Genomic DNA, 57,671 nt, shown 5'->3' with positions numbered 1-57,671 from the left:
ATTGCTGCGTTTGCACCGAACCCCGCCTACCTGGCTGCTGCCGGGCGGCGCGCGTTCGCTGCGACACATACATTAGCGCAAGCAGGGGGGTGCTTTGCCAATCGGTATCCCCCGGGGTGATCTCGGGTGCCTGCGGGTAGGCGGGCAGCACACGTCGCACTGAGCGTCGCACTGAGCAAGGAAGGGTGGCAGCCATGCGGTACCGGCTCACGTTCATCGCCGGACTGGCCCTCGGATACGTGATCGGCACACGGGCCGGGCGCGAGCGTTATGAGCAGATGAAGAAGTCCGCACGTCGGTTCGCCCAGAATCCGGCCGTGCGCAATACCGCCGAGTCCGCTGCCCAGAGCGGCCGCGACCTGGCCGGCAAGGCGTACCACGCGGTCAGCGAGAAGGTCGGCGACAAGGTGCCCGCCTCGGTGGCCGACCGGGTGCGGTCGCTGCGGGACCGCGGCCAGAACGGCGAGAACGACTGGGGCACCAGCAACACCTAGCCGGGGCCACCCGCCCGCTGCCGCACTTGCCGCACCATCGGTACAGAAACGCTCCGGCGGTGCGGCAGAATCTCGGGCATGGGCATAGTCGCCGGCTTGGACAGTTCTTCCGCCTTCACACACATCGTCGTCTGCGATACGGACACGGGCGCCGTGCTGCGCCGCGGGTACGCCGCACACCCCGTCGAAGCGAAGGCCACCGAGGTCGACCCGCAGGCGTGGCTGCTCTCCCTCGGTGAGGCCGCCACCGGCGGGCTGCTCGAAGGGGTGCAGGCCATCGGCGTCTCCGCGCAGCAGCACGGTCTGGTGCCGCTGGACCATCAGGGCAATCTCGTGCGTCCGGCATTGCTCGGCAATGACAAGCGGGCACAGGTGGCCGCGGCCGATCTGATCGACGGGCTCGGCGGGCGGCAGTCCTGGGCCGAGGCGGTCGGGTCGGTGCCGCAGGCCGCGCAGCCGGTGTCGAAGCTGCGCTGGCTGGCGCGGGCCGAGCCGGAGGCGGCCCAGCGCGTGGCCTCGGCGCTCCAGCCGCACGACTGGCTGGTGTGGCAGCTGCTGGGGCGGCCGGCCCGGCGCACCACCGACCGGGGTGCCGCGTCCGGCACCGGTTACTGGTCGGCGGGCAGTGGTTCCTACCGGCCCGATCTGGTGGAGCTGGCGCTCGGGCACCAGGCCGCGCTGCCCGAGGTGCTCGGCCCCTCCGACACGGCCGGGACGACGCCCGAGGGGTTGCTGATCTCCGCGGGGACCGGCGAGACGATGGCGGCGGCGTTCGGGCTCGGGGTCGGGGTCGGCGATGCGGTGGTGTCGCTGGGCGCTTCGGGTTCGGTCATGGCCGTGCACCACGAGGCGCTGTCCGATCCGAGCGGGATGATCACTTCGTTCGCGGACGCGACCGGGATGCATCTGCCGGTGGTGTACACATCGAATGCGGTACGTGCGTTGCGCGGGACCGTCGAGATGCTGGGCCTGGAGGGGCTGGAGGAACTGTCCGCGCTGGCGCTGAAGTCGACGCCGGGCGCCTCCGGGCTCGTACTCCTGCCGTATCTGGAGGGCGAGCGCACCCCGCATCTGCCGCACGCGGCGGGGACGCTGTGCGGGCTGCGGCGCGAGTCGATGAAGCCGGAACACCTGGCTCGGGCGGCGTTCGAGGGGATGCTGTGCTCCCTGGCCGACGCGCTCGATGTGCTGCGCGGCCGCGGTGTCGAGGTGCGGCGGGTGTTCCTGCTGGGGGCGGCGGCCGAGCTGCCCGCCGTACAGGGGATCGCGCCCGCGCTGTTCGGTACGCAGGTGGTCGTGCCGCAGCCCGCCGAGTACGCGGCGCTGGGCGCCGCCCGGCAGGCGGCCTGGGCGCTGGGCGTCTCGCAGGGTACGGCCGATCCGCTCACTCCCCCGGCCTGGCAGGGCGCCGCGGCGCAGGTGCTGGAGCCGGGCGAGGAGCTGGCGGTCGGCCAGGCGGTGCGCCAGCAGTACAAGGCGACGCGGGACCAGATCCATCCGGGGGCGTTCGACTCCGCGTCTTGGTCCGCCCACCCTGCGTGACATGGCCGGGTGCACCTGACGGAGATCGATCCTCCTCATGTGTACTCGGTCTTTTTTTTGACCTGGTCTTGAATAAAATCGTTCGCCGTCCCTGTCTGCGGTGCCGGAAAATGGGTCGAATCCCGACCTCTGCCGACTCCGAGAGACACGCGTGCTCATAAAACTCCTGCGGGCCTATCTCGGTCCGTACAAGAAACCCATCCTGCTGCTGGTCCTCCTCCAACTCCTGCAGACCTGCGCCAGCCTCTATCTGCCCACCCTGAACGCCGACATCATCGACAACGGTGTCGTCAAGGGGGACACGGGCTACATCCTCGAATTCGGCGCCATCATGATCGCCGTCAGCATCGTCCAGGTGGTCTGCAACATGGGGGCCGTCTACTACGGCGCCCGCACCGCGTCCGCCCTCGGCCGTGATGTCCGGGCGTCGATCTTCGACCGGGTGCAGTCGTTCTCGGCACGTGAGGTCGGGCGGTTCGGTGCACCCTCGCTGATCACACGTACGACCAATGACGTCCAGCAGGTCCAGATGCTGGTCCTGATGACGTTCACGCTGATGGTCTCGGCGCCGATCATGTGTGTCGGCGGCATCATCATGGCGCTCGGTCAGGACGTCCCGCTGTCGGCGGTGCTGCTCGCGGTGGTGCCGGTGCTCGGCATCGCGGTGAGCCTGATCGTCAAGCGGATGCGGCCACTGTTCCGCACGATGCAGGAGCGGGTCGACACCGTGAACCGGGTTCTGCGCGAGCAGATCACCGGCAACCGGGTCATCCGCGCCTTCGTCCGCGACCGTTACGAGGAGGAGCGTTTCCGCGACGCCAACAACGAGCTGACCGACGTGGCGCTGTCCACGGGCCGGCTGATGGCGCTGATGTTCCCGACCGTGATGACGGTCGTGAACGTGTCGTCGATCGCCGTGGTCTGGTTCGGTGCCCACCGCATCGACAGCGGCGGCATGGAGATCGGCGCGCTGACCGCGTTCCTCGCCTATCTGATGCAGATCGTCATGTCGGTGATGATGGCCACCTTCATGTTCATGATGGTGCCGCGCGCCGAGGTCTGTGCCGAGCGCATCCAGGAGGTCCTGGAGACCGAGTCGAGCGTGGTTCCGCCCGTCGAGCCGGTCCGCGAGCTGCGCGCCCACGGTCATCTGGAGGTCCGCGGCGCGGACTTCCGCTACCCGGGCGCCGAGGAGCCGGTGCTGCGGTCGGTGGATCTGGTGGCCCGTCCCGGCGAGACCACCGCGATCATCGGGTCGACGGGCAGCGGGAAGTCGACGCTGCTCGGACTCGTACCGCGGCTGTTCGATGTGACGGACGGCCAAGTGCTGGTCGATGGCACGGACGTACGGACGCTGGAGCCGACGCTGCTGGCGAAGACCGTGAGTCTCGTTCCGCAGAAGCCGTATCTGTTCTCCGGGACGGTCGCGACGAATCTGCGGTACGGAAACCCGGACGCGACCGACGAGGAGTTGTGGCACGCGCTGGAGGTCGCGCAGGCCAAGGAGTTCGTCGAGGCTCTCGAGCACGGACTGCACGCGCCGATCGCGCAGGGCGGCACCAACGTCTCCGGCGGGCAGCGGCAGCGGCTGGCGATCGCCAGGACGCTGGTGCAGCGGCCGGAGATCTATCTCTTCGACGACTCTTTCTCCGCGCTCGACTACGCGACCGACGCCGCGCTGCGCGGGGCGCTCTCCCGGGAGACGGCCGAGGCGACCGTGGTGATCGTGGCGCAGCGGGTGTCCACCATCCGTGACGCCGACCGGATCCTGGTGCTGGACGAGGGCCGGGTCGTCGGCTCCGGCACCCATCACGAGCTGATGGACGGCAATGAAACGTACCGGGAGATCGTGCTCTCCCAGCTGACGGAAGCGGAGGCCGCGTAATGGCCGGGCCTGGCGGACGCATGATGGCGGGCGGGGCTCCGACCGACCGGTCCATGGACTTCAAGGGGTCCTCGAAGCGGCTGCTGAAGCGCTTCGCCGCGGAGAAGACCTCGCTGTACGTGATGCTGGTGGCCTGTGTGCTGAGCGTCGGTCTGTCGGTGGTCGGGCCGAAGATCCTCGGCAGGGCGACGGACCTGGTGTTCGCCGGGGTCGTCGGCCGGCAGATGCCGGAGGGTACGACCAAGGAACAGGCCGTCGAGGGCCTGCGCAAGAGCGACGACGGCCTCGCCGACATGCTCTCCGGGGTGGACTTCATACCCGGTCACGGCATCGACTTCGGTGCGGTGGGCGACGTACTGCTGGCCGCGCTGGCGGTCTACGTCGGTGCCGGGCTGCTGATGCTGGTGGCCACCCGGCTGTCGATCCGGATCATCAACCGGGTCGTGTTCCAGCTGCGCGAGGACCTCCAGACGAAGCTGTCGCGGCTGCCGCTGTCCTACTTCGACCGGGCCAAGCGCGGCGAGGTGCTCAGCCGGGCGACGAACGACATCGACAACGTCTCGCAGACGATGCAGCAGACGATGGGCCAGCTCATCAACTCCCTGCTCACCATCATCGGCGTGCTGATCATGATGTTCTGGGTCTCGCCTCTGCTGGCGCTGGTCGCACTGGTGACGGTGCCGCTCTCGGTGGTCGTGGCCGCGAAGGTCGGCAAGCGGTCGCAGCCCCAGTTCGTGCAGCAGTGGAAGGTGACGGGCAAGCTCAACGCCCATATCGAGGAGATGTACACCGGACACACCCTGGTGAAGGTCTTCGGGCGGCAGGAGGAGTCCGCGAAGGACTTCGCCGAGCAGAACGAGGCGCTGTACGAGGCGGGCTTCAAGGCGCAGTTCAACAGCGGGATCATGCAGCCGCTGATGATGTTCGTCTCCAACCTGAACTATGTACTGATCGCCGTCGTCGGTGGTCTGAGGGTCGCTTCGGGCTCCCTGTCGATCGGTGATGTGCAGGCCTTCATCCAGTACTCGCGGCAGTTCTCGATGCCGCTGACCCAGGTCGCCTCGATGGCGAACCTGGTGCAGTCGGGTGTCGCGTCGGCCGAGCGGATCTTCGAGCTGCTGGACGCCGAGGAGCAGGGCGCCGACCCCGCCCCCGGCACGGGCGAGCGCCCCGAGGAGCTGCGGGGCAGCGTCTCGCTGGAGAAGGTGTCGTTCCGCTACGACCCCGAGAAGCCGCTCATCGAGGATCTGTCGCTGAACGTGGAGCCGGGGCACACGGTCGCGATTGTCGGACCGACCGGCGCCGGCAAGACCACGCTCGTCAATCTGCTGATGCGGTTCTACGAGGTGACAGGCGGCCGGATCACCCTCGACGGGGTCGACGTGGCGAAGATGTCGCGCGACGAACTGCGAGCGGGGATCGGCATGGTCCTCCAGGACACCTGGCTGTTCGGCGGGTCGATCGCGGAGAACATCGCGTACGGCGCTTCGCGCGAGGTCACCCGGGAGGAGATCGAGGAGGCGGCGAGGGCGGCCCACGCCGACCGCTTCATCCGTACCCTGCCGGACGGTTACGACACGGTGATCGACGACGAGGGCTCCGGCGTCAGCGCGGGCGAGAAGCAGCTCATCACCATCGCTCGGGCGTTCCTGTCCGACCCGGTGATCCTGGTGCTCGACGAGGCGACGAGCTCCGTCGACACCCGTACCGAGGTGCTGATCCAGAAGGCGATGGCGCGCCTGGCGCACGGTCGTACGAGCTTTGTGATCGCGCACCGGCTCTCCACCATCCGGGATGCCGACGTCATCCTGGTGATGGAGAGCGGCTCGATCGTCGAACAGGGCACGCACGACGAGCTGCTGAATGCCGAGGGCGCCTACGCCCGGCTGTATTCGGCGCAGTTCGCGCAGGCGGTCGCCGAGGTCGACTAGAAGAGGCAGTCAGCACATGAGGAGGGCCCGTACCGTCGGCCGGCGGTGCGGGCCCTCCTTCTTCGGGCCGGACGGGCCGCCCTCATGGGCGAGGTGCCGGCCCGGCCCGCTCAGCGGCGGTGCCCGTACGGCCCGGCGTCCTTGCGAGGTCAGTCGAGGTAGCCGCGGAGCTGGTCGGCGAAGGCGTGGTCCCGCAGCTTGTTGAGGGTCTTGGACTCGATCTGGCGGATGCGTTCACGTGTCACGCCGAAGATCCTGCCTATCTCCTCAAGGGTGCGGGGCCGCCCGTCGGCCAGTCCGTAGCGCAGCTGGACCACCTTCCGCTCGCGCTCGTTCAGAGTGGAGAGCACCGCTTCCAGGTGCTCGCGCAGCAGCAGGAACGCGGCTGACTCGACCGGGGACGCGGCGTCGCCGTCCTCGATCAGGTCACCGAGGGCGACGTCCTCCTCGTCGCCGACCGGGGCGTGCAGCGAGACGGGTTCCTGGGCGAGCCGCAGGACTTCGCCGACTCGTTCCGGGGTGAGGTCGAGCTGTTCGGCGACCTCCTCGGGCGTCGGCTCGTAGCCGCGTTCCTGGAGCATCCGGCGCTGGACCCGTACGACGCGGTTGATCAGCTCGACGACATGGACCGGGACCCGTATGGTTCGCGCCTGGTCGGCGAGGGCGCGGGACATGGCCTGCCGGATCCACCAGGTCGCGTACGTCGAGAACTTGTAGCCCCTGGCGTAGTCGAACTTCTCAACCGCCCTGATCAGTCCGAGGTTTCCTTCCTGAACCAGGTCGAGCATGGTCAGCCCGCGGCCGACATAGCGTTTGGCGACGGAGACGACGAGGCGGAGGTTGGCCTCGATGAGACGGCGCTTCGCCATCCGCCCCATGACCACCAACCGGTCGAGATCGACGGCCAGTTGCGTGTCAGGATCCGGGGTGCTCGCGAGCCGTTCCTCGGCGAAGAGACCGGCCTCGACGCGGCGGGCGAGCTCCACCTCGTCGGCGGCGGTGAGCAGCGGGATCCGGCCGATCTCCCGCAGATACTGGCGGAAGAGATCGGAGGACGGGCCGGCGGTCTCCGGGCGGCCCCGCGGTTCCGGCGGTTCGGGCGCCTGTGGCAGCTCCTCCATGAGTGCCTCGGATGGGTCGGATGGGTCGGATGGTGTCTGCGGCTCCACCGCGGCCTCCGGATGATGCACGGCCCGGTTCTGCGCGGGTATGGCCGAGACGCGCTCGGTTTCGGTCACGGTCCGGGTCTGCACGGGGGGCGACCTCCAGGTGATCGCTGCCGGATCGCGGGGATGGAGGACCACCGTTCGGTGGGCCGGCCGCGCTCCGATGACTCAGGCACCGCCACCCAGTGTGGGGGAAGACACATCTCTGCCACGAGGGGCGTGCGGGGACTTTCTGAATCCGGTCCGTGACCGGGCGATTACGGGGACGGGCAAAGGCGTGCGGGATTCAGGCCCGTCCGGCGATCAAGGACGGAGCGGCAACCGGACAGACCGGGTGCGTCCTCCTGGTCACGGCTCCGCGGACCCGCGTCAGAGCGCGTCGGCACCGTTGTTGCGCAAGGACTGGGCGTACTGCTGGAGGACCCAGACCTCGTTCTGCGCGGCTGCCAGATGGTCCGGGGCGACATTGCTGCCGAGGCGGGCGAGGCTCCCCTGGACGTCGTCGATCCGGCGGTCGACGGCGCGCAGGCGGACCTTGACCAGATGCTCGCCCGCGTACGCCTCGTCGATGGACTTGCCGTGGAAGACCTCGACCGCCAGCTCGGTGACCAGCTTGCGCACCGTGTCGTTGGGGGTCGCGTCGAGCACCTGGGCCAGGTATTCGCGGGTCTCCGGGACGCCCGTCTCGGCACCGCCCGCCTCCGCGATGCACTGGCGGACCGCGGCGTACGGCGGGGCGGTGAACTCGTCGGCCCCATAGGCATCGAAGGCCGGCGAGACGAGGGCGGGTTTCTGCAGGGCGAGCTTGAGCAGCTCGCGCTCGGTGCGATGCGCCGGGCTGCGGAGGTTGAGCGCGGGGCCGGAGGGGGCGGCGGGGGCCTGGACCTGCTGGTGCTGCGTGCCGGCACGGGAGGAGGCGGGCTCCGATCCTCGCCGGTCGCCCCGCCCCCGGGCCCATTGGGCGAACTGGTTGACCCGGTGTACGACGTACTCCTGGTCCAGGATGCCGACGAAGCCGGCCAGCTGGACGGCGACCTCGCGCTGCACGCTGCGCGTCTTGATCTTGGCGACGACCGGTGCCGCCTCGTCGAGCGCGGCGGCGCGGCCCGCCGGGGTCTCCAGGTCGTACCGGCCGACGATCTGCCGGAGCGCGAACTCGAAGAGCGGGGTTCGGGGTTCGACCAGGTCGCGGACGGCCTCGTCCCCCTTGACCAGGCGCAGATCGCACGGGTCCATATTGTCCGGGGCGATCGCGATGTACGTCTCGGCGGCGAACTTCTGGTCGTCCTCGAAGGCGCGCAGGGCGGCCTTCTGCCCGGCCGCGTCACCGTCGAACGTGAAGATCACCCGGGCGCTGCCGTTGTCCATCAGGAGGCGGCGCAGGATCTTGATGTGGTCGCCGCCGAAGGCCGTACCGCAGGTGGCGATGGCGGTGGTGATCCCGGCGAGGTGGCAGGCCATGACGTCGGTGTAGCCCTCGACGACCACGGCCCGGCTGGCCTTTGCGATGTCCTTCTTCGCGAGGTCGATGCCGTAGAGCACCTGGGACTTCTTGTAGATCGCGGTCTCGGGGGTGTTGAGGTACTTCGGCCCGTTGTCGTCGTCGCGCAGCTTGCGGGCGCCGAAGCCGACGACCTCGCCGGAGGTGTCGCTGATCGGCCACATGAGCCGGCCGCGGAAGCGGTCGATGGGGCCGCGCCTGCCGTCCTGGGAGAGGCCGGAGGTGATCAGCTCCTTGTCGCTGAAGCCCTTGCCGCGCAGATAGCGGGTGAGGTGGTCCCAGCCCGCCGGGCTGTACCCGACACCGAAATGAGCGGCCGCCGCCTGGTCGAAGCCGCGCTCGGCGAGGAACTTCCGGCCGATCTCGGCCTCGGGGCTGTCCAGTTGCTCGACATAGAACTGGGCGGCCATCTTGTGCGCCTCGACCAGCCGGATGCGCTCACCGCGCTGGTGGGAAGGGTTGTACCCACCCTCCTCATATCGCAGGGTGATGCCTGCTTTGGCGGCGAGCCGCTCGACCGTCTCGGAGAACGAGAGATGGTCGATCTTCATCACGAAGGCGATCGTGTCGCCACCCTCCTGGCAACCGAAGCAGTGGAAGAGACCCTTGCTCGGGCTGACCTGGAAGGAGGGGGATTTCTCGTCGTGGAACGGGCAGAGCCCCTTGAGGTTGCCACCGCCCGCGTTGCGCAGCTGGAGGTACTCGGAAACGACGGCGTCGATCGGGACCGCGTCCCGTACCGCCTTCACATCGTCGTCATTGATCCTGCCTGCCACGGATGAAGTCTACGGGTGGGGTACGACAGCTGTGCCGCGCGCCGATGTGATCCACGGAACCCGGACGATGCGTACCGGCGGAGGCACCGAGCCGTCCCGTCCGGGGCCATCGGGCGGAACGGCCGACTCGGCTCGGCTCGGCTCGGCTCGGCTCAGCTCCGCTCGACTCCGCTCGACTCAGCTCGGGCTCCGCTCAGCTCCGCTCAGATCAGATCAGGGACTCCAGCGGTACCGACGGGTCCGCCAGCGCGTCCGGGTCGATCTGCCGGCCGGACCGGACCAGCTTCTGCACGGTCTCGGTGACGTCCCACACGTTGACGTTCATCCCGGCCAGTACCCGGCGGTCCTTCAGCCAGAAGGCGATGAACTCGCGCTTCCCCGCATCGCCGCGGATGACCACCTGGTCGTAGCTGCCCGGTGGCGCCCAGCCCGAGTATTCGAGGCCGAGGTCGTACTGGTCGGAGAAGAAGTAGGGCACCCGGTCGTAGCTGACGTCCATGCCGAGCATGGCGCGGGCCGCGGCCGGGCCGCTGTTCAGCGCGTTCGCCCAGTGCTCCACGCGCAGCCGGGCGCCGAGCAGCGGATGGGCCATGTTGGCGACGTCACCGGCCGCGAAGATGTGCGGGTCGGAGGTGCGCAGGGACGCGTCGACAGCGATGCCGCCGCCGTCCGCGCGTGCGGCGATGTCGAGCCCCGCGGCTTCGGCGAGTGCGGTGCGGGGGGCGGCACCGATCGCGGCGAGTACGTCGTGGGCGGGGTGCTCCTCGCCGTCGTCGGTGCGGACCGCGAGGACTAGGCCGTCCTGACCGATGATCTCGGTGAGGCGGACGCCGAAGTGGAAGCGGACACCGTGGTCGCTGTGCAGATCGGTGAAGATCTGGCCGAGTTCCGGTCCGACGACCTGGTGCAACGGGGTCGGCTCCGGTTCGACGACGGTGACCTCGGCGCCGTATCCGCGCGCCACCGCCGCGACCTCCAGGCCGATCCAGCCGGCCCCGGCGATCACCAGATGGCCGTTGTCGCGGCCGAGGGCTGCCAGTACGTTGCGCAGTCGGTCGGCGTGGGCGAGGCGGCGCAGATGATGTACGCCGGTCAGGTCCGTACCCGGAATGGGGAGGCGGCGCGGCTCGGCCCCGGTGGTGAGCAGCAGCTTGTCGTAATGGACGACGGTGCCGTCGCCGAGCTGTACGGCGCGGGCCTCCCGGTCGAGGGTGGTGACGGGCTGGCCCAGGTGGAGCTCGATGTCGGCGCCCGCGTACCAGGCGGTCTCGTGGACGAAGACGCTGTCCCGTTCCTCCTTGCCGGACAGATAGCCCTTGGAGAGCGGAGGCCGTTCGTACGGATGGTCGCGTTCATCGCCGAGAAGGATCACCCGGCCGCTGAAACCCTCCGCCCGGAGTGTCTCGGCTGCCTTCGCTCCTGCCAGTCCTCCGCCGACGATGACGAACGTCCGATGTGCGTCGACCACTTGATGCCTCCTCGGTGCTTGCTGCGCGGGGCCCGACTGCGAGCGTCCCGCACGCAGCGTGATGGCGAAAGAGGGTGTACCCCGATCAGGTCACACCCAGTGGTCACAGGCCGGTCCTGGCGGCTCCCCGTTGCCCGGTCCGGATATCTGGTTACTGTGGGAGTTCAGCTTCGGCGGTGCCGGTCCGACGGGCCACGCGGCGCGGTGCGGTAGGCGGAACGCGCGGGGGACGCATGCAGGGAGCGTGCCGAGGCGTCGGTCAGGGCGGCGATCTGGTCGACCAGGACCCGCTTGCGGGCCCTGTCGTCGGGGGCTGCGTCGAACAGTGCCCGGAACTGCGGTTCCAGCCCCTCCGGGGCGCGTGCGGTCAGTGCGGCGGCCAGTTCCGCGATGACGATCCGCTGGTCGGCGCGGATCGCCTCCTGCTCGGCCCGCTGTATGACGTACCGGTCGGCGACCGCCTTGAGCACGGCGCATTCGTTGCGTGCCTCGCGGGGGACGACGAGCTCGGCGGCGTACCGGCCGAGGCGGCCCGTCCCGTACGCCAGTCGTGTGCTGTTCTCGGCGGCGAGGCAGAACCGGCCGATCAGCTGGCTCGTCGCGTCCTTCAGCCGGGCCTGGGCGACGGCGGATCCGTCGTAGCCGTGCGGCCACCACTCCTGGCCGATGAGCCGGTCCAGGGCGTCGGCCAGTTCCTCGGGTTCGGTGTCCGCCGGGACGTAGCGGCCGATGGCGACTGCCCAGATCGCATTCCGCTCCGGCTCGGCGTAGAGGCAGTTGGGGTCGATGTGCCCGGCGTGCAGTCCGTCCTCGAAGTCGTGCACCGAGTACGCGACGTCGTCGGACCAGTCCATGACCTGGGCCTCGAAGCACTTGCGGTCCTTCGGGGCACCCGTGCGGGCCCACTCGAAGACGGGCAGGTCGTCCTCGTACACCCCGAATTTCGGCGAGCCGGGGTCGGTGGGGTGCGCGCCGCGCGGCCACGGGTACTTGGTGGCGGCGTCCAGAGCGGCACGGGTCAGGTTGAGTCCGACGCTGACCAGCTCGCCGGTCCGGGTGTCGGGCACGAACCGCTTCGGTTCGAGCCTGGTCAGCAGGCGCAGCGACTGGGCGTTGCCCTCGAAGCCGCCGCAGTCCGACGCGAAGTCGTTGAGCGCCTGCTCCCCGTTGTGTCCGAACGGTGGGTGGCCCAGGTCGTGGGCGAGGCAGGCCGTCTCGACCAGATCGGGGTCGCAGCCGAGCGCCGCCCCGAGTTCGCGGCCGACCTGGGCGCATTCCAGGGAGTGGGTGAGCCGGGTCCGCGGGCTGGCGTCCCAGGCATGACTGCGGGTGCCGGGGGTGACGACCTGGGTCTTCCCGGCGAGCCTGCGCAGTGCGGCGGAGTGCAGCACACGGGCGCGGTCACGCTGGAATGCGGTGCGACCGGGCCGTTTGTCCGGCTCGGTGTCCCAGCGCTCGGCGTCGGCCGCGCCGTAGGGGGCTGTGCCGTGGTCCGGTGTTGCCGTGCCCGGTGTGCCCGGTGTTCCCTGCGTACCCGGTGTTCCCTGCGTGCCGTCCATGCCGTCCATGCCGTCCATGCCGTCCATGGTTCCGACAGTAAACGGCCGGGCCGACAGGAGGGCTCAGGCATGGACCGATGGTGCAGGGCCGGGGTTGCCGCACCGTTGCGTGAGGGTGACGGGTGCATTCCGCGGACGCATCGAGCGGTCGGGACGGTGCCGGGCGGGGTACCGGTGTCCAGTCTCGGTATCAGGCCGCGCCGCCGAAGAGCCGCTCGATGATGTGCGCGACCCCGTCCTCCTCGTTGGACAGCGTGTGCGTCCGCATGGCGGCCAGCACGCTCGGGTGGGCGTTTCCCATCGCGTAGCCGGTTCCGGCCCAGTCGAGGACGGTCAGATCGTTGGGCATGTCCCCGAAGGCGATGACCTCCGTGGCGTCGATGCCCCGTCCTGCGCAGAGCATCGAGAGGGTGTCGGCCTTGGTGACGCCGGACGCGCTGATCTCCAGCAGCCCGCGCCCGCCGGAGTGGGTGAGCTGTACCTCGTCCCCCGCGCCTTCCTGGGCCGCGGCCAGCAGGGCATCCGCGTCGAGCCGGTCCGACCAGGCGAGCAGCTTGCTGACGGGGGCATCGGTCAGCCACAGGTCCGCCCGCGAGGGTACGGGCAGCTCGGCGTCAATGTCCTCGGAGAGCCGCAGCCGGTAGGCGGGTTCGTACAGGATGTGGCTGCCGGTCTCCAGAGCGAAGCCGATCTCGGGCACGGCGGCGGCGAGCGCGGTGGCCACGCGCCGGGCGGTGGCGAGGGGCAGGGCGCGGGAGGAGACGACGGTGCGCGTCCCGATGTCGTACACCAGCGCCCCGTTGCTGCACACGGCCGTCCCCGCGAGGCCGGCGGCCTCGGCGAGCCGGTCGACGAATCTGGGCGGCCGGGCGGTGACGAGGACGACCTCCACACCGGCTCTCTCGGCCGTGCGCAGGGCACGCAGAGTGCGGGGCGAGAGGGTGCCGTCGTTGCGCAGGAGTGTGCCGTCGAGATCGGAGGCGATCAGCCGTGGAAGCAACATTGCCCGATGCTACTGGGCGGCCTCCAAACGTCCCGACGGCCTGCCGGGCTCGGTCGAGTCGCGCCGGAGCCGCACGCCGGGCCCGCCTTGTCGGAAACGGTAACGAAATCAAAGAAACCGGGAGATGGAGAACCCTTTCTCCCCCTCGGCCGTCCGATCATGTGGGACAGCACGGCACAGGGCACGGACGGGGGGACTCCCATGCGAGAGAAGCAGAGGCAGAGAGAGAAGCAGCCGGGACGGCCGGCGTGGATCGGGCGGATCGGGCGGACGCGGCCGCGTTGGCCGCGGACGCGGCGCGGGCAGCGGCGGGTCGTGCAGGGGGTGATGGTCGCCTGTGTGGCGGCGCTGGCGCCCGCGACCTGGATGTACTCCGTCGCCGACGCCCGCATCAGGACGACCGCGGACGCACCCGCGCAGCAGGTCGCCATGGTGTTCGGGGCCGGGCTCTGGGAGGGCAAGCCGTCGCCGTACCTCGCGAACCGGCTGAATGCCGCCGCCGAGCTGTACCGGGACGGAAAGGTGAAGGTCGTGCTCGTGACCGGTGACAACAGCCGGAAGGAGTACGACGAACCGGATGCCATGCGCACGTATCTCAGGGCGCACGGGGTGCCGGACGAGCGGATCGTGAGCGATTTCGCCGGGTTCGACACCTGGGACTCGTGCGTCCGGGCCAAGAAGATCTTCGGGGTCGACCGCGCGGTGCTGGTGAGCCAGGGGTTCCACATCCGGCGGGCGATCGCGCTGTGCCGGTCCGCGGGGATCGATGCGTACGGGGTCGGCGTCGACGCCGTACACGATGCGACCTGGTACTACGGCGGGACACGGGAGATGTTCGCGGCGGGGAAGGCGGCCCTGGACGCCGTGTTCAAGCCCGACCCGCACTTCCTGGGGCCGGAGGAGCCCGGGATCGGGGAGGCTCTGGCGGCGGACGAGCGGTAGGCGGTGCGGCGACGAGGGCCGACGGCCAAGGGCGGACGCCGACGGCCAAGGGCGGACGCCGACGGCCAAGGGCGGGCACCGGCAACCCGGGACGAGCGCCGTCGCTCCAGGACGGGTTACCGGCGGCTCAGGACGGAGACCGGCCCTAGAGAGAGGTCACCGGGGCCACCTCCGCCGAGACCCAGCCGAGATAGCGGTCGCTGCCCCGTACCACCGGGATCGCGATGATCTCCGGTGTTTCATAGTCGTGCGCCGCCAGGAGATGGGCCTCCAGTTCGTCGTACCGCTCGGTCGTCGTCTTGAACAGCAGCCGCCATTCCTCGGTGGTCTCGATGGCGTTCTGCCAGCGGTAGACCGAGGTGACGGGCGCGGAGATCTGCACGCAGGCGGCGAGCCGCGCCTCCACCGCGCCCTGCGCCAGGGAATGGGCCTTCTCCTCGCTGTCCGTCGTGGTCAGTACGGTCAGCCATGCCGGCGTCGTCACCTTCGGGCTCCTCGGTCTCGGTTACGGGGCGTCCACGCTCCCTACGCCAATTGTCGGGGGCATTGCGGCGCGGCGCAGTGTCCCGCGGTCAGACGCCGTACGGACGGACGGCCTTGGCGTCACGCAGCGCGCGCCCCCACCAGATCAGCTGGTCGAGCAGCGTCTTGGCCGCCGCGTCGCAGCCCGAAGGGTCCTTGTGCCTGCCCTCGTCGTCGAACAGGGCCCCCACGTTGTGGAACGACACGGTTTCGCGGATGCCGACGGTGTGCAGTTCCGCGAAGACCTGCCTCAGGTGCTCGACGGCGCGCAGACCGCCGGAGACTCCGCCGTACGAGACGAAGGCGACGGGCTTGGCCTGCCACTCGGCGTGGTGCCAGTCGATGAGGTTCTTCAACGGGGCCGGGAACGAGTGGTTGTACTCGGGGGTGATAACAACGAAAGCTTCGGCCGCCGCCAACCTGGGTGACACGGCAGCCAGTTGGGCCTGCGCATCGGCGTCGGGCCGGTGGGAGAGGGCGATCGGGAGGTCGAGTTCCGCGATGTCGATCAGGTCGGTCCCGATGTCGGGGTGACCGGCGGTGCGCGAGAGGAACCAGTCGGAGACGACGGGGGCGAACCGCCCCTCGCGATTACTGGCGAGGATGACCGCGACCTTGAGGGGTGCGGTGGAGACGGTCGGGAATACGGATGCGTTGGATGAAGGTGTTGCGGTGAGGTCCATACGGAGAGGCTCATATGTCAACCATGGTTGAGGTCAAGTCCTCTCCGTCGAGAGCCACCGTCGCGCGTCGCGGCATACGGTGGATCGCATGACGACTCGCCCTTCCGCACCCTTCCCGTACGCGGAGTTCGACGGGCACCCGGCCACCGAGGCGGATCTGCGGATTCCCGCCTTCCTCAACTACGGCCATTTCACGGCTATGCAGGTCAGGGGCGGAAAGGTGCACGGCCTCGCCCTGCATCTGGCCCGGCTGGACTCCGCCAACCAGGAGCTGTTCGAGCGCGCACTGGACGGGGAACGGGTCCGCGAACTGATCAGGCACGCGCTGGACAGTGCCGGGGTACGGGACGCCTCGACCCGAGTGCACGGCTTTCTGCCGCCGGGCGACACGGAGACGACCGTCATGGTCACGGTGCGCGAGCCGGCGCAGAAGTCCGCCGAACCACACAGCCTGATGTCCGTTCCGTACGCCCGGGCCGTGCCGCACATCAAGCGTCCCGGCGAGTTCAGCCAGACGTACTACGCGAGGCTCGCGGCACGCGCCGGTTTCGACTTCGACGAGGCCCTGCTGAAGCGGTTCAGGCAGCTGATCTCCGGCACGCTCTGCGCCCGGGTGCGGCCGCCGGTGGTCGAATGGTTCGCCGCCGCTCCGGCCTGAGATCGCCGCACCACGGAAGGCCCTGGCACGGATCCGCCCTCACCGGACCCAGGGGGTGGACCCGGTGAGGGCGGCGGCCTGGGGCGGCCGGGTGCACCGTCCCGTGGGGGGTGTCAGACGTGTGCCCGGCACCCACAAGGTCATGCATGTGATGTACGCCACTCTCCTTCGGGGTGGCGTCACCCGATCGGCACCGGGCGGCGCGGGACCCGTCGCCCTCACTTCGATCACCGCCGTGACCTGCACACATGCACCTTGGCAAGGATGCCGCGCCGCGCCGATCGGGTGAAAGCTGACTCGGTGTCAGCAGGCATGGGTGGCAGGCCGCCCGTTAGCTCGAGGTCAGGACACACCTACTTGCGCCATTGCCGGAGGAACCCCCCATGCGTCCTGCCCGCCTAGTGACCGGTACCGCCGCTTCCGCGGTCACCATAGCCGCGCTCGGCCTCTTCACCGCCGGGGCGACCGCCTACGCAGGTGATGCCGGCACGCTGCGGATCAGCTCGCCGGCCGTGCCGCGGGCCAACGGCGACCCGGAGGCGCAGGGTGCCGATCAGGACGGAGGGGGCAACTCCGCCGGGTCCGGGCTCGACACTCCCTTCCGCCTCGACAATCCGTCCGGCCTCGATGTCCCCTCGCTGCTCGATTCCGTCGGCGGCCTCGACGCCTTCTCCGGGCTCGACAACCCCTCCGGGAACGAGGGCTCGAACGAGCGTGAGAGCCGGAACCCGTCCGAGGACGAGGGCTCGGCAAAACAGGACAGCTCGTCATCCGGGCAGCACAGCTCATCGTCCGGACGCGACAACTCGTCACCCGGGCATGACAGCTCATCGGGACGCGACAACTCATCGTCCGGGCATGACCACTCATCCGGACGCGACAACTCATCGTCCGGGCAAAACCACTCATCGTCCGGGCATGACAGCTCATCCGGACGCGACAGCTCATCGTCCGGACGCGACAGCTCATCGTCCGGACGCGACAACTCGTCCGTACCCGACGGCCCCAGCGGGCACGTCAAAACTGGTGTCGGCGGCAGCGTCCGGCCCGACACCACCCAGATCGCGGCGGGCGCCGGCGTACTCGCCGCGACCGCCGTCGGCGGAGCCTGGCTCCTGCGTCGCCGGGCGAGCGGCACGCAGGAAGCAGGCTGACGGAGGCGGATTCACGTCTCCGTACCGCCTGGTTTCCGTCCCGGTGGCCGCGCACCACCGGGACGGGACTGCTCGTACCGTCCCCATTTCGTCTCCCGAAGGACGACCGTGTCCCAGAAGGCCAAGAGTTGGCTGCTGGTCATGGCAGCACTGGCCGGTGTCTGGCTGATCCGTCACGGCGCCGGTGCCGAGCTGCTCCCGCCCCAGCCGACCGGCGCCCAGGCCTTCGCGGACGGCCCCGAGCCGCAGCCGGGGTCTCCGGTAGCCGAACCGCTGAAGCCCTCGGCGCCCGTACGCATCCGGATCCCGAGCATTCGGGTGGACGCCCCGATCATGCGGCTGGGGCTCGGGGCCGACGGCAGTCTCGATGTACCGCCGGCCGGGGACCGTAACGTCGTCGGCTGGTACCGGGACGGCACTCCCCCCGGCTCCAAGGGCAGCGCGATCGTCGCCGGTCATGTCGACAACGCACAGGGTCGGTCGGTCTTCTACGACCTGGGCACCCTGCAGAAGGGCAACAAGGTCGAAGTGGTCCGCCAGGACGGGCGTACCGCCGTCTTCTCACTCGACGCGATCGAGGTCTACGACAGCGAGAACTTCCCCGACGAGCGGGTGTACGGCGCGTCGCCCTACGCCTCGATGCGGCTGATCACCTGCGGCGGCGGTTTCTCGGAGGCAACGGGTTACGAGGGCAACGTGGTGGCGTACGCGCACCTCACCGAGGTGCGGTGAACCCGGCCGCGGGCCGCCCATGGCTCATGCCGTCCACTGGTCGAACGCCAGCTTCGCAACCAGTGAGAACACCACGACCAGCAGCACCCCGCGGACGAACTCGCTGCCCTTCCTGAGCGCCATCCGCGCCCCGATCAGCCCGCCCGCCAGGTTGAACACCGCCATCAGCGCGGCCAGTTCCCACAACACGCTGCCCTGGTATGCGAACATCGCCAGCGCACCGCCGTTGGTGCAGACGTTGACGATCTTGGCGGTGGCGGACGCCGTCACCAGATCGAGGTGGAGCACCGCGGTCAGCGCCAGCACCAGGAACGTTCCGGTGCCGGGGCCGAACAGCCCGTCGTAGAAGCCGATGCCGCCGCCGACCAGCACGATCGCGGTGACGGTGCGGGCCCGGGTGACCTTCTGCCGCGTACCGTCGTCCGCCGCCCTGCCGAACGAGGGCCGCAGCATCACGAACGCCGCGACCGCCAGCAGCACCACCATGATGACCGGGCGCAACACCTCGCTGCTGATCCCGGCGGCGAAGAACGCGCCGGTCATCGATCCGGCCAGCGCCGCGAGCCCGATCCGCAGGGCCGTCCCGACCTTCACCGGTGCCTTGCGTACGTAGGTCACGGCGGCGCCCGCCGTACCGACGATCGCGACCGCCTTGTTGGTGCCGAGTACGTGCGCGGCCGGGACATGCGGCAGGCCCAGCAGGAGGGCGGGCAGCAGGAGCAAGCCACCGCCGCCGACCACCGCGTCGATCCAGCCCGCCGCGGCCGCGGCGAGGCAGAGGACGACCAGGGTGGTGAGTGCTATGTCGGGCATGGTCGCGACCTTAAGGACGCGATACGTGCTTCGTCCAACCAGTTCGACCGAATCGCGGGAAAGTTGAGCCAAGCCTGAGGTTCCCGGGCGGCTTTACGAAAGGTAGACGGCGGGGCTGCGCAGAACTCATCGGTATCGGCGAAGAAAAGTTTCCGACCTCCGGTATCAGGACATGGCGAGCGGTGCGCCGCCCCGGAGCAGCGATCCGCCCAGCGGGGTCAGCGTGTGCAGGACGGAGCTGCCGTGCCGCAGTGTGTGGATCAGGCCGGCCTCGCGCAGCACGCAGGCGTGCTGGCTCGCCGAGGCGAGGGAGACCCCTGCCCGGCGGGCGAGTTCGCTGGTCGTGCAACCGTTGCCGATGGCCCTCAGGACCGTCGAGCGGGTGTTGCCGAGGAGCCGGCCGAGCCAGGGTCCCGGATCGGCGAAGACCGGGGCGCGGGAGTGGGTGACCGGGTATACGAGGACCGGCGGAAGCTGCGGGTCGCGGTAGACGACCGGGGTGACGCGGCAGAAGAAGGACGGCTGGAGCAGTAACCCCCGTCCGTCCAGATGGAGTTCACGGTCGACGGGGTAGTCCGCCTCCAGTACGGGGGCCCGCCAGCGGATCATGGGCGGGAGGGAGGCGAGCAACTCTTCCGCACCGCCGTCCAGAAGGGCCCGGCCGCGGACGGCGCGGTCGGCCTCGATGCTGGCCTGGATATGCGGCCAGTACGGTTCGACAGCGGCGCGGTGGTAGCTGCGCAGGGCGCCGATGAGCCGGTCGAGCGGATCGACACGCCCGTCCGGGGCGCGGCCCGCCTCGCGGCGTTCGGCGCCCAGCAGGGCGAGTTCGGCGCGGATCCGCCGGGGCGGGGTGTTGCGCAGCGCCTCGATTCCGGCGTCGATGCCGTATGGTTCGCCACTTTCCTGAGATGGCGTCAGAAAATCCGGGAAATAGCCGCGGCGCGGAATCACCGCGGCCAGCAGGCGTACTTCGCCATTCAATCGGGGCCGGGTTTCCGTACGCCATTTCCCGAACACCGTGGAACCGCGCCGGTCCCTCAGCCGATGGAAACTCAGAGTGGTTTCCCACAGCGCATCCGGCCGGGTGGCCATCCGCACCTTGGAAAGGTCCACTCCGGACATATGGATGCGCAGCACCGAACCCCCACCTGTTGCACCTGCAATTACCCCCCACCCAAGGGTAGGTGATCCGTAACAGCACGTCACCACGGGGTTTCGGCCAGAGGTGAAACGTCTCGCCCCGCACGTCGTCACCCGAAAAGCTGTACGACGTCGGGTACGAATCCGGAGCCACCGGAAGAGCGAGTGAAGGCCGTGGGGGGTTTTGCTCGTTCGGCGGCGGTCGGCGACGGTGCGGCTCCGTACCCGACGGGGGTAAGCCGGGTGCGGCCCACGGATGGGGATCCATGGGCCGCACCCCGGTCCGTTCCCGGCCGATGTCTTTGCATATTGAACGAACTTTGCGTATCGAACCGTATGGGACGAGGGAAAGACACAACGTCGAACAACCATTTCCCCCAGAACAAACCGCGGGGGCGGCACCCTCGCACAGGGTGCCGCCGCCTCTTGGTGTTCCAAAGCCGCCGTCGGGTCGGTGAGGTCGGTGTGAGCCGACGACGGTTCCGGTGTCAGGTGGTGTGGTGCCGGGTCAGCGGCTGTCGCTGCCCTTCGAGTCCGCCGCCGCCCGGCCCGCTTCCAGGCGTGCGACGGGGATACGGAACGGGGAGCAGGACACGTAGTCCAGGCCCACCTCGTGGAAGAAGTGCACCGACTCCGGGTCGCCGCCGTGCTCGCCGCAGACACCGAGCTTCAGGTCCGGGCGGGTGGCCCGGCCGGCCGCGACGGCGCTGCGGACCAGCGAGCCGACGCCGTCCTTGTCGATCGTCTCGAACGGCGACACCCCGAAGATGCCCTTCTCCAGGTACGCGGTGAAGAACGACGCCTCCACGTCGTCACGGGAGAAGCCCCACACCGTCTGGGTCAGGTCGTTCGTACCGAAGGAGAAGAACTGCGCGGCCTCGGCGATCTGGCCGGCGGTCAGCGCGGCGCGCGGCAGCTCGATCATCGTGCCGATGGTGAGCTTCAGCCGGGTGCCGGTGGCGGCCTCGACCTCGGCGATGACCTGGTCGGCCTCCTCCCGCACGATCTCCAGTTCCTGGACCGTGCCGACGAGCGGAATCATGATCTCGGCACGCGGGTCGCCCTTGGCGTTCTTGCGGGCCGCCGCGGCCTCGGCGATCGCCCGTACCTGCATGGCGAACAGGCCGGGGATGACGAGACCGAGACGGACCCCGCGCAGACCGAGCATCGGGTTCTGCTCGTGCAGCTTGTGCACGGCCTGGAGCAGGCGCAGGTCGTTCTCGTTGGCGTCCTTGCGGGACTCGGCGAGCGCGACCCGTACCGAGAGCTCGGTGATGTCGGGCAGGAACTCGTGCAGCGGCGGGTCGAGCAGCCGTACGGTGACGGGCAGTCCGTCCATCGCCTCGAACAGCTCGACGAAGTCGGCCCGCTGGAGCGGGAGCAGCTCCTCCAGTGCGGCTTCGCGCTCGGCGTCGGTGTCCGCGAGGATCAGCTTCTCGACCATCTCGCGGCGCTCGCCGAGGAACATGTGCTCGGTGCGGCACAGGCCGATGCCCTGGGCGCCGAAGCGGCGGGCGCGCAGCGCGTCCTCGGCGTTGTCGGCGTTGGCCCGCACCCGCAGTCGGCGCACCCGGTCCGCGTACGCCATGATCCGGTGCACGGCGGCGACCAGCTCGTCGGCGTCGTCGGCGCCCGCGTGCATCCGGCCCTCGAAGTACTCGACGACCGGGGACGGCACGACGGGGACCTCACCGAGGTACACCTTGCCGGTGGAGCCGTCGATGGAGACGACGTCGCCCTCCTCGATGACCCGGCCGCCCACCGTCATCCGGCGGCGCTTGGTGTCGACTTCGAGGTCCTCGGCGCCGCAGACACAGGTCTTGCCCATGCCTCGGGCGACGACGGCGGCGTGCGAGGTCTTGCCGCCGCGCGAGGTCAGGATGCCCTCGGCCGCGATCATGCCGTCGAGGTCGTCGGGGTTGGTCTCACGGCGGATGAGAATGACCTTCTCACCGGACCGGGACCACTTCACCGCGGTGTACGAGTCGAAGACGGCCTTACCGACCGCGGCGCCCGGCGACGCGGCGATGCCACGGCCCAGCAGCTCGGTCTTCGCATCGTCGTCGAAGCGCGGGAACATCAGCTGCGCGAGCTGCGCCCCGGTGACCCGCTGAAGTGCCTCGGCCTCGTCGATCAGGCCCTGGTCGACGAGCTGCGTCGCGATCCGGAAGGCGGCACCGGCGGTGCGCTTGCCGACCCGGGTCTGGAGCATCCACAGCTGGCCGCGCTCGATGGTGAACTCGATGTCGCACAGGTCCTTGTAGTGCGTCTCGAGGGTTTCCATGATCTGCATCAGCTGGTCGTACGACTTCTTGTCGATCGACTCCAGCTCGGCGAGCGGCACCGTGTTGCGGATACCGGCGACGACGTCCTCGCCCTGCGCGTTCTGCAGGTAGTCGCCGTAGACGCCCTGGTGACCGCTGGCCGGGTCACGGGTGAACGCGACACCCGTACCGGAGTCGGGGCCGAGGTTGCCGAAGACCATCGAGCAGACGTTGACGGCCGTGCCGAGGTCGCCGGGGATGCGCTCCTGGCGACGGTAGAGCTTGGCCCGGTCGGTGTTCCACGAGTCGAAGACGGCCTTTATGGCCAGGTCCATCTGCTCGCGCGGGTCCTGCGGGAAGTCACGCCCGGCGTCTCGCGAGACGATCTTCTTGAACTGCTTGACCAGCTTCTTCAGGTCGGCCGCGTCGAGATCCACGTCGACCGTGACGCCCTTGGCCTCCTTCGCCGCCTCCAGCGCCTCCTCGAAGAGGTCGCCGTCGACACCGAGGACGGTCTTGCCGAACATCTGGATGAGGCGGCGGTAGGAGTCCCACGCGAACCGCTCGTCGCCGGCCTGGGCGGTGAGACCGACCACGGACGCGTCGGAGAGGCCGATGTTGAGAACCGTGTCCATCATGCCGGGCATCGAGAACTTCGCGCCGGAGCGGACCGAGACCAGCAGCGGGTCGTCCGCCTGGCCGAGCTTCTTGCCCATCCGCGCCTCGAGGGCGTCGAGATGCGCGCTGACCTCGGCGCGCAGCTCCGTCGGCTCCTCGCCACTGTCGAGGTAGACCTTGCAGGCCTCCGTGGTGATGGTGAAGCCCGGAGGGACGGGGAGCCCGAGGTTGGTCATCTCGGCGAGGTTGGCGCCCTTCCCGCCGAGGAGGTCCTTCAGATCCTTGTTGCCCTCGGTGAAGTCATAAACGAACTTCCGGCCCTGGGGCTCCCGGGGTTCCGGGGTGGATACGTGGGGATCTTTGTTTTCCGACACGGGTCTCGACTCCTCGAGGACGCGGTGGCTGCCCTGACGGCGAGGAACATACCCAGATCGAAGGTGTCTGGGTACGTCCACTTGCGCGTCATGAGGCCTCAACCACCCGTCCGCCAGCAGATCGAAAGTGACATGCTCCGTCCCTCGATGGCGAGCAATCTTCACTTCTTGAACGAATCAGCACTCAGTGCAATCAGAATCCCTTGACTCGTATACGCAGCGCAAGGGAAGCGTCGATCGATCAAATTGGAGCCCGTTGGCACCGAGTGCCATCATTTGAGAAGTGCAGCCCTCAAATTGGCGCTCATTTGAGCGACCTGACTCTCAGGGTGGCGAGAATCACTCTACGGTCGGCGCTCAGATGTCACCATCCGGACGAGTGAGAGGCGACTACTGGTCACTCGTTGATCACCAAGGTGCAGCCGAGTGTGAGCAGATTCGATGCGCGATGCCCCGCGAGGGCGCATCGAGGCTCACCCTTGGCTGGATATCGCCGAATCCGGCCGAATATGACGCTCAGATGAGCGAGGCAAACGAAGAGGCACGCGGTGCCTGTGGTGCCGTGTGCCTCGTGAAGGGCCGACAAGGGCCCGGAGACCCCGAGGGGTCCGGAGGCCCCGAAGGGCCTGGAAGGGTCCCCGGAGACCCCGAAAGGCCCCGGGAAGGTTCCCGGAGGGCCTGAGAAGACCCGGTGGCCCTGGGGAACCATCAGTGGGCCCGGCAGACCCCCGGTGGACCTGGGAACCACCAGTGGGCCCGGCAGACCCCCGGCGGGCCCGGGAACCGCCAATGGGCCCGGGCAGGCCCCCGCTGGGCCGGGGGCCACCAATGGGCCGGGGCAGGTCCCGGAGGACCTCAGGGGCGCCCTCAGCCGCCCGAGGTGTCCAGCTCCGCGTCCGCGCTCACGCCCGCGCAGTCGTACGGGTCCTTCAGCCAGCCGTCCGGCAGCACCACCCGGTTGTTGCCCGAGGTGCGCCCGCGCGGCCCGTCCGCCCCGTCCGGCCACGGCTGGTCGAGGTCCAGCTCCTGCAGCTGCCCGCCCAGCTCGTCCAGCGACGAGGTGATCGCCAGCTTCTTGCGCATCTCGGAGCCGACCGAGAAGCCCTTGAGGTACCAGGCGACATGCTTACGGAAGTCGATCACGCCCCGGGTCTCGTCGCCGATCCACCCCCCCAGCAGCGTCGCGTGCCTCAGCATGACGTCGGCGACCTTGCGGAGTCCGGGCGCCTGCCTCGTCTCCGTACCCTCGAACGCGCTCACCAGGTCACCGAAGAGCCAGGGGCGACCCAGGCAGCCGCGGCCCACGACCACGCCGTCGCAGCCGGTCTCGCGCATCATCCGGCGGGCGTCGTCCGCACACCAGATGTCGCCGTTGCCGAGGACGGGGATCTCCGGGACATGCTCCTTGAGGCGGGCGATGGCGTCCCAGTCGGCCGTGCCGCCATAGTGCTGGGCGGCCGTCCTGCCGTGCAGGGCGACGGCCGTGACGCCCTCCTCCACCGCGATCCGGCCCGCGTCGAGGTAGGTGGTGTGGTCGTCGTCGATGCCCTTGCGCATCTTGATGGTGACCGGCAGATCGCCCGCGTTGGAGACCGCCTGGTGGAGGATCGCGCGCAGCAGCGGCCGCTTGTACGGGAGCGCCGAGCCGCCGCCCTTGCGGGTGACCTTCGGGACCGGGCAGCCGAAGTTCAGGTCGATGTGGTCGGCGAGGTTCTCGTCGACGATCATGCGGACGGCCTTGCCGACCGTGACCGGGTCCACTCCGTACAGCTGGATCGAGCGCGGGGTCTCGCTCGCGTCGAAGTGGATGAGCTGCATGGTCTTCTCATTGCGCTCGACCAGCGCCCGCGTGGTGATCATCTCGCTGACGAACAGCCCCTTGCCGCCGGAGAACTCCCGGCACAGGGTGCGGAACGGGGCGTTGGTGATGCCGGCCATGGGGGCGAGCACCACCGGCGGCTGCACCGTGTGCGGGCCGATCCGGAGCAGCGGGGGCGCGGGGGCGAGCGTGGTCATTGCTCCATTGTCGCGTACGGCGTGGAGCGGCCCGCCAGCAGATTTCGTTAGTTAACCGTACTATCCATGTATGCCTGAGCTGAGCCTCCGTCGACGGCAGTTGGTGCTGGCGATCTGCTGCATGAGCCTGCTGATCGTCAGTCTCGACAACACCGTCCTCAATGTCGCCCTTCCCTCCATGCAGAAAGAACTGCACGCCACCGTCGCAGGCATGCAGTGGACGATCGACGCCTACACCCTCGTCCTCGCCTCGCTGCTGATGCTCGCGGGCTCCACCGCCGACCGGATCGGGCGCCGGAAGATCTTCAAGATAGGGCTCGTCCTCTTCACCCTCGGCTCGGTGCTCTGCTCCCTGGCTCCGAACCTGGAGTCGCTGGTGGCGTTCCGGATGGTGCAGGCGGTGGGCGGCTCAATGCTCAACCCCGTCGCGATGTCGATCATCACCAACACCTTCACCGACCCGCGTGAGCGGGCCCGTGCCATCGGGGTGTGGGGCGGTGTCGTCGGCATCTCCATGGCGGCGGGACCGGTGGTCGGCGGCCTGCTGGTGGACTCGGTCGGCTGGCGGTCGATCTTCTGGATCAATCTGCCGGTCGGTCTGGTCGCACTGCTGCTCACCTGGCGGTACGTCCCCGAGTCACGTGCCCCGAAGCCACGCCGCCCCGACCCCGTGGGGCAGCTGCTGGTGATCGCGCTGCTCGGTTCGCTGACGTACGCGATCATCGAAGCGCCCTCGGCCGGCTGGACCTCGCCACGCATCCTGGTGTTCGCCGCGCTCGCCGTGTGCTCGCTCGTCGGGTTGCTGCTGTACGAGCCCAGGCGCGCCGAACCCCTCATCGATCTGAGGTTCTTCCGCAGCGCCCCGTTCAGCGGGGCCACCGTCATAGCGGTCTGCGCCTTCGCCGCGCTGAGCGGGTTCCTCTTCCTCAACACCCTCTATCTGCAGAACGTGCGCGGGCTGAGCGCGCTGCACGCCGGTCTGTACATGCTGCCGATGGCGGCCCTGACCTTTGTCTGCGCACCACTGTCCGGGCGGCTCGTCGGCAGCCGGGGGCCGCGGCTGCCGCTGCTGGTGGCGGGGGCGGCCATGACGGCGTGCGGGCTGTTGTTCGCCGCGTTCGACGCGGAGACGGACAACGTCCTGCTGTTCACCGGCTATGTGCTGTTCGGCCTGGGCTTCGGCATGGTGAACGCACCGATCACCAACACGGCCGTCTCCGGGATGCCGCGTTCGCAGGCCGGTGTGGCGGCGGCGGTGGCCTCGACCAGCCGACAGGTCGGCGGGACGCTCGGGGTCGCCGTGATCGGTGCGGTGCTGGCGGCGGGCGTGGCCGGTGCCGGGTCCCCGCGCAGCGCCGAGTACGCGGCCGCCTTCGTGGACGCGAGCAAGCCCGCCTGGTGGATCACGACCGGATGCGGGCTGTGCATCCTGCTGGTGGGGGCGCTGACAAGCGGGCGCTGGGCGCGGGAGACGGCGCGTCGGACAGCGGAGCGCCTGGAGGTACGGGCGGGTGCCCCTGCCGGGGATCAGGCGTCGGCGAGCTCCAGGGCCTGAGGGCGCCACAGCCGCTGCCTGGTCTCGTCGTCGGCAGGGACGACGTACGTCACCAGGCGCGGCTCGGACGACGGCCGAGCCTGCGGCTGCCGCGCAGGATGGCGTGAGCACGGGGCGGCAGGCGCGGCTCGGACGACGGCCGAGCCTGCGGCTGCCGCGCAGGATGGCGTGAGCACGGGGCGGCAACGGGGCGTGGGCCCGGATCACTCCAGGTGATCCGGGCCCACGGTCGTACGGGTGATGCCGTACGTGGGATGCCGTACGGGTGATGTGGAGGCGTCAGCTCTGCGCCGACGCGTCCTGCTCGGACGCGCTCGGCTGCGCGGAGCCGTCCGACGACTCGGCCTGCGCTGCGGACGGGGCGGCCTGCGTGGAGGCCGGCCCCGACTGCGCGCGCTCACGCATCTTGCGCAGCAGCTCCTGCTTCTGGTCGGCAGCCGTCTTACGGTCGGCATTGCGCGCAGGGCCCGCGCCCTGCTGCTCGGCGCGGGACAGCTTCTTGCGCTGTCCGCCCACACCGAGGAGGTTGTTGCGGCTCTTGGCCACGGCGTTCTCCCATTCGTAGGTGAGAAGTGAGGTCTGAAGCGACCTGGAATCGATCCGATGGGCGGCGGGGGGTAGGACCCGCCGCGCTCTCACTCGTAGATCTGGAAGAACGAAGACATGCCGGAACCGTACCGCGCCCGGACGGGGCTCAGCACCCGATTTTCGGCCCGGCCGGGTGAAGGATCCCGCACCACCTCGGCGGAGCCCGCCCCGGAGAAGCTGAGGCACTGGCTGGCGGCGCTGTTCGAAGCCAAGCGCCACAAGGCGGGCGACGACCTCGAGCTGCTCGCCACCTACAGCGTGCTGACAGGGGAGAGCCCGGTCGTCGAGGACCACATCCTCGAACCGGTCGGCCCGCTGCGGGAGATCGTCGAGCAAGGCGTGCGCGGCGGGCAGTTCACCATGGACGATCCGGCGGTCGCCCAGTGTGCGACGAAGCCCCCGGTTCCGTACAAGGAACCGGGGGCTTCGTCCAGCGGATGCGGTACGTCAGCAGCCGAGCAGTCGGGCGCCGAGGTAGGCCTGGATCTGGTCCAGGGAGACGCGCTCCTGCTTCATCGTGTCGCGCTCGCGCACGGTCACCGCGTTGTCGTCGAGGGTGTCGAAGTCGACGGTGACGCAGAACGGCGTACCGATCTCGTCCTGACGGCGGTAGCGGCGGCCGATGGCGCCCGCGTCGTCGAACTCGATGTTCCAGTTCTTCCGCAGGTCGGTCGCGAGGCCCTTGGCCTTCGGCGACAGCTGCGGGTTGCGGGACAGCGGCAGGACGGCGACCTTGACCGGCGCGAGGCGCGGGTCGAGACGCATCACGGTGCGCTTCTCCATGACGCCCTTGGCGTTGGGCGCCTCGTCCTCGATGTAGGCGTCGAGGAGGAAGGCGAGCATCGCGCGGCCGACACCAGCTGCCGGCTCGATGACGTACGGAGTCCAGCGCTCGCCGGCCTCCTGGTCGAAGAAGGACAGGTCCGTGCCCGAGGCCTTGGAATGCGCCTTGAGGTCGTAGTCCGTGCGGTTGGCGACGCCCTCCAGCTCGCCCCACTCGCTGCCGCCGAAGCGGAAGCGGTACTCGATGTCAGCGGTGCGCTTGGAGTAGTGGGAGAGCTTCTCCGCGGGGTGGTCGTACCACCGCATGTTCTCCTCGCGCAGGCCCAGGCCGGTGTACCAGTTCCAGCGCTGCTCCATCCAGTACTCGTGCCACTTCTCGTCCTCGCCCGGCTTGACGAAGAACTCCATCTCCATCTGCTCGAACTCGCGGGTGCGGAAGATGAAGTTGCCCGGAGTGATCTCGTTCCGGAAGGACTTGCCCATCTGGGCGATGCCGAACGGCGGCTTCTTGCGCGAGGTCTGCTGGACCTGGCCGAAGTTGGTGAAGATGCCCTGGGCGGTCTCGGGACGCAGATAGGCGACCGAGCCGGAGTCCTGGGTCGGGCCGAGGTGGGTGGAGAGCAGGCCCGAGAACTGCTTGGGCTCGGTGAACGTGCCCTTGTTGCCGCAGTTGGGGCAGTTGAGCTCGACCAGGCCGTTCGCGGGCGCGTGGCCGTGCTTCTCCTCGTACGCCTCCTCCAGGTGGTCGGCGCGGAAGCGCTTGTGGCAGGAGGTGCACTCGGTCAGCGGGTCGGTGAACGTGGCGACGTGGCCGGAGGCGACCCACACCTCAGGGGCCAGGACGACCGACGAGTCGAGTCCGACCACGTCCTCGCGCGAGGTGACCATGTAGCGCCACCACTGGCGCTTGAGGTTCTCCTTCAGCTCGACGCCCAGCGGCCCGTAGTCCCAGGCGGCACGCTGACCGCCGTAGATCTCACTGCAGGGATAGACGAAGCCACGGCGCTTGCTCAGGCTGACGATGGAGTCGATCTTGTCGGCGGCCACGGTGCTCTCTTCATTACGACGACGAAATTGGACAGGGGCGGCGCGAAGCGCCTCGGTGGGGGGTGGTGGTCGGGAGACGGGCGGGCGAATGCTTCAGATTACCGGCGGGCACTCCCCTTCGATCAAATCGGTATCGACGCAGACGGCCCAGCAGTCATCTCATCAGCCTTGTTGACAATCGTTTCCAGTTTTGTTGAAAATGACTGTCATGAACGTAAGCCGCCTCATACCCACCGTCGCCGTCGCAGGAGCAGTCGCCCTCGGCCTCACCGCCTGCTCCGCCTCGGATGTCGCCGACGACAAGAACGGCGACAAACTCGACGTGGTGGCCTCGTTCTACCCGATGCAGTTCCTGGCCGAGCAGATAGGCGGGAAGCACGTCTCCGTCACCACGCTGACCAAGCCGGGCGTCGAGCCGCACGACCTGGAGCTCACCCCGCGGCAGACCGGCGATCTCAGCGACGCCGACTACATCCTCTACCTCAAGGGCATCCAGCCCGCCGTCGACGACGCCATCAAGCAGTCCGGCTCGAAGAACGTCGTCGATGCCGCGGAGCTCACCACGCCGGAAGACCACGGTGACGAGGCCGGCGCCGACCCCCACATCTGGCTGGACCCGGTGAAGTACGCCGAGGTCGCCAGGGGCGTCGGAAAGTCCCTGGAGAAGACCGACCCCGGCCACGCCGCGGACTACCGCAAGAACACGGACGCACTCGTCGACAAGCTCGACGCGCTGAACACGGCGTACGAGACGGGCCTGAAGAACACCAAGACCAAGACCTTCATCACCACCCACTCCTCCTTCGGGTACCTCGCCGAGCGCTACGGGCTCACCCAGGAGGGCATCGCCGGCATCGACCCCGAGGCCGAGCCCAGCCCCGCCCGGATCAACGAGATCCACACCATCGCGAAGAAGAACGAGGTCACCACCGTATTCTTCGAGCCGCTCGCCAGCGACAAAGCCGCGAAAACCCTCGCCGAAGACACCGGCCTGAAGACCGACGTCCTGGACCCGCTGGAGGGAATCACGGACAAGTCCAAGGGCGATGACTACATCGAGGTCATGCAGTCCAACCTCGCCGCCCTGCAGAAGGCACTGGGCGCGAAATGACCTACGCAACGCCCGCCACAGCAGCATCGGAGGCGCTCATGCCCGAGCCCGGGAGCACCACGACCGAACCCGTGATTGCCCTGCGCGGCGCCACGGCCACGCTCGGCGCGCGTCCGGTGCTGCGCGGCATCGACCTGACCGTCCGCCGCGGCGAGGTCGTCGCCCTGCTCGGTGCCAACGGCTCGGGCAAGTCGACCGCCGTACGCTCCGTCATCGGCCAGGTCCCGCTCACCGGCGGCTCCATCGAGCTGTTCGGCACCCCGCTGCGCCGCTTCCGTTCCTGGGCGCGTATCGGTTACGTACCCCAGCGCACCACGGCGGCCGGCGGCGTCCCCGCCACGGTCCATGAGGTCGTCTCCTCCGGGCGTCTTTCCCGTACGAAGCTGGGCCTGCTCCGCAAGGCCGACCGGGCCGCCGTCGACCGGGCCATCGAACTCGTGGGGCTCGCCGACCGGGCGAAGGACTCGGTGAGCGCGCTCTCCGGCGGACAGCACCAGCGGGTGCTGATCGCCCGGGCGCTGTCCGCCGAACCGGAGCTGCTGATCATGGACGAGCCGATGGCCGGCGTCGACCTGGCAAGCCAGGAGATCCTCGCCGCGACGCTCCGCGAACAGGTCGCGGCCGGCACCACGGTGTTGCTCGTGCTGCATGAGCTCGGCCCGTTGGAGCCCCTGATCGACCGCGCGATCGTGCTGCGCGACGGCTGTGTGATGCACGACGGGCCGCCCCCGAAGGCGCTGGGACAGCACGCGCTGCCCGGACACGACCACGTACACCCCCACGCGGCCTCCGAGCCCGTCCGGACGGGACTGCTGAGCTGATCATGGAATTCCTCGACCCCCCGTTCATGCAGCGGGCTCTGCTCGCCGCCGTACTGGTCGGCGTCATCGCCCCCGCCGTCGGCATCTATCTCGTCCAGCGCCGCCAGGCCCTGATGGGCGACGGCATCGGCCATATCGCGATGACCGGTGTCGGTCTCGGCTTCCTGCTCTCCACCAGCCCGGTGTGGATGGCCACGGCGGTCGCCGTCGCCGGCGCCGTCGTGATGGAGCTGATCCGCTGGTACGGACGCACCCGCGGCGACATCGCGCTGGCCATGCTGTTCTACGGCGGCATGGCGGGCGGTGTCCTGCTGATCAACCTCTCCGAAACCGGCTCCAGCGCCAACCTCACCTCGTATCTCTTCGGCTCCCTCTCCACGGTCTCCACCGAGGACACCACCGCGATCTGTCTGCTGGCCGCCTTCGTGCTGCTGGTGACGCTGGGGCTGCGCCGGCAACTGTTCGCGGTCAGCCAGGACGAGGAGTTCGCCCGGGTCACCGGGCTGCCGGTGCGCGCACTGAATCTGCTGATCGCCGTGACGGCGGCGGTGACGGTCACCGTGGCGATGCGGGTCGTCGGACTGCTGCTGGTCAGCGCGCTGATGGTGGTGCCGGTCGCGGCCGCGCAACAGATCTCCAGGTCCTTCAAGGTGACGTTCGTGCTGTCGGTCGCCATCGGTACGGCGGTGGCCCTGGCAGGCACCGTGACCTCGTACTACCAGGACGTCCCGCCCGGTGCGACGATCGTGCTGCTGGCCATCGCGGTCTTCATCGGCCTGACGCTGCTCGCGACCCCCTTGGCCAGAAGGCGCGCCCGCCGGAGCGAAGCGGCGTCCGAGGAGTGCACTCTTGAGGTATCGGCCTCCCGCCCGGCTGCGGACGAACTCCGGGTTTGACCGTGACGCCCGGACGGGCTGGCACAATGGCCCGACACAAGGACGGGCGACACGAGGAGGCTGCTGTGGCGACGGCGCCGATCAGTGGAACGAACGCGGCCCCGGTACGCGGCCGGTCGACCCGGCAGCGGGCGGCGGTGGCGGCGGCGCTCGACGAGGTGGACGAGTTCCGCAGCGCCCAGGAGCTGCACGATGTGCTCAAGCACCGCGGTGACTCGGTCGGGCTGACCACCGTCTACCGCACCCTCCAGTCCCTCGCCGATGCGGGCGAGGTCGATGTGCTGCGCACCACGGACGGCGAGTCCGTGTACCGGCGCTGCTCGACCGGGGACCACCATCACCACCTGGTGTGCCGGATGTGCGGCAAGGCCGTGGAGGTCGAGGGGCCCGCGGTGGAGCAGTGGGCGGAGACGATCGCCTCGCAGCACGGGTATGTGAACGTGGCCCACACGGTGGAGATCTTCGGGACGTGCGCGGAGTGTGCGGGCGCGAAGGAGTGACGGGCCGGGGGCGCTGCCCCCGGCTCCCCTTCCTCAGCCCGTCGGCTCCTGATCCGCCTCCACCGCACCGCCGAAGCGCCGGTCGCGCTGGGCGTACTCCAGGCAGGCGCGCCACAGGTCACGGCGGTCGAAGTCCGGCCAGAGCACGTCCTGGAAAACCATCTCGGCGTATGCGCTCTGCCAGATCAGATAGTTGGACGTGCGCTGCTCGCCGCTGGGCCGGACGAAGAGGTCGACGTCCGGCATGTCCGGGTAGTAGATGTACTTCGCGAACGTCTTCTCGTTGACCTTGGACGGGTCCAGCTTTCCGGCCGCGACGTCCTGCGCGATGCGCTGCGCGGCGTCGGCGATTTCGGCCCGGCCGCCGTAGTTGACGCAGAAGTACAGCGTCATCCTGTCATTGTCCTTCGTCTGCTCCTGGGCGACCTGGAGCTCCTGGACGACGGACTTCCACAGCTTCGGCATGCGTCCCACCCAGCGGATGCGGATGCCCAGTTCGTCCATCTCGTCGCGGCGGCGGCGGATGACGTCCCGGTTGAAGTTCATCAGGAACTTCACTTCCTCCGGGGACCGCTTCCAGTTCTCGGTGGAGAACGCGTACAGCGAGAGGTTCTTCACGCCCATCTCGATGCAGCCCTTGAGGACGTCCATGACGACGCCCTCGCCGACCTTGTGGCCCTCGGTGCGCGGGAGGCCGCGTTCCTTGGCCCAGCGGCCGTTGCCGTCCATCACGACGGCGACGTGCTTGGGCACGAGCTCGCCGGGGATCTTCGGAGGCGTGGCACCGGAGGGGTGCGGCTCCGGGGTCTTGTAGTCGCGCCGGTTACGGCCGCCGAGAATCCCGCGTACTGCCATGAACTGTCTCGCTCCCTGTGCCTGATCTGCCTGTGTCAATTCTCTACGTACCGCAGTGAGCGCAGTCCGCGCTCCAGATGCCAGTGGAGATAGGCGGACACCAGTCCGCTCCCCTCCCTGACATGACGCGCCTCGCACGCGTCCGCCGTCTCCCAGTCGCCTGTGAGCAGTGCGCTCAGCAGGGTGACGGCCTCCGCCGAGGGTACGACGCTGCCGGGCACCCGGCAGTCGGCGCATATGACGCCGCCTGCCGCGACGGAGAAGAACCGGTTCGGTCCGGGCATTCCGCACTTGGCGCAGTCCTCGAAGCTGGGTGCGTAGCCGTTGACGGCGAGCGACCGCAGCAGGAAGGCGTCGAGGATGAGATGCGGCTCGTGCTCGCCGCGGGCGAGGGTGCGCAGCCCGCCGACGAGCAGCAGATACTGCTGGACCGCGGGCTCGCCCTCGTGGTCGGTGAACCGCTCGGCGGTCTCCAGCATCGCGGTGCCCGCGGTGTAGCGGGCGTAGTCGGTGACGATGCCGCCACCGTACGGGGCGATCGTCTCGCTCTGGGTGCAGAGTGGCAGACCGCGGCCGATCAGTTCGCTGCCCCGGGCGAAGAACTGCACGTCGACGTGGGAGAAAGGTTCCAGCCGTGCCCCGAACTTGGACTTCGTACGCCGTACCCCGCGCGCGACGGCCCGCACCCGGCCGTGGCCGCGGGTCAGGATCGTGATGATCCGGTCGGCCTCGCCCAGCTTCTGCGTGCGCAGCACCACGCCGTCGTCCCGGAACAAGCTCATGCGTCCATTGTCCGGTACGGGGACGGCTCATCTGGCCGGCCCCCGAAGCGGGCGGTCTCGGTTTCCGTGCGCCCCGCCGACGGCCGATACGACCAGCCCCGACTCGTACGCGACGATCACCGCCTCGGCCCGGTCGCGACTTCGCGGCTGCTTCCGCAGGGGGCGCACGGGCGCGATTGCTCCCGCAGGATTACGCGCCCGGTGCGGACGGAGCCGTTCAGGAGGGGGTACGCGCCGCCGCGGCGAGCAGTCGGGCCGTGTCCTCGGCGTGGAGTTGCAGCGCCCCGCCGACCGTGGTCAGCACCTCGCGTTCCGCCTGCCCGTACGGGCCGTCGGCGAGCGCGATCCTGGCGCCCTGCAGCAGGATCGATTCGCGTCCGGCGGGGGCCAGATGCGGGGCGAGGGGTTCCAGCGCCTCGTGCAGTTCGATGGCGAGGGCCGCTCCGCAGGCCTCGGCCGCCGGGTCGAAGGGGGAGCCGTGGCCGATGTCGGCGGAGAGGACCTCCACGACGGTGGAGAGCTGTTCCTCCGTGCAGTCGTCGAACCCGGCGCCGCGCACGATGGCCGCCGCGGTCTCCAGGACCGTGCGGGAGGCGGTTCCGCCGGCCGCGAGGACACCGAGCGCAACCGTGTGGACGGCGTCCCGGAGCATGGCGGAGAACCGGGTGGTGGTGGGGTGGTCGAGCACATCGGTGTCGAAGTGGGCCCGGCAGGCGGCGCATTCGATGACGGGGCCCGCGGTGCCGCGCCGCAGTATCGGCACGCCGAGTACCGCGAAGCGGCGACGGCCGGTGAGTCGGCTGTAGTTGCGGTCGCCGCCGCAGCCGGGGCAGAAGAACTCGCCGTCACCGACGGTGTCCCAGATGGTGCGGATGCCGCAGATACGCAGCTTCATGGCGCGTTGTCCCAGGGCTGACCGCACGTCGCACACCTCCGTAACTCCCCCGTGGCCCTATGGGCACGGGAGGTGCCCCCTCCGGCAACATTGCCGTGTGGACGTGATGTTAACCACAGTCATGATGCGGCGTCAGCACCTCGATCGTCACAACCGCTGTAGATGGCCGAACCCCGCCCCCCGGATGTGGGTGGGCGGGGTCTTCGGCCGTGCGCGTTCATGCCCTTTCGGGCACCGGGTCAGCGGGTGGCGCGGTTGACGGCGGAGACGACCGCCTTCAGCGAGGCACGCGTGGTGTTGGCGTCGATGCCGATGCCCCACAGGACCTTTCCGTCGATCGCGCACTCGATGTACGAGGCGGCCTGGGCGCTGGCGCCCTCGCTCATGGTGTGCTCGGTGTAGTCCAGCAGACGGGCGTCGATACCGATGGCCTGCAGCGCTTCGAAGAACGCGGAGATCGGGCCGTTGCCGCTGCCGGTCAGCACGGTGTCCGCACCGTCCACGGTCGCGTCGACCGTGATCGTGTCCCGGCCGTCGGAGCCGGTCGTGGTCTGACCTGAGCGGATCTGTACGCGCCCCCAGGCGTTCTCGGGGTTCGGCAGGTACTCGTCCTGGAACGTGGACCAGATCTGCGTCGGCGTGACCTCGCCACCCTCGGCATCGGTCTTGGCCTGAATGATCCGGGAGAACTCGATCTGCATCCGGCGCGGCAGGTCCAGCTTGTGGTCGTTCTTCAGAACGTAGGCGATTCCACCCTTGCCGGACTGCGAGTTGACCCGGATGACGGCCTCGTAACTGCGGCCGACGTCCTTCGGGTCGATCGGCAGGTACGGCACCGCCCACTCGATGTCGTCCACGGTCTTGCCCTGGGCGGCCGCGTCGGCCTCCATGGCGTCGAAGCCCTTCTTGATGGCGTCCTGGTGGGAGCCGGAGAAGGCGGTGTAGACCAGGTCTCCCGCGTAGGGGTGGCGCGGGTGGACCTCCATCTGGTTGCAGTACTCGCTGGTGCGGCGGATCTCGTCGATCTGCGAGAAGTCGATCTGCGGGTCGACACCCTGCGAGAACAGGTTCATGCCCAGGGTGACCAGGTCGACGTTGCCGGTGCGCTCGCCCTGACCGAACAGGCAGCCCTCGATCCGGTCCGCACCGGCCATGATGGCCAGTTCGGCGGCGGCGACGGCGGTGCCGCGGTCGTTGTGCGGGTGGGCCGACAGGCAGACGAACTCGCGGCGCGACAGGTTGCGCGACATCCACTCGAACCGGTCGGCGTGCGTGGACGGGGTCGAACGCTCCACGGTGGCGGGCAGGTTGAGGATGATCTCGCGGCCCTCCTCCGGCTGCCAGACGTCACAGACCGCCTCGCAGACCTCCAGGGCGAAGTCCAGCTCGGTGTCGGTGAAGATCTCGGGGCTGTACTGGTAGCCGAAGATCGTCTCCGGGCCCAGCAGTTTCTCCGCGTACTCCATGACCAGCCGAGTGCCGTCCACGGCGATCTGCTTGATGTCGTCCTTCGAGCCGCGGAAGACGACCCGGCGGAAGGTGGGCGCCGTCGCGTTGTACAGGTGCACGGTCGCGCGGTGGGCGCCGACGATGGATTCGACGGTCCGCTCGATCAGGTCCTCGCGGGCCTGTGTCAGGACGGAGATCGTCACGTCCTCGGGGATCGCGCCCTCTTCGATGATGGAGCGGACGAACGCGAAGTCGGTCTCGCCGGAGGACGGGAAGCCGACCTCGATCTCCTTGTAGCCCATGCGTACGAGCAGATCGAACATCTCGCGCTTGCGGGCCGGCGACATCGGATCGATCAGGGCCTGGTTGCCGTCGCGCAGGTCGGTGGACAGCCAGCGGGGTGCGACGGTGATCCGGTTGTCCGGCCAGGTGCGGTCGGGGATCTCGACGGCCTCGTACCGGCCGTACTTTTGGATCGGCATCCCGGACGGCTTCTGCAGCTGAGTCGCGTTGGTGATCGGCGTCGGACGGCCGACAGCGGTCTCAGCGGGGGTCCGAGCGGGGTTTGCGGCGGTCATGGCGTACGGCTCCTCGGGGTCCAACCAATGGGACGGCCGACTGTGTCGCTGCAACACCAGACTCCGCGGGGAGGGGGTCGGCCTACGACTACAGGCCCTCGCCGCGGCAGCTAAGAAGAAGCAGCCCGAAACGCATGATGCGACGAGGCTAGCCGAGTGGCGCCTGATGCGTCCGTCCGTATCAGTATGCGGGACCGGACGCCGGAAACACCCAACAGCGATCGATCACTCCATTTCGTCAATCCTGGCAGCAACCAGTGACATGGCGATTACGCAGTGCCACAGTCGGCTTTATGCAGCCTCAGTCTCAGCACGGGTTCCACCCCGTCTTCTGCACCATCGTGCCGCCCCATGTCCTCGACAAGCTGTCGCAGTCCGACAACCCCGATCTCGCGGGTCCGGCCCGCCGCACCCTGGAGAGCGACGCCGCCCGCCGCACCCGCCGCCAGATGGCCACGGTCGTCACCGTGCCCGTCGCCCCCTCGACCGAGGCGGAGGCGTCCGACAAACCCGACCGGACGCTGTACGACTGCCGACACCTCACTCGGCTGCCCGGCACCAAGGTCCGTGCCGAGGGCCAGGAGCCGACGAAAGACGCAAGCGTCAACCGAGCGTACGCGGGGCTCGGAGCCACCTTCGACCTGCTGCTCAAGGCGTACGGCCGCCGTTCGATCGACGGCAACGGGCTGCCGCTGATCGGCTCCGTGCACTACGACGAGAAGTACAACAACGCCTTCTTCGACGGCGAGCAGATGGTCTTCGGCGACGGGGACGGCGAGATCTTCCTGGACTTCACCGTCGCCATCGATGTGATCGCCCACGAGCTGGCGCACGGCCTGACCCAGCACACCGCCAATCTGAGCTACTACGGCCAGTCCGGCGCGCTCAACGAATCGATGTCCGACGTCTTCGGCTCCCTGGTCAAGCAGTACTCGCTGGGACAGAGCGCCGACCAGGCCGACTGGCTGATCGGCGCCGGGCTGCTGGCGCCCCGGGTCCAGGGCGTCGCACTGCGCTCGATGAAGGCGCCGGGAACCGCGTACGACGACGATGTCCTGGGCAAGGACCCGCAGCCCGCGTCGATGGAGGACTACGTCCACACCGGCGAGGACAACGGCGGGGTTCACCTCAACTCCGGCATCCCGAACCGCGCGTTCTATCTGCTGGCGACGGCACTCGGCGGCAAAGCCTGGGAGCGGGCCGGGCAGCTCTGGTTCGATGTGCTCACAGGTGGTCAACTGGCCGTGGACGCGGACTTCGCGTCCTTCGCCCGGCTGACGGTCGCCGCGGCCCGCAGCCGATTCGGGGAGGGCGACGAGGCGGAGGCGGTCCTGAAGGCATGGTCGGAGGTGGGCGTACCGACCGCGTAGAACAACCCCGGGCCCGTCCGGCGATGGAGGACACCGCATGCGGATTCAGGTCAGCAGGACCGGCGGCTTCGCCGGCATCGCACGCCACCGCGCGGTCGACACCGCCGGACGGGCCGACGCCGCGGAATGGGAGGCCCTGGCCGAGTCGGCGCTCGCCGCGGGCCACGGCACCCCGCCCCCGGGCGTACCGGACGGCTTCCGGTACCGGATCACGGTCGGCGACCGGACGGTCCACTGCGCGGACCCGAGGCTGACCGACGCCCAGCGCGCACTGGTCTCACGCGTCCTGCGGGAGGGCGCGTGAGACGGGCGTGGCCCCGCCTCCGCGGCCGGGCCGGGGCAGCGGTCAGAACCCCAGCTTCCGCAGCTGCTTCGGGTCGCGCTGCCAGTCCTTGGCCACCTTCACATGCAGGTCCAGGAAGACCGGCGTGCCGAGCAGTGCCTCGATATGCTTGCGCGACTTCGTGCCGACGTCCTTCAGTCGCTTGCCCTTCGGGCCGATGATGATGCCCTTCTGGCTGGGGCGCTCGATGTAGACGTTGGCGTGGATGTCGAGCAGCGGCTTGTCCGCCGGACGGTCCTCGCGCGGCAGCATCTCCTCGACGACGACCGCGATGGAGTGCGGCAGCTCGTCCCGTACGCCTTCGAGCGCTGCCTCGCGGATCAGCTCCGCGACCATGACCATCTCGGGCTCGTCGGTGAGGTCGCCCTCCGGGTAGAGCGGCGGGCTCTCCGGGAGCAGCGGGGCGATCAGATCGGCCAGCAGGTCGACCTGGCCTGCCCCTCTCCCGCCGCCACCCTTGTTCGAGGGACTGCGTCCCGCCTCCTGCTCCGCCTTCACCGCGGAGACCGGAATGATCTCCGCCCACTCGAAGCCGAGCTCCTCACCGAGGCGGGAGACGGCGAGCAGCTGTTCGGCGAGCTGCTTGGAGTCGACCAGGTCGGTCTTGGTGATGACGGCGATCTTCGGGGTCTTCTTGATGCCCGCGAGTTCCTTGACGATGTACTTGTCGCCGGGGCCGAGCTTCTGGTCGGCGGGCAGGCAGAAACCGATGACGTCGACCTCGGCCCAGGTGGTCCGTACGACATCGTTGAGACGCTCGCCCAGCAGCGTGCGCGGCTTGTGGAGGCCGGGGGTGTCGACCAGGATCAGCTGCGCGTCCTCGCGGTGCACGATGCCGCGCACGGTGTGCCGGGTGGTCTGGGGCCGGTTGGACGTGATCGCCACCTTCTGGCCGACCAGAGCGTTCGTGAGGGTGGACTTGCCCGCGTTGGGGCGGCCCACGAAGCAGGCGAAGCCGGCCCGGTGGGGGGCGTTGTTCGCAGCCTGCTGTGCAGCGGCTTCTGTGTCAGGTCGAACGCTCATGGCGCCCATTGTCCCCGATCCTGACGGCCCCACCGCACCAAGGGCCGCGCGGGGCCTGTCGCGAGCCGTCTCAGGCCGTACGGGCACGGCTCCGACGGGCCCGTATCCACATCCCCGTACCCCCGCCGACGATCACCAGCAGGACCCCGGCCACCAGCCAGGGCAGTGCGAAGTACGGGACGGCGGCGGACTCGCGGGTGTCGCGGGCGCTCGCGGTCAGTCTGATTTCGCCCCACTCCAGCTGTGGCGCGTCGGCCCACTGTTCGGTCAGCCGGACCTGCTGGCGGGGCAGCAGCTCGGAGGGGATCTTCTTGAGATCGCGGGCGAGCAGGGTGCGGCCGAAGAGGCCCTCGGCCTTGAGGGCGACCTTGGGGTCGAGGGTGACATTGCCCCGGTTGTGGAGCGTGTACGAGATGACGGCCCGGCTCTTGCCGGTGCCCGGGACCAGCGGCTGGGTGTGCTCGACCGTGACGTCGTCCACGGAGAGCGCGGGCATGGTCGGTCCGTTCACCCGCAGATAGATCCGGGCGCCGACCGCCTTCTGGATGCCGACGGCGACGGCTCCGGCGTCGGCGGGGTCGATGCGTTCGTCGAGGGCGACGAGGGCGCCGGGGTGGTCGCCCGGCTCGGCGTCCTCGGGGACGGTGATGGTGACCGGGACGGTGACGGAGCCGTGCGGGCGCACGGTGACCCGGTCGCGGCCGGTCCTCGTCCAGGCGCCGACCGAGCGCTGTTTCTCGTTCTGGGCGCGGACGGCGAATCCGCCGTCGCGTGCGGTGTTGTAGGCGTCGGCCGCGTACAGCCGGAAGGTCTGCGGCCGGTCCGTCTTGTTGGTGACGGTGACCTTGTCGTGGAGCGTGGCGCCGGGGTCGGCGGAGAGGTAGAAGTACGGGCGCTGAACGGCCTGTGCGGTGGCCGGGTAGACCGACCAGCTGCCGTTGTCCGCGGCGTGGACTCCTGGGGCGCCGATCAGCAGGAGGACGCCGGCCAGGAGGAGTACGTACAGCTTGCGCACGGTGCGGGGCCTCCGGGTTGATCGGTCGGTGGTCTGGACGGGCGGTCCGGGCGGGTGCGCGCCCGGACCGCCGGCTGATCGGGACTGCTCGGTCACGTGAGGGTGAGGGTGAGCACGCCGGAGTACGCGCCGGGGGCGGTGTACGCCGGTACGTTCAGCGCGAGCCGGGCGTCGACGGTGAACTCGCCGCCGGTGAAGTTCCCGTTCGGCGTGGATGCCAGCGTGGCGCCCGCGCTGCCGACCGGTCCCTCGGAACCGGCCGCACAGGTGCTGGGGCTGCCGGCCTTCGTCGCGCAGACCGGGGTCCAGCCGAGTGCGGATGCGCCGATCGTCGCGCCGCCGGGGCCCTTGAAGTCGGTGACCTTTCCGGTCAGGGACCAGCCGGCGGGGCCGCCGCGGTAGTCCTCGACCGTCACTGTCTGCAGGGAGCCGCGGGAGGCGCCGCCCTTCCCGAAGTCGACCGCCGACATCTCGACGGTGTCCCCGGCCTGGAGCATGGACAGCGTGCCCGCCTTGACGGATGAGTTGAGCCGCTGGCTGCCGTCCGGGATCTCGCCGCCGCCACCGGTGACGGTGTAGGCCTGTGGGCCCGCGCCCTTGGCCGCGTCCCAGCTGCCGCCCTCGTAGGCGACGATGCCGGTGGTCGCCAGATCGTTGACGGTGAGCCGGGCGCTGAAGCCGCCGGAGCCGTCCGCCTTGACGGTGGCCGTGTCGGCGGTCTGGGTGTCACCGGCCCGGCCCGCGAGCGTGATGTCCGCGCCCGCGGTGAACTTCGACCCGGTCACGGTGACCGCGTCACCCGCCTTGCCTGATGCGGTCCCGAGCTGGATCGCACGCTCGTTCACCTGGCCGCCGCCGTCAGTCGCGATGATCGTCTCGGAGACGGGGGCGGGCGGATCCGTCACCGTGCAGGGGGTGTCCAGCTCCATGATGTAGCTGGTGTGGATGTTGTAGTCGCCGGGCGACAGCGTGATCTGCCCCGGCGCGGTGACCGTGAAGGTGCCGGTCATCGAGAACGACGGGAAGTCGCCCTTGCCGGGTACCGGGTCGTTCTTCTTCGGGCCCGCGACGGTGACGCTCGCGGACTGCGCGCCGCCGACGGTGACCTTGCCGGTCGGCGTCATGATGTCGGCGGGCAGCGCCAGATCGACCGGGTTGCCCGCGGCGGGCTTGATGACGGTGTACGTGACCGTGACGGTGTCGCCCACCTCCGGGACGGCGTTGTCGACGGTGATCTCGGCCTTCGTCGTCCCGTCGATCGGCGGGATGCCCGCGATGGCCGGCGGGATGCAGTGGGTGGGGAAGTCCACGGGCACGGAGGCCGTCACCATGGCCTGCGCGTGGCCTGCGAGCCCGCCTCCCCCGGCGACGACGAGCGCGCCGACGCCCAGCACGGCGGCCCAGCGGCGGCCGAGCGCTGGACGTCGTCGGGCGTCGGATCCTCGCCTGCTGATTCTTCGAACGGTCGGACGCATGGAGCCCCCTACTGCCGGATGCGGCGCAGTGGCTCTTCTGCGCCGACAGGGGCCCATTGACGACTCGGACCGAGAAGAAGTCAATGGAAGCGAAATGCGGCGACTGATGGGCCATCAGATGGTGTCAAGATCCGCATTTCTCTCACACGGTGTACGAACACCCCTCACCGGTGGGGTGCGGGGCGTTCGTACACCGTGTGTGGATTCTGTCGGCGTCAGCCCGCCGTCACACTGACCCGCAGCGTGCCGTCGGGTCCGGCGAGCAGGACCGGTGTGTCCGGGCCGCCCAGGTCCCCTACCGCGGCGCGGTCCTCGTCCGACGGGATCTGCGCCTCGGAGACGACCGCGGCCGCCTCCAGCGAGGTGGCGCCGCTGGCCACGGCCATCGCCACGGCGGTCTGGAGCGCGCTGAGCTTCAGTGACTCCAGCCGCACGGTGCCCGCGACGTACGTACGTCCGGTCTCGTCCCGTACGGCCGCGCCCTCCGGCACACCGTTGCGGGCGCGGGCGCTGCGCGCCAGTGTGACGATCTTGCGGTCCTCGGGGCCGAGGTCGGTGCTCTCAGTCATGTGCCGAGCATACGAACCGTGGGGCTTGTTCCCCGCCCGGCCCCGCCCTGCCCTGCCCTGCCCCGCCCCGAGAAGTAAGCCCCTCCGGCGATCGATGAGCGGGGGTCCGGGGCAGAGCCCCAAGCCCGCGGCCTACGCCCGGTCCAGCCGCAACCGCTCCGCCTTCGGCAGACCCGCCACCACCAGGTCGTAGGAGTCCTCGATCAGCTCACGGAGCACCCGGTCCGGTACCCCGGACACCGTCACCGTGTTCCAGTGGCGCTTGTTCATGTGCCGGCCCGGCGACACCGCGTCGTACTTCTCCCGCAGCCGCACCGCCTCGTCCGGATCGCACTTGAGGTTCACCGTCAGCGGACGCGCGTCCAGCGCGCTGAGCGCGAACATCTTGCCGAGCACTTTGAAGACGGACGTCTCCGGCCCGAACGGGAACTCCTCGACGCTCGCGTTGAACTCCAGGCAGAATGCCCTCAACCGCTGCGGGGTCACCGCGTCTCCACCCCGTCCGGCTCCACCAGTACCGTGACGATCTTGTTCCGACGGCCGGCCGGGGACTCCGCGGTCAGCCGCAGCCGGCGGCCGTCGGGCAGATCGACCAGCGCGGAGGCACCGGCGATCGGCACCCGGCCCAGCGCCTTCGCCAGCAGTCCGCCGACCGTTTCCACGTCCTCGTCGTCGTACTCGTCGAGGCCGAACAGCTCCCCGAGGTCGCCGATGTCGAGGCGCGCGGTCACCCGGAAGCAGCCGTTCTCCAGCTCCTGGACGGGCGGGAGTTCACGGTCGTACTCGTCGGTGATCTCGCCGACGATCTCTTCGAGGATGTCCTCGATGGTGACGATGCCCGCCGTGCCGCCGTACTCGTCGATCACGACGGCGACATGGCTGCGGTCCTGCTGCATCTCGCGCAGCAGATCGCCGGCGTTCTTCGTGTCGGGCACGAACGCCGCCGGCCGCATCGCCGTGGAGACCGGATCGGCCTCCGCCTCCCGGTTGATGTGCGTCTTGCGGACCAGGTCCTTGAGGTACACGATGCCGACGATGTCGTCCTCGTTCTCCCCGGTGACGGGGATCCGCGAGAATCCGGAGCGCAGCGCCAGGGTCAGCGCCTGCCGGATCGTCTTGTAGCGCTCGATGCAGACCAGGTCGGTCCGCGGCACCATGACCTCGCGTACGAGCGTGTCACCGAGCTCGAAGACGGAGTGCACCATGCGGCGCTCCTCGTCCTCGATCAGCGATTCCGCTTCGGCGAGGTCGACCATCGCCCGCAGCTCGGCCTCGCTGGCGAACGGTCCCTTGCGGAATCCCTTGCCCGGCGTCAGCGCGTTGCCGATGAGGATCAGCAGCTGCGGGATCGGGCCCATGACCCTGGCCAGCGGCAGCAGGACGTACGCCGCTGCCGTGGCCGTGTTCAGCGGGTGCTGGCGGCCGATGGTGCGCGGTGACACGCCGATGGCGACATAGGAGACGAGGACCATCACAGCCATGGCGACGGCCAGCGCCTCCCAGGTCTCCGGGAACTCCTTCAGACAGACGTACGTGACGAGCACACCGGCCGACATCTCGCAGGCGACCCGCACCAGCAGGGCGACATTGAGGTAGCGGGTCGGATCCGCCGCGACCTGTTGCAGCTTCTGGCTGCCGCGCCGCCCGGAGCGGACCGCCTCGGCGGCCCGGAAGCTCGACGTGCGGGCGATGCCCGCCTCCGCGCAGGCCGCCAGCCAGCCGACGACCAGCAGCACGGCACCCAGGACGAGGGGAACGCTCACGAGATGGTGGGGGCGGGCGACGGGCCGGTCAGGCCGTGCTCGGCGCGCCAGCCGTCGACGATCGCGGCCTGGAGGCCGAACATCTCGGCCTTCTCGTCCGGCTCCTCGTGGTCGTACCCGAGGAGGTGCAGCACTCCGTGGACGGTGAGGAGCTGGAGCTCCTCGTCCATGGAGTGCTGCGTCCGAGCGTCCTCACCCTGCTTCTTGGCGACCTCCGGGCAGAGCACGATGTCACCGAGGAGCCCCTGCGGGGGCTCCTCGTCGTCCTTGGACGGCGGACGCAGTTCGTCCATCGGGAAGGACATGACATCCGTCGGGCCCGGCAGGTCCATCCACTGGATGTGGAGCTGCTCCATGGCGTCGGTGTCCACCACGATCACCGAGAGTTCGGAGAGTGGGTGGATCCGCATCCGCGCGAGCGCGTAACGGGCGATGTCGAGGATCGCCTGCTCGTCGACCTCGGTTCCGGACTCGTTGTTGACGTCGATCGACATGGTGCGCTGCGACTACTTCCCGTTGTGGCCGTCTCGGCCGTCTCGGCTGTCGTACTTTTCGTACGCGTCGACGATACGGCCGACGAGCTTGTGCCGGACGACATCGTGGGAGGTGAGCCGGGAGAAGTACACGTCCTCGACGCCGTCCAGGATGTCCTGGACCTGGCGCAGACCGCTCTTGGTGCCGTTCGGCAGGTCGACCTGGGTGACGTCACCGGTGACGACGATCTTCGAGTCGAAGCCGAGCCGGGTCAGGAACATCTTCATCTGCTCGGCGCTGGTGTTCTGCGCCTCGTCGAGAATGATGAACGCGTCATTGAGCGTGCGGCCCCGCATGTACGCCAGGGGCGCCACCTCGATCGTGCCCGCCGCCATCAGCCGCGGGATCGAGTCGGGGTCGAGCATGTCGTGCAGCGCGTCGTAGAGCGGGCGCAGATACGGGTCGATCTTCTCGTAGAGCGTGCCCGGCAGGAAGCCGAGCCGCTCTCCCGCCTCGACGGCGGGACGGGTCAGGATGATCCGGTTGACCTGCTTGGACTGCAGGGCCTGGACCGCCTTCGCCATGGCGAGATAGGTCTTGCCGGTGCCCGCGGGGCCGATACCGAAGACGACCGTGTGTTTGTCGATCGCGTCGACGTACCGCTTCTGGTTGAGCGTCTTGGGGCGGATCGTGCGACCGCGGCTGGAGAGGATGTTCTGCGTGAGCACTTCGGCCGGTGTCTCCGGACCGTCCCCCTCGCCGCTCTCCGTCGCCCTGAGCATGGCGATCGAGCGTTCCACTGCGTCCTCCGTCATCGGCTGACCGGTGCGGAGCACCAGCATCATCTCGTCGAACAGGCGCTGGATCAGGGCGACTTCCGTCGCGTCTCCGGCGGCGCTGACCTCATTTCCCCGGACATGGATGTCGGCCGCCGGGAAAGCCGTCTCGATCACGCGCAGCAGGGCGTCGCCTGAGCCCAGAACGGTCACCATCGGATGCTTGGCCGGTACGGTGAACTGGGCTCGCGCCTGCCCCGGCGCGGGGGTCTGGGCTGTGGGTGTCTGAGTCATGGGCCGGCTCTGTGGCCTGCACATACCTCCCGTTGCAAGGTTCTCGCTGATCGACAACCTCTGGATTACCAAGCGTACGACTCCGCGCCGACAACACCGAGGCCTTTTTCGCACACGCTGCGAACACACGTGCCCCGGGTTACGCCGGGTGGCGGAAGCCGATCGTCGGAACGGCCCGGCGCAGCGGCCACGGCCGGGCGGCCGCGGGCAGCAACTCCTCCAGGAACGCGTACCGCTGGAGCGCCGCCGGATCCTGGTCGGCGAAGGTGCGCACCTGCTGCCACCAGGCGGCGATCTCCTCCCAGCCCGGCGCCGACAGCGATCCGCCGAACTCCTGCACCGAGAGCGCCGCGGTCAGTCCGGCGAAGGCCAGCCGGTCGGCCAGCGGCCAGTCCGCCAGGGTGCCGGTGACGAATCCGGCGACGAAGACATCGCCCGCCCCGGTCGGATCCAGCGCCTCGACCTCGATCGCGGGCACCTCGGCGCTCGCCCCGCTCCCCGCGTCCACCGCGTACGCGCCCTCCGCGCCCAGGGTGACCACGGCGAGCGGCACCCGCTCGGCCAGGGCGTGGGCGGCGGCACGCGGGCAGTCGGTGCGGGTGTAGCGCATCGCCTCCTCGGCGTTGGGCAGGAACGCCTGGCAGTGCTTCAGGTCGGCGAGGGCATCCAGGTCCCAGCGGCCGGTCTCGTCCCAGCCGACGTCGGCGAAGATCCGGGCGCCGTTCCTGGCCGCTCCGGCGACCCAGGGCTCGCTGCGACCGGGTACGAGCGAGGCGATGGCGGCCCGGGCGCGGGGCGGGCAGCGCGGGAACGCGGACTCCTCGGCGGGGATCGCGACGCCGGGGGTGTCCCTGGGGCCGGGGGCCTCGTGGCCGTGCGAGACCATCGTCCGCTCGCCCTCGTACGCCATCGAGACGGTCACCGGCGAGTGCCAGCCGGGGACGGTGTGCGACATGGACAGGTCGATGCCCTCGCCCTGTTCCAGGGCATCCCAGCAGTACTCCCCGTAGTGGTCGTCGCCGAACGCCGCGGCCAGTGAGGTGTGCAGGCCCAGCCGGGCCAGCGCGGTGGCCATGTTGGCGACCCCACCGGGGCTGGAGCCCATGCCGCGCGCCCAGGACTCGGTGCCGCGCACCGGGGCGCTGTCCAGGCCGGTGAAGATGATGTCGAGGAAGACCGTGCCGGTGAGGAAGACGTCGCAGTCCGGGTCCTGCGGGGCGCGCAGCCCGCCCAGTGGGTCGATGCCTGGAATGTCTGTGCTCACCTTGCACTCCCCGCTCGTGGCAGATCTGGCCAGTTTGCCCGATTCACTCCCGTGACCGGAGGGTCCGCGCCGCCGCTCCCCAAGGGCCCGCGCAGGCCCCGCACATACGAACGCTGACCTGCATAAACGCGCACTGCTACCCGCATGGTCAGAGGGTAAACGCAACTATGACTCAGATCACGCAGGGGTGCCTTTCGGCCACCTGGAGGCAGTTGATACAAATTGGGCCGCGAGCCCCGGTGGTGACAGTTGCCGACGGGTGCCCCATCTCCCCCGTATTTCCCGCATTGCCCTCCCTGCCTTCTCTGCCTCCTTCGGCATGTCTTCAGGAACGCCCATGTCCTCGCGCCCTCGCGCCGCGTGGCCCCTGGTCGCCGTGTTCACCGCCGGTTACCTCGCCGCCTATCTGCTCCCCACCATCGTCGGGCGGCTCTCCGTCCATCTGGGCCTCAGTACGGCTCAGGCCGGTCTGGTGGGCAGCGCCCTGCTGCTGAGCTCGGCGACCGCCGGGTTCGCGCTGGCTGGCCGGGTCGAGACCTACGGGCCTCAAAGACCGGCGCGGATCGGGCTGGTGCTGGCCATGGCAGGGTACGGTTGCGCCGCGCTGGCGGACTCCGTGCCGCTGGTGATCACGGGCGCGGTGATCGGCGGCTTCGGCTCAGGTACGGCGACCGCGGTGGCCGCGGCGGGCATCGCCGCCCAGCGCGATCCGCACCGGACCTCGTCGCTCGGTCTGCTCAGCGTCTCCGCGACGGCGGGCGCCCTCTATCTGACGATCCCGCACCTCGGCGGCGGCCACCGGCTGCCGTTCGCCTCCATCGCCCTGGTCGCCCTGCTCGCCTGGCCCGCCACCGCACGGCTCGGCGGCGCCGAACCCAGCGGTTCCGCCGCCCCCGTCACCGGGCGGCTGCCGCACCGCCGCTCCGGCCTGGTGCTGGCGGGTGGCATGCTCGTCTGGTCCATGGCACAGAACGCGCTGTGGGGCGTCAGCGGCCGGATCGGTGTGGTCCAGGCCGGGCTCTCCGAGGTCACCATCGGCGCGGTGTTCGCCGCCGCGCTCGGTGCGGGTCTGCTCGGGGTGATGGGCGCCGGGGTGCTGGGCGCCCGGCTCGGCCGGGCGGTACCGATCGGTCTGGGCACCGTGGTCATCGCGGCGAGCATCGTGCTCAGCTCGTCGGCCGGGAATCTCGCTTCGTTCGCGACCGGCGAGATCCTGTGGAACACCGTCTACCCGGTGGTCCTGTCGTATCTGATCGGTCTGGCCGCGTCCCTGGATGTACGCGGCCGCTGGGCAGTCCTCGCGGGCTCCGCGTCATCCGTCGGGGTGGCCTGCGGACCGGTCCTCGGCAGTGTGCTGTCCGAGCAGGCCGGCTACCCGGTCATGGGCCTGATCCTGGGCGCCGTCACACTCCTGGTCGCGGCCCCGGTCACGGCCGTCGCCCTGCACACCGGTGGCCGTCCGCTGGTGCCGGGATCGGTGCGCCGCAGGGGCGGCGCACCGGCCGCGCTGCTCGCCGTCACCACCGGAGCGGTGCCCGGCGCCGTGCCCAGGCTGGGCGCGCCCGAGCAGGCCGTCACGGAGATCAGCCTGCCCGCACTGCGCCGCAGGCGTCCGGGCAGGAACGCGTTCCGGACGGCCGGCCCGGCGGGTGGGACCGGTCAGTCGAACTCGTACGCCTCGACCTCGGCCAGATAGCGCGCCCTGCGCTCCTCGTCGTGGTCGAGGAATGCCGCCTCGAAGGAGTTGCGGGCCAGCGTGCGCAGCTGCTCGTGGTCCAGGGCGAGCGCCTCGTGGACGGCGTGGAAGGTGTCCCCGACGTATCCGCCGAAGTAGGCGGGGTCATCGGAGTTCACCGTGCACAGCAGTCCGGCGGCCATCATGGACCGCAGCGGGTGCTCCTCCAGGGCGTCGATGGCGCGCAGCCGCACGTTGGACAACGGGCAGAGGGTGAGCGGCACCCGCTCGGTGACAAGGCGCTTCACCAGGTCCGCGTCCTCCATGCAGCGCAGCCCGTGGTCGATGCGCTCGACCCCGAGGACGTCCAGGGCTTCCCGGATGTACTCGGGCGGGCCCTCCTCGCCGGCGTGGGCGACCTTGCGCAGCCCGAGCGCCCCGGCCGCCTCGTACACCTCACGGAACTTGACGGGCGGATGCCCGACCTCCGCCGAGTCGAGGCCGACCGCGCTGATCCGGTGCAGATACGGCTTCGCGGCTTCCAGGGTCTCCAGCGCCGACTCGGCGGACAGGTCGCGCAGGAAGCACATGATCAGCTGGGTGGAGATGCCGTGCTTCTCCTCGCTGCGGTCCAGCGCCCGGCCGAGCCCCTCGACGACGGTGCCGATCGGCACGCCGCGGGCGGTGTGCGCCTGCGGGTCGAAGAAGATCTCCGCGTGCCGAACGCCCTGGGCGGCGGCGCGGGTGAGATACGCGTCGGCGAGCTCCTCGAAGTCCTCCTCGGTCCGGAGCACCGCCATCAGGGCGTAGTACAGATCGAGGAAGGTCTGCAGATCGTCGAAGAGGTAGGCGGTGCGGAGCTCTTCGGTGTTCGCGTAGGGCAACTCCACGCCGTTGCGTTCGGCGAGTGCGAAGGCCAGCTCGGGTTCGAGCGTTCCTTCGATGTGGAGGTGGAGTTCGGCTTTGGGGAGGTGCACGGGTTTTCACGCTCACAAGGGTGGTGCTGACGTGTGGTCCTGACGTGTGGTGCTGATGTGTGGTGCTGATGTGTTTCGAAGGCGCCGAAGTGCTTCAGAGGTGCCGGGGCTTCAGAAGTGCCGGGTGGGCACGGGAACCCGGCTGAGGTCGCGGGCGATGGTCAGTTCGCCCTCGAACCCTGCGGCGCGGGCCCGGGCCTCGAAGACGGCCGGGTCGTCGTATCGCTGCGAGAAGTGCGTCAGCACGAGGTGCCGTACGCCCGCGTCCCGGGCCACCCGGGCCGCCTGGCCGGCGGTCAGATGGCCGTGCTCGGTGGCGAGCCGTTCGTCTTCGTCGAGGAAGGTCGACTCGATGACCAGCAGGTCGCATCCCTCGGCGAGTACGTGCACGCCGTCGCAGAGCCTTGTGTCCATGATGAACGCGAACCGCTGCCCGCGCCTGCGCTCGGAGACGTCGTCGAGCCTGACACCGCCGAGGGCGCCCTCGCGCTGGAGCCGCCCGACGTCGGGCCCCTTGATGCCGTGCTCGGCGAGCTTCGCGGGCAGCATCCGGCGCCCGTCGGGCTCGACGAGCCGGTAGCCGTACGACTCGACGGGGTGCGAGAGCCGGTGGCTGCTGAGCGTGTACGCGTCCGTGACGGCAAGGATCCCGTCGGCGGCGACCGGGGCCTCGGTCAGCTCGACGGACTCGCGGTAGGCGGTCGCGTACCGCAGCCGCTCGAAGAAGTGCTGTCCGCTCGCCGGGTAGTGCGCGGTGACCGGGTGCGGGACCTGATCGAGGTTGATCCGCTGGATCACCCCGGCCAGGCCGAGCGAGTGGTCGCCGTGGAAGTGCGTGACGCAGATCCGGTCGATGTCGTGCGCGGCGACACCGGCCCGCAGCATCTGGCGCTGGGTGCCCTCACCCGGGTCGAAGAGGATGCCCTCGCCGTCCCAGCGGAGCAGATAGCCGTTGTGATTGCGGTGCCTGGTCGGGACCTGGCTGGCGGTGCCGAGGACCACGAGTTCGCGTACGGACACGGTGTGCGATCGCCCGCTTCTAGCCGGGGGGCCACTGCAGTCCGCGGCCGCCCAGCACGTGGGCGTGCGCGTGGAAGACGGTCTGTCCCGCGCCGGAGCCGGTGTTGAAGACGACCCGGTAACCGCTGTCCACAATCTTCTCGTCGGCGGCGACGTGTCCGGCCTCGCGCAGTATGTCGGCGACGATCGTCGGCTCGGCGACGGCGAGGGCGGCGGCGTCCGGGTGGTGGACGCGCGGGATGACGAGCACGTGGGTGGGGGCCTGCGGGTTGATGTCCCGGAAGGCGACGGTGGTTTCGGTCTCCCGGACGATGGTTGCCGGGATCTCACCCGAGACGATCTTGCAGAACAGGCAGTCGGGCTGCGGTTCTCCCGCCATGGGGCTGACTCCTCGGTCGGTGTTGATCGTTGTACGGCATGGTATCGGGGCGGTCGGGGATGGGGTGGGGGCGCCTGCCGCCCCCACAATCAAGCCCCGCCCGCGCTCGGAACGCCAACGAGGCTGAAATTCACGCCACACCCGTACAGTCACGACTTTGGCGATTGAGGAGTGAGGGTCCGGGGGGCAGCGCCCTCGGTTACGGAAAGGGGCGGGCAGGGGAACAGGCCCGCCGCAGGCGTGCCCGCGCCCCTCCCGCACCCGCCCGCTACGCCCCCGGCCGCTCCGGCGCCCGCTTCGCCGGCGTCTCCGCCAGCGACACCAGCGCGATCCGGATCGCCTCGTCCAGTTGCGGATCCCGCCCCGCCGCATGGTCCTGCGGCGCCATCACGACCTCGACATCGGGATCGACCCCGTGGTTCTCCACACCCCAGCCGTAACCCTCCAACCAGAACGCGTACTTGGGCTGGGTGACCGACGTCCCGTCCACGAGCTTGTACCGGCTGTCGATGCCGACCACCCCGCCCCACGTACGCGTACCGACCACCGGCCCGATGCGCAGCGCCTTGATCGCGGCGTTCACGATGTCGCCGTCCGAGCCGGAGAACTCGTTGGCGACGGCCACCACGGGGCCGCGCGGTGCGTCCTCCGGATAGCTGTACGGCTGCATCCCGCGCGGCAGGTCCCAGCCGACGATGCGCCGGGCGAGCTTCTCCACGATCAGCTGCGAGGTGTGGCCGCCCCGGTTCTCGCGGACGTCCACGACCAGCCCCTCACGGGCCACTTCGATCCGCAGATCGCGGTGGAGCTGCGCCCAGCCCGAGCCGACCATGTCGGGGACATGGAGGTAGCCGAGGCGTCCGCCGGAGTGCTCGTGGACGTATGCCCGCCGGTCGGCGACCCAGGCGTGGTAGCGCAGCGCCTCCTCGTCGGCGACCGGTACGACGACGACATGGCGCGGGTCGCCGCCGTCCACCGGTGAGACGGTCAACTCGACCGGCTTGCCGGCCGAGCCGGTGAGCAGCGGGCCGGGTCCGGTCACCGGGTCGACCGGGTGCCCGTCGACGGCGAGGATCGCGTCGCCGACGCGCACCGCCACCCCGGGTGCGGCGAGCGGCGACCGGGCGGCCGGGTCGGAGGTCTCGGACGGCAGGATGCGGTCGATGCGCCAACCGCCGTCGTCCGTACGGGAGATGTCCGCGCCGAGCAGCCCCTGCCGGGCCGATTCGTCGCGCCATCCGCCGGGCGGCGTCACATAGGCGTGCGAGGTGCCGAGTTCGCCCTGCACCTCCCACAGCAGGTCGATCAGGTCGTCGTGGGTGGCGACGCGGTCCAGCACCGGGCGGTAGCGGTCCAGGACCCCATCCCAGTCGATGCCGCCCATGTCGGGACGCCAGAAGTTGTCCCGCATGATGCGCCCGGCCTCGTCGTACATCTGTCGCCACTCGGCGGCCGGGTCGAGGGTCCGGCGGATCCGGGAGAGGTCGACGGTGACGCTGCTGTCGCTGCCGTCGTGGTCGTCGTCAACGGCCGGGACGCGGCTGTCGGACGGTGCGACGCGCAGCTTGCCCCGGGTGCGCAGGACGATCCGCTTGCCGTCGCCGCTGACCGCGAAACCGCTGACGTCCGAGGCGATTTCCTCGCAGCGCAGCTTCTCCAGGTCGTACCGCTCGAGGACGGTCTCGGGCCGACGGGCGTCGGGCGTGGCGCCGCTCGTACCGAGCACCCCGGTCACCGGGTGGCTCAGCCACAGCAGCCCGTCCCTCGCGGCGCGCAGCGTGGAGTAACTGGCGGCCTCGACGGGCAGCGGCACGATCCTGTCGGCAAGTCCGTCGAGGTCGATCCGGGTGACGGGCAGCGCGGTCGGGTTGTCCTCGCCCTCGCCGCTCTTCTCCTTCTCGGTCGGGCGGCCGTGGCGCTGCGGCCCGAACGGGGAGGGCGTGGTGGCGGCGAGCGTCAGCAGATGGGGACGGCAGGCTCCGATGAACGCCAGGTCGAAGACATGGGCGTCGTAGACCGGGTCGAAGGACCGCTCGGAGAGGAACGCCAGGTGCTTGCCGTCGGTGGTGAACGCGGGGGCGAAGTCGCGGAAGCGCAGCGGGGTGGCCTCGGCGACCGACAGATCGGCGAGGTGTGCGAGCTTGAGCTGCCTGAGCGGCTCGGGCCCGGGGTGCGACCAGGCGAGCCACGAGGAGTCGGGCGAGAAGACGAGGCCGGAGGCGTCGCCGTGCTCGCTGCGGTCCACCTCGTGGACCTCGCCGCTCTCCCGCTCGACGATCAGTACCCGCCCGTCGTGCGCGGCGACGGCGAACCGGCTGCCGTCGGGGGCCGCTTCGAGGTCGAGGACCCTGCCGAGGCGGCCGGCGCCGAGGCGGCGCGGTACGGCTCCCGGTGCGATGCCGGTGGCGGGTGCGCACTCCAGGGCGTCGTCGCCCTCGGCGTCGGTGACCCAGACGACGTGCTGGTCGCCTTCGGCCTGGAAGGTGCGGGGCATCCTGGCCCGTACGCCCGGTTCGACGGCGAGCGCGCGGGCCGGGCCCTCGCGGTGGGTGACCCAGTGCACGGCACCGCGCGTCCCGACGGCGCTGCCGCGGCCCGTACGGTCCGGGGACGCGGAGTCGAGGTGGCTGTCGGCGTGCACGGAATGGGGCTGGAGGTCGGCGCGCTGGCCGCCGAGCCGGATGTCGAGGCGGCGGGGCCCGTCTGCTTCGAGGCCGTCCAGCAGCCAGAGTTCACCGGCCGAGGCGTAGCTGACGCGGCTGCCGTCGGTGGTCGCGTGGCGGGCGTAGAAACCTTCGATGCCGGTGTGCCGGCGCAGGTCCGAGCCGTCGGGAAGCGAGGAGTAGAGCGCGCCGACGCCTTCGTGGTCGGAGAGGAAGGCGACGCGGTCACCCACCCACATCGGGGCTTCGATGTTCCCGTCGAGGTCCTCGTGAAGCCGTACGAACTCCGCCGGACCCTCGCTCGCGCCTTCCTCCGCGATCCACAACTTGCCTGCGGTGCCGCCCCGGTAGCGCTTCCAGGTGGCGGCCTCGCGCCCCATGGTGACCGAGAGCAGCAGGACCCGTCCGCCGGGCCCGTACGCGAGAGAGCCGACCGGCCCGTACGGCAGGGTCCGCGCGGGCCCGCCGTCGACCGGGACGGCCCTGGCCCAGCTGCGCCGCAGCGATACCTGCCCCTGGGCGCTGATGACCAGTACGTCGCCCTCGGGCGTCCAGCCGCGTACGGAGGTCCGTGCGTCGCCCCAGTACGTGAGCCGCCTGGAAGGGCCGCCGTCGACCGGCGCGACGTGCACTTCGGGCGCTCCGTCCCGGGTGGACGTCCAGGCGACTTGGGTTCCGTCGGGAGATATACGCGGATTGGTGACAGGTCGGTTGTCGGCGCTGACGCGCCAGGCTCGGCCGCCGTCCAGCGGCGCCAGCCAGACATCGTCCTCGGCGGTGAAGGCGATCAAATCGCCCTGGACATGGGGGTATCGGAGGTAGGCAGGCTGCGTCACATCGATCACCCTAGGCCGCGGGCGTGCTCTGCGTAACCGAGTTGGCCGGAGTCCGTCGGGCTGCCCGGTTCCGGACACACTCACTTGCCCTGGGGCGATTCGGTCACCGTGACCGTCACGGTGACCGTCGGCCGGGCGCCGCCACTGCCGTCGCCTCGGGACGGATCGGCCCCGACGGTCGGCGGGGCGGCGTCGCAGTTGCCGAGCACATCTGACCGGAAGACGGCCTTCCCGTCGGCCTCCGCGGTCAGATCGCCGCGCACACACCGCCCGTCGAGCTCCTGGGTCACCTTGCCGGTGATCGTGATGTCCTTGCCGTTCCCGGTCCTTCCGGTGCAGTCGACGTCCGCGATCCGGCGTGCGGAGGCGGAGGGCGAGGCGCCCTGGGCCCGGTACCCGTCGGCATCGGCCGTACAGTTCAGCCACCGCACGTCGACCCCGTTGCGCTCCAGGGCGCTGGTGCCGGTGCGGTCGGTGGTCACGGCGATGGCTGCGGAGTTCAGTCCGCCCGCGGGGTCACAGGCCACGACACCTGCGACCGCCGCGCCCGCGAGCGCGGACGCGGCCAGAAAGCGACGGGTCCTTCCCTGACCCCATGCCCTTGATGTCCCCATACGGGCAGCTTCCCACCATTCCCCCACGGGACGGTAGACGGCTTGCGGCCACAACAGGGCGGCGCCGGCGCGCCCGAGGGGGCTTACGACCAGCGGCCGGTGCGCCCCAGGAGCAGTGCCGTTGCCGCCGTGCCCGCGGTCGAGGTGCGCAGGACGCTCGTTCCGAGCCGGCAGGTCCGGGCGCCCGCCGCGGCGAAGACCGCCAGTTCGTCCGGCGACACACCGCCCTCGGGTCCGACGACCAGCACGATCTCGCCCTGGGTGGGGAGCTGGACGGTGGCCAGCGGCTCGCTGTCGTGGCCCCGGTCCTCGTGCAGGACGGCGGCGAAGTCCGCCGTGGCCAGAAGTGCGGCAACCTGTCTGGTCGTCAATGCGTCCGCCACCTCGGGGAAGCGCACCCGGCGCGACTGCTTGCCCGCCTCCCGGGCGGTGTTGCGCCATTTCGCGAGGGACTTGAGGCCGCGCTCGCCCTTCCACTGCGTGATGCAGCGCGATGCCTGCCAGGGCACGATCGCATCGACACCGGTCTCCGTCATCGTCTCCACGGCGACCTCGCCGCGGTCCCCCTTGGGCAGGGCCTGGACGACGGTGATACGGGGTGCGGGCCGGGGCTCCTCACGGACCGTCGTCAGGTCGGTGACCACGAGCCGGTCCTTGCCCTCGGCGGCTCTGACAACGCCTTCCGTCCAACGGCCGTGGCCGTCCGTCAGCACGACGTCCTCTCCGGCGCGCAGCCGCTTCACCGATACGGCGTGCCGTCCCTCGGGTCCTTCCAGGACGAACTCGGGCCGGTCGGGGACCTGTTCGACGACAAAGACCGGTGCGGTCACTGCGTACTCCCTGTGCTCACTGCCGCCCGTGCGGCGTCCAGTTCTTCGGCGAGCAGACCGATCAGCCGGCCGGCGGGCAGCTCGCGTGCCATCCGGTGCCCCTGCCCGGCCCACAGGGCCATGCCCTGGGCGTCCCCGGCCTTGGCCGCCGCCTTGCGCAGACCGGAGGTCAGATGGTGGACCTGCGGATAGGCGGCGGGGGCGTACGGGCCGTGCTCGCGCACGAAGCGGTTGACCAGGCTGCGGGCCGGGCGGCCGGAGAACGCCCGGGTCAGGGCGGTCCGTACGAACAGCGGGTTGGTCAGCGCCTGCTTGTGCAGCAGATGCGCCCCGGACTCGGGGCAGACGAGGAACGCCGTACCGAGCTGTGCCGCATCCGCGCCTGCGGCGAGCACCGCGGCGATCTGGGACCCGCGCATCAGCCCGCCCGCGGCGATGATCGGTACCTGTACGGTCTCGCGGACCTGGGCCACCAGGCAGAGCAGCCCGATCCCGGTGCCGTCGGCCTGCGGGTCGTCGCGGTGGGTGGACTGGTGGCCGCCCGCCTCTATGCCCTGGACACAGACCGCGTCGGCGCCCGCCCACTGGGCAGCCTGGGCCTCCTCGGGCGTGGTGACCGTCACGACGGTGTGCGTGCCGACGCCGGCGAACGCGTCGAGGGTGTCGCGGGTCGGACAGCCGAAGGTGAACGAGACGGCCGGGACCGGGTCCTCCAGGAGGATGGCGAGCTTGGCCTCGTAGCCGTCGTCGCCGCTGGAGTCCGGGTCGCCGAGCGGAGTCTCGTACCAGGCGGCCTCACCGGCGAGCTGATGCCGGTACACCTCGACGGCGCTCGGGTCGGCGAGAGCCGGCTGCGGCATGAAGAGATTGACGCCGAAGGGCTGACCGGTCAGCCCGCGCAGCTGCTTGATCTCGTTGTACATGCCGTCCGCCGTCTTGTACCCGGCGGCGAGGAAGCCCAGGCCGCCCGCTTCGGCGACGGCCGCGACGAGCTGCGGGCAGGACCCACCCCCCGCCATCGGGGCCTGCACGATCGGATACCGGCAGAGATCGGTCAACACGGATGACATGACCGCATCGTGTCACGTCCTGAATACCCCGGCGTGCACGGCCTGCGGTCCACTTTGCCTCAAACGCCGGACGGGTTGTCCGCAACCGCCGGACGGACTCGGCGAGCGAGCCCGTCCGGCGGCGGGGAACGGCGTGC

General features: G+C 69.9%; 48 protein-coding genes, 1 tRNA gene and 2 pseudogenes (1 of these 51 cut by a window edge). 17 read left to right on the top strand and 34 right to left on the bottom strand.

All coding sequences use genetic code 11. From position 1 onward, the window contains the following. Position 1: transfer RNA gene (locus ACZ3IC_RS17505), tRNA-Asn, on the bottom strand (it extends 72 nt beyond the left edge of the window). Positions 2-194: 193 nt separating this feature from the next. Between ACZ3IC_RS17505 and ACZ3IC_RS17500 the strand changes: the two genes are divergently transcribed. From ACZ3IC_RS17500 to ACZ3IC_RS17485, 4 genes are all read left to right on the top strand, one after another. Beyond that, entirely contained in the window at positions 195-494 is a 300-nt protein-coding gene (locus ACZ3IC_RS17500) for a YtxH domain-containing protein (RefSeq protein ID WP_467417124.1), read from the top strand. Positions 495-572: 78 nt separating this feature from the next. After that, positions 573-2,036: an FGGY family carbohydrate kinase gene (locus tag ACZ3IC_RS17495; RefSeq protein WP_467417122.1), complete on the top strand. Its 1,464-nt coding sequence runs from the start codon at positions 573-575 to the stop codon at positions 2,034-2,036. A 151-nt stretch (positions 2,037-2,187) separates the two neighbouring features. Next, the gene (locus tag ACZ3IC_RS17490) at positions 2,188-3,921 is read left to right on the top strand and encodes an ABC transporter ATP-binding protein (RefSeq protein ID WP_467417119.1); all 1,734 of its coding nucleotides are present in this window, start codon (positions 2,188-2,190) and stop codon (positions 3,919-3,921) included. Beyond that, positions 3,921-5,852, top strand: coding sequence for an ABC transporter ATP-binding protein (locus ACZ3IC_RS17485; RefSeq protein ID WP_467417117.1), 1,932 nt, complete (start codon positions 3,921-3,923; stop codon positions 5,850-5,852). The genes ACZ3IC_RS17490 and ACZ3IC_RS17485 overlap by 1 nt, the downstream gene beginning before the upstream one ends. Positions 5,853-6,001: 149 nt before the next feature. On the opposite strand, the gene ACZ3IC_RS17480 is transcribed toward ACZ3IC_RS17485, so the two are convergent. From ACZ3IC_RS17480 to ACZ3IC_RS17460, 5 genes are all read right to left on the bottom strand, one after another. Beyond that, the gene (locus tag ACZ3IC_RS17480; protein ID WP_467417114.1) at positions 6,002-7,105 is read right to left on the bottom strand and encodes an RNA polymerase sigma factor; all 1,104 of its coding nucleotides are present in this window, start codon (positions 7,103-7,105) and stop codon (positions 6,002-6,004) included. A 282-nt stretch (positions 7,106-7,387) separates the two neighbouring features. Beyond that, the gene (dnaG, locus tag ACZ3IC_RS17475; protein ID WP_467417112.1) at positions 7,388-9,295 is read right to left on the bottom strand and encodes a DNA primase; all 1,908 of its coding nucleotides are present in this window, start codon (positions 9,293-9,295) and stop codon (positions 7,388-7,390) included. A 208-nt stretch (positions 9,296-9,503) separates the two neighbouring features. Then, positions 9,504-10,763, bottom strand: a complete 1,260-nt coding sequence (locus tag ACZ3IC_RS17470; protein ID WP_467417111.1) for an NAD(P)/FAD-dependent oxidoreductase — start codon at positions 10,761-10,763, stop codon at positions 9,504-9,506. Positions 10,764-10,927: 164 nt separating this feature from the next. Continuing rightward, a complete protein-coding gene (locus ACZ3IC_RS17465; protein ID WP_467417213.1) occupies positions 10,928-12,322 on the bottom strand; it encodes a deoxyguanosinetriphosphate triphosphohydrolase in 1,395 nt (464 codons plus the stop codon). A gap of 190 nt (positions 12,323-12,512) precedes the next feature. Next, positions 12,513-13,310, bottom strand: coding sequence for a Cof-type HAD-IIB family hydrolase (locus ACZ3IC_RS17460; RefSeq protein WP_467417212.1), 798 nt, complete (start codon positions 13,308-13,310; stop codon positions 12,513-12,515). Between the two features lie 216 nt (positions 13,311-13,526). Between ACZ3IC_RS17460 and ACZ3IC_RS17455 the strand changes: the two genes are divergently transcribed. Further along, on the top strand, positions 13,527-14,267 hold the full coding sequence (locus ACZ3IC_RS17455; protein WP_467417108.1) for a SanA/YdcF family protein: 741 nt from the start codon (positions 13,527-13,529) through the stop codon (positions 14,265-14,267). A 145-nt stretch (positions 14,268-14,412) separates the two neighbouring features. Here the strand turns inward: ACZ3IC_RS17455 and cutA are convergent, their stop codons facing one another. Then, on the bottom strand, positions 14,413-14,751 hold the full coding sequence (gene cutA / locus ACZ3IC_RS17450; RefSeq protein ID WP_467417107.1) for a divalent-cation tolerance protein CutA: 339 nt from the start codon (positions 14,749-14,751) through the stop codon (positions 14,413-14,415). 88 nt (positions 14,752-14,839) lie between these two features. Next, positions 14,840-15,472, bottom strand: coding sequence for an NADPH-dependent FMN reductase (locus ACZ3IC_RS17445; protein WP_467417105.1), 633 nt, complete (start codon positions 15,470-15,472; stop codon positions 14,840-14,842). A gap of 88 nt (positions 15,473-15,560) precedes the next feature. Between ACZ3IC_RS17445 and ACZ3IC_RS17440 the strand changes: the two are divergent. The 3 genes and pseudogenes from ACZ3IC_RS17440 to ACZ3IC_RS17430 all read left to right on the top strand — a co-directional run. Continuing rightward, positions 15,561-16,043: pseudogene (locus ACZ3IC_RS17440) on the top strand (aminotransferase class IV); the annotation flags it as partial. Positions 16,044-16,513: 470 nt separating this feature from the next. Further along, positions 16,514-17,284, top strand: a complete 771-nt coding sequence (locus ACZ3IC_RS17435) for a hypothetical protein (protein ID WP_467417214.1) — start codon at positions 16,514-16,516, stop codon at positions 17,282-17,284. A gap of 141 nt (positions 17,285-17,425) precedes the next feature. After that, the gene (locus ACZ3IC_RS17430; protein WP_467417211.1) at positions 17,426-18,016 is read left to right on the top strand and encodes a class F sortase; all 591 of its coding nucleotides are present in this window, start codon (positions 17,426-17,428) and stop codon (positions 18,014-18,016) included. 24 nt (positions 18,017-18,040) lie between these two features. On the opposite strand, the gene ACZ3IC_RS17425 is transcribed toward ACZ3IC_RS17430, so the two are convergent. The 4 genes from ACZ3IC_RS17425 to dusB form a co-directional block, all read right to left on the bottom strand. Beyond that, positions 18,041-18,829, bottom strand: coding sequence for a sulfite exporter TauE/SafE family protein (locus tag ACZ3IC_RS17425; protein WP_467417102.1), 789 nt, complete (start codon positions 18,827-18,829; stop codon positions 18,041-18,043). A gap of 165 nt (positions 18,830-18,994) precedes the next feature. After that, complete coding sequence (locus ACZ3IC_RS17420; protein ID WP_467417100.1) at positions 18,995-19,969, bottom strand: ArsR/SmtB family transcription factor; 975 nt, start codon at positions 19,967-19,969, stop codon at positions 18,995-18,997. A 511-nt stretch (positions 19,970-20,480) separates the two neighbouring features. After that, positions 20,481-23,228: a pyruvate, phosphate dikinase gene (ppdK, locus tag ACZ3IC_RS17415; RefSeq protein ID WP_467417098.1), complete on the bottom strand. Its 2,748-nt coding sequence runs from the start codon at positions 23,226-23,228 to the stop codon at positions 20,481-20,483. Positions 23,229-24,095: 867 nt separating this feature from the next. Then, the gene (gene dusB / locus ACZ3IC_RS17410) at positions 24,096-25,244 is read right to left on the bottom strand and encodes a tRNA dihydrouridine synthase DusB (protein WP_467417095.1); all 1,149 of its coding nucleotides are present in this window, start codon (positions 25,242-25,244) and stop codon (positions 24,096-24,098) included. 70 nt (positions 25,245-25,314) lie between these two features. Between dusB and ACZ3IC_RS17405 the strand changes: the two genes are divergently transcribed. Further along, positions 25,315-26,799, top strand: coding sequence for an MFS transporter (locus tag ACZ3IC_RS17405; protein ID WP_467417094.1), 1,485 nt, complete (start codon positions 25,315-25,317; stop codon positions 26,797-26,799). Between the two features lie 279 nt (positions 26,800-27,078). Here ACZ3IC_RS17405 and ACZ3IC_RS17400 read toward each other — a convergent pair whose 3' ends face one another. Further along, positions 27,079-27,345, bottom strand: coding sequence for a DUF6243 family protein (locus ACZ3IC_RS17400; protein ID WP_467417092.1), 267 nt, complete (start codon positions 27,343-27,345; stop codon positions 27,079-27,081). Positions 27,346-27,462: 117 nt separating this feature from the next. Between ACZ3IC_RS17400 and ACZ3IC_RS17395 the strand changes: the two are divergent. Next, a pseudogene (locus ACZ3IC_RS17395) lies at positions 27,463-27,759 on the top strand (TetR/AcrR family transcriptional regulator); the annotation flags it as partial. Positions 27,760-27,834: 75 nt separating this feature from the next. Here the strand turns inward: ACZ3IC_RS17395 and ACZ3IC_RS17390 are convergent. Then, entirely contained in the window at positions 27,835-29,217 is a 1,383-nt protein-coding gene (locus ACZ3IC_RS17390; RefSeq protein ID WP_467417089.1) for a glycine--tRNA ligase, read from the bottom strand. 208 nt (positions 29,218-29,425) lie between these two features. Between ACZ3IC_RS17390 and ACZ3IC_RS17385 the strand changes: the two genes are divergently transcribed. The 4 genes from ACZ3IC_RS17385 to ACZ3IC_RS17370 all read left to right on the top strand — a co-directional run bounded on the left by ACZ3IC_RS17385 (position 29,426) and on the right by ACZ3IC_RS17370 (position 32,545). Then, the gene (locus ACZ3IC_RS17385; RefSeq protein ID WP_467417087.1) at positions 29,426-30,328 is read left to right on the top strand and encodes a metal ABC transporter substrate-binding protein; all 903 of its coding nucleotides are present in this window, start codon (positions 29,426-29,428) and stop codon (positions 30,326-30,328) included. 38 nt (positions 30,329-30,366) lie between these two features. Then, a complete protein-coding gene (locus tag ACZ3IC_RS17380) occupies positions 30,367-31,149 on the top strand; it encodes a metal ABC transporter ATP-binding protein (RefSeq protein ID WP_467417085.1) in 783 nt (260 codons plus the stop codon). Between the two features lie 2 nt (positions 31,150-31,151). Then, positions 31,152-32,045 carry a metal ABC transporter permease gene (locus ACZ3IC_RS17375; protein ID WP_467417084.1) on the top strand — a complete coding sequence of 298 codons (894 nt, stop codon included), beginning with the start codon at positions 31,152-31,154 and terminating at the stop codon, positions 32,043-32,045. Between the two features lie 65 nt (positions 32,046-32,110). Then, entirely contained in the window at positions 32,111-32,545 is a 435-nt protein-coding gene (locus tag ACZ3IC_RS17370) for a Fur family transcriptional regulator (protein WP_467417080.1), read from the top strand. A gap of 33 nt (positions 32,546-32,578) precedes the next feature. Here ACZ3IC_RS17370 and ACZ3IC_RS17365 read toward each other — a convergent pair whose 3' ends face one another. From ACZ3IC_RS17365 to leuA, 4 genes are all read right to left on the bottom strand, one after another. Beyond that, positions 32,579-33,400 (bottom strand): isoprenyl transferase, encoded by an 822-nt coding sequence (locus ACZ3IC_RS17365; protein ID WP_467417079.1) that lies wholly within the window; start codon positions 33,398-33,400, stop codon positions 32,579-32,581. Between the two features lie 35 nt (positions 33,401-33,435). Next, the gene (gene recO, locus ACZ3IC_RS17360) at positions 33,436-34,182 is read right to left on the bottom strand and encodes a DNA repair protein RecO (RefSeq protein ID WP_467417077.1); all 747 of its coding nucleotides are present in this window, start codon (positions 34,180-34,182) and stop codon (positions 33,436-33,438) included. Between the two features lie 217 nt (positions 34,183-34,399). After that, a complete protein-coding gene (locus ACZ3IC_RS17355) occupies positions 34,400-35,077 on the bottom strand; it encodes a TerB family tellurite resistance protein (protein WP_467417209.1) in 678 nt (225 codons plus the stop codon). Between the two features lie 239 nt (positions 35,078-35,316). Continuing rightward, entirely contained in the window at positions 35,317-37,104 is a 1,788-nt protein-coding gene (gene leuA / locus ACZ3IC_RS17350; RefSeq protein WP_467417074.1) for a 2-isopropylmalate synthase, read from the bottom strand. A gap of 293 nt (positions 37,105-37,397) precedes the next feature. On the opposite strand from leuA, the gene ACZ3IC_RS17345 reads away from it, so the two are divergent. Both ACZ3IC_RS17345 and ACZ3IC_RS17340 read left to right on the top strand, forming a co-directional pair. Further along, positions 37,398-38,474: a M4 family metallopeptidase gene (locus tag ACZ3IC_RS17345; protein ID WP_467417072.1), complete on the top strand. Its 1,077-nt coding sequence runs from the start codon at positions 37,398-37,400 to the stop codon at positions 38,472-38,474. 37 nt (positions 38,475-38,511) lie between these two features. Beyond that, positions 38,512-38,778, top strand: a complete 267-nt coding sequence (locus ACZ3IC_RS17340) for a protealysin inhibitor emfourin (protein ID WP_467417070.1) — start codon at positions 38,512-38,514, stop codon at positions 38,776-38,778. 42 nt (positions 38,779-38,820) lie between these two features. On the opposite strand, the gene ACZ3IC_RS17335 is transcribed toward ACZ3IC_RS17340, so the two are convergent. The 9 genes from ACZ3IC_RS17335 to ACZ3IC_RS17295 form a co-directional block, all read right to left on the bottom strand. Then, the gene (locus ACZ3IC_RS17335; RefSeq protein ID WP_361440290.1) at positions 38,821-39,849 is read right to left on the bottom strand and encodes a GTPase Era; all 1,029 of its coding nucleotides are present in this window, start codon (positions 39,847-39,849) and stop codon (positions 38,821-38,823) included. Positions 39,850-39,910: 61 nt separating this feature from the next. Next, a complete protein-coding gene (locus tag ACZ3IC_RS17330; RefSeq protein WP_467417068.1) occupies positions 39,911-40,855 on the bottom strand; it encodes a WxL protein peptidoglycan domain-containing protein in 945 nt (314 codons plus the stop codon). Positions 40,856-40,947: 92 nt separating this feature from the next. Continuing rightward, the gene (locus ACZ3IC_RS17325; RefSeq protein ID WP_467417067.1) at positions 40,948-42,330 is read right to left on the bottom strand and encodes a WxL domain-containing protein; all 1,383 of its coding nucleotides are present in this window, start codon (positions 42,328-42,330) and stop codon (positions 40,948-40,950) included. Positions 42,331-42,545: 215 nt separating this feature from the next. After that, complete coding sequence (locus ACZ3IC_RS17320) at positions 42,546-42,899, bottom strand: cytidine deaminase (protein ID WP_467417064.1); 354 nt, start codon at positions 42,897-42,899, stop codon at positions 42,546-42,548. A gap of 132 nt (positions 42,900-43,031) precedes the next feature. Beyond that, on the bottom strand, positions 43,032-43,385 hold the full coding sequence (locus tag ACZ3IC_RS17315; protein ID WP_467417063.1) for an MmcQ/YjbR family DNA-binding protein: 354 nt from the start codon (positions 43,383-43,385) through the stop codon (positions 43,032-43,034). Next, positions 43,382-44,662: a hemolysin family protein gene (locus tag ACZ3IC_RS17310; protein ID WP_467417060.1), complete on the bottom strand. Its 1,281-nt coding sequence runs from the start codon at positions 44,660-44,662 to the stop codon at positions 43,382-43,384. The genes ACZ3IC_RS17315 and ACZ3IC_RS17310 overlap by 4 nt, the downstream gene beginning before the upstream one ends. Beyond that, on the bottom strand, positions 44,659-45,156 hold the full coding sequence (ybeY, locus tag ACZ3IC_RS17305; RefSeq protein ID WP_467417058.1) for an rRNA maturation RNase YbeY: 498 nt from the start codon (positions 45,154-45,156) through the stop codon (positions 44,659-44,661). The genes ACZ3IC_RS17310 and ybeY overlap by 4 nt, the downstream gene beginning before the upstream one ends. Before the next feature lie 12 nt (positions 45,157-45,168). After that, positions 45,169-46,206, bottom strand: coding sequence for a PhoH family protein (locus ACZ3IC_RS17300; protein ID WP_467417056.1), 1,038 nt, complete (start codon positions 46,204-46,206; stop codon positions 45,169-45,171). Between the two features lie 139 nt (positions 46,207-46,345). Continuing rightward, positions 46,346-47,470, bottom strand: coding sequence for a carbohydrate kinase family protein (locus ACZ3IC_RS17295; protein ID WP_467417054.1), 1,125 nt, complete (start codon positions 47,468-47,470; stop codon positions 46,346-46,348). Between the two features lie 337 nt (positions 47,471-47,807). On the opposite strand from ACZ3IC_RS17295, the gene ACZ3IC_RS17290 reads away from it, so the two are divergent. Then, complete coding sequence (locus tag ACZ3IC_RS17290; protein WP_467417052.1) at positions 47,808-49,166, top strand: MFS transporter; 1,359 nt, start codon at positions 47,808-47,810, stop codon at positions 49,164-49,166. Here the strand turns inward: ACZ3IC_RS17290 and ACZ3IC_RS17285 are convergent. From ACZ3IC_RS17285 to ACZ3IC_RS17255, 7 genes are all read right to left on the bottom strand, one after another. After that, positions 49,130-50,122: an adenosine deaminase gene (locus ACZ3IC_RS17285; RefSeq protein ID WP_467417049.1), complete on the bottom strand. Its 993-nt coding sequence runs from the start codon at positions 50,120-50,122 to the stop codon at positions 49,130-49,132. The genes ACZ3IC_RS17290 and ACZ3IC_RS17285 overlap by 37 nt on opposite strands. Before the next feature lie 111 nt (positions 50,123-50,233). Next, positions 50,234-51,142 (bottom strand): ribonuclease Z, encoded by a 909-nt coding sequence (locus ACZ3IC_RS17280; RefSeq protein ID WP_467417048.1) that lies wholly within the window; start codon positions 51,140-51,142, stop codon positions 50,234-50,236. Positions 51,143-51,161: 19 nt separating this feature from the next. Further along, positions 51,162-51,521: a histidine triad nucleotide-binding protein gene (locus tag ACZ3IC_RS17275; RefSeq protein ID WP_467417047.1), complete on the bottom strand. Its 360-nt coding sequence runs from the start codon at positions 51,519-51,521 to the stop codon at positions 51,162-51,164. A gap of 268 nt (positions 51,522-51,789) precedes the next feature. Continuing rightward, complete coding sequence (locus ACZ3IC_RS17270) at positions 51,790-55,020, bottom strand: S41 family peptidase (protein ID WP_467417044.1); 3,231 nt, start codon at positions 55,018-55,020, stop codon at positions 51,790-51,792. Positions 55,021-55,100: 80 nt separating this feature from the next. Further along, a complete protein-coding gene (locus tag ACZ3IC_RS17265) occupies positions 55,101-55,634 on the bottom strand; it encodes a hypothetical protein (protein WP_467417042.1) in 534 nt (177 codons plus the stop codon). Positions 55,635-55,717: 83 nt separating this feature from the next. Further along, the gene (locus ACZ3IC_RS17260; protein WP_467417041.1) at positions 55,718-56,464 is read right to left on the bottom strand and encodes a 16S rRNA (uracil(1498)-N(3))-methyltransferase; all 747 of its coding nucleotides are present in this window, start codon (positions 56,462-56,464) and stop codon (positions 55,718-55,720) included. Beyond that, positions 56,461-57,534: a nitronate monooxygenase gene (locus ACZ3IC_RS17255; protein ID WP_467417038.1), complete on the bottom strand. Its 1,074-nt coding sequence runs from the start codon at positions 57,532-57,534 to the stop codon at positions 56,461-56,463. Before ACZ3IC_RS17255 ends, ACZ3IC_RS17260 begins: the two co-directional genes overlap by 4 nt. Positions 57,535-57,671 lie beyond the last annotated feature (137 nt).

It is taken from the genome of Streptomyces sp. NPDC002958, assembly GCF_055563255.1.
Note: the sequence above shows the minus strand (reverse complement) of the source record. Positions and strands in the feature narration are given on the sequence as shown.

Bases quoted from the DNA above. Each gene is read 5' to 3' on its own strand.
- ACZ3IC_RS17265 (WP_467417042.1), bottom strand. From the start codon at position 55,634: ATGGGGACATCAAGGGCATGGGGTCAGGGAAGGACCCGTCGCTTTCTG.
- ACZ3IC_RS17485 (WP_467417117.1), top strand. From the start codon at position 3,921: ATGGCCGGGCCTGGCGGACGCATGATGGCGGGCGGGGCTCCGACCGAC.
- ACZ3IC_RS17385 (WP_467417087.1), top strand. From the start codon at position 29,426: ATGAACGTAAGCCGCCTCATACCCACCGTCGCCGTCGCAGGAGCAGTC.
- ACZ3IC_RS17405 (WP_467417094.1), top strand. From the start codon at position 25,315: ATGCCTGAGCTGAGCCTCCGTCGACGGCAGTTGGTGCTGGCGATCTGC.
- ACZ3IC_RS17275 (WP_467417047.1), bottom strand. From the start codon at position 51,521: ATGGCGGGAGAACCGCAGCCCGACTGCCTGTTCTGCAAGATCGTCTCG.
- ACZ3IC_RS17345 (WP_467417072.1), top strand. From the start codon at position 37,398: ATGCAGCCTCAGTCTCAGCACGGGTTCCACCCCGTCTTCTGCACCATC.
- ACZ3IC_RS17375 (WP_467417084.1), top strand. From the start codon at position 31,152: ATGGAATTCCTCGACCCCCCGTTCATGCAGCGGGCTCTGCTCGCCGCC.
- ACZ3IC_RS17455 (WP_467417108.1), top strand. From the start codon at position 13,527: ATGCGAGAGAAGCAGAGGCAGAGAGAGAAGCAGCCGGGACGGCCGGCG.
- ACZ3IC_RS17335 (WP_361440290.1), bottom strand. From the start codon at position 39,849: ATGGGCGCCATGAGCGTTCGACCTGACACAGAAGCCGCTGCACAGCAG.
- dusB (WP_467417095.1), bottom strand. From the start codon at position 25,244: ATGACCACGCTCGCCCCCGCGCCCCCGCTGCTCCGGATCGGCCCGCAC.
- ybeY (WP_467417058.1), bottom strand. From the start codon at position 45,156: ATGTCGATCGACGTCAACAACGAGTCCGGAACCGAGGTCGACGAGCAG.
- ACZ3IC_RS17435 (WP_467417214.1), top strand. From the start codon at position 16,514: ATGCGTCCTGCCCGCCTAGTGACCGGTACCGCCGCTTCCGCGGTCACC.
- ACZ3IC_RS17495 (WP_467417122.1), top strand. From the start codon at position 573: ATGGGCATAGTCGCCGGCTTGGACAGTTCTTCCGCCTTCACACACATC.
- ACZ3IC_RS17355 (WP_467417209.1), bottom strand. From the start codon at position 35,077: ATGAAGCTGCGTATCTGCGGCATCCGCACCATCTGGGACACCGTCGGT.
- ACZ3IC_RS17465 (WP_467417213.1), bottom strand. From the start codon at position 12,322: ATGGACGGCACGCAGGGAACACCGGGTACGCAGGGAACACCGGGCACA.
- ACZ3IC_RS17290 (WP_467417052.1), top strand. From the start codon at position 47,808: ATGTCCTCGCGCCCTCGCGCCGCGTGGCCCCTGGTCGCCGTGTTCACC.
- ACZ3IC_RS17365 (WP_467417079.1), bottom strand. From the start codon at position 33,400: ATGGCAGTACGCGGGATTCTCGGCGGCCGTAACCGGCGCGACTACAAG.
- ACZ3IC_RS17380 (WP_467417085.1), top strand. From the start codon at position 30,367: ATGCCCGAGCCCGGGAGCACCACGACCGAACCCGTGATTGCCCTGCGC.
- ACZ3IC_RS17500 (WP_467417124.1), top strand. From the start codon at position 195: ATGCGGTACCGGCTCACGTTCATCGCCGGACTGGCCCTCGGATACGTG.
- leuA (WP_467417074.1), bottom strand. From the start codon at position 37,104: ATGACCGCCGCAAACCCCGCTCGGACCCCCGCTGAGACCGCTGTCGGC.
- ACZ3IC_RS17300 (WP_467417056.1), bottom strand. From the start codon at position 46,206: ATGACTCAGACACCCACAGCCCAGACCCCCGCGCCGGGGCAGGCGCGA.
- ACZ3IC_RS17425 (WP_467417102.1), bottom strand. From the start codon at position 18,829: ATGCCCGACATAGCACTCACCACCCTGGTCGTCCTCTGCCTCGCCGCG.
- recO (WP_467417077.1), bottom strand. From the start codon at position 34,182: ATGAGCTTGTTCCGGGACGACGGCGTGGTGCTGCGCACGCAGAAGCTG.
- ACZ3IC_RS17430 (WP_467417211.1), top strand. From the start codon at position 17,426: ATGGCAGCACTGGCCGGTGTCTGGCTGATCCGTCACGGCGCCGGTGCC.
- ACZ3IC_RS17340 (WP_467417070.1), top strand. From the start codon at position 38,512: ATGCGGATTCAGGTCAGCAGGACCGGCGGCTTCGCCGGCATCGCACGC.
- ACZ3IC_RS17325 (WP_467417067.1), bottom strand. From the start codon at position 42,330: ATGCGTCCGACCGTTCGAAGAATCAGCAGGCGAGGATCCGACGCCCGA.
- ACZ3IC_RS17445 (WP_467417105.1), bottom strand. From the start codon at position 15,472: ATGGACCTCACCGCAACACCTTCATCCAACGCATCCGTATTCCCGACC.
- ACZ3IC_RS17320 (WP_467417064.1), bottom strand. From the start codon at position 42,899: ATGACTGAGAGCACCGACCTCGGCCCCGAGGACCGCAAGATCGTCACA.
- ACZ3IC_RS17255 (WP_467417038.1), bottom strand. From the start codon at position 57,534: ATGTCATCCGTGTTGACCGATCTCTGCCGGTATCCGATCGTGCAGGCC.